General features: G+C 37.0%; 43 protein-coding genes, 6 tRNA genes, 3 rRNA genes and 3 pseudogenes (1 of these 55 only partly in view). 47 read left to right on the top strand and 8 right to left on the bottom strand.

Going from position 1 to position 57,671, the window contains the following annotated elements; translation table 11 throughout:
- Positions 1–153 precede the first annotated feature (153 nt).
- Complete coding sequence (locus CIB29_RS14595; RefSeq protein WP_094550875.1) at positions 154–1,530, top strand: PhoH family protein; 1,377 nt, start codon at positions 154–156, stop codon at positions 1,528–1,530.
- Positions 1,531–1,635: 105 nt separating this feature from the next.
- On the opposite strand, the gene CIB29_RS14590 is transcribed toward CIB29_RS14595, so the two are convergent.
- Positions 1,636–2,394, bottom strand: coding sequence for an N-acetylmuramoyl-L-alanine amidase family protein (locus tag CIB29_RS14590; RefSeq protein WP_094550874.1), 759 nt, complete (start codon positions 2,392–2,394; stop codon positions 1,636–1,638).
- Positions 2,395–2,711: 317 nt separating this feature from the next.
- Between CIB29_RS14590 and CIB29_RS14585 the strand changes: the two genes are divergently transcribed.
- From CIB29_RS14585 to CIB29_RS14505, 17 genes are all read left to right on the top strand, one after another.
- Positions 2,712–2,788 (top strand) — tRNA-Pro (locus tag CIB29_RS14585).
- Positions 2,789–2,869: 81 nt separating this feature from the next.
- Positions 2,870–2,945, top strand: a tRNA-Val gene (locus tag CIB29_RS14580).
- A gap of 31 nt (positions 2,946–2,976) precedes the next feature.
- A tRNA-Thr gene (locus CIB29_RS14575) sits at positions 2,977–3,052 on the top strand.
- 7 nt (positions 3,053–3,059) lie between these two features.
- Positions 3,060–3,145: transfer RNA gene (locus CIB29_RS14570), tRNA-Tyr, on the top strand.
- A gap of 80 nt (positions 3,146–3,225) precedes the next feature.
- Positions 3,226–3,663: a DMT family transporter gene (locus CIB29_RS14565; protein ID WP_094550872.1), complete on the top strand. Its 438-nt coding sequence runs from the start codon at positions 3,226–3,228 to the stop codon at positions 3,661–3,663.
- A gap of 129 nt (positions 3,664–3,792) precedes the next feature.
- A complete protein-coding gene (locus CIB29_RS14560; protein WP_094550870.1) occupies positions 3,793–4,695 on the top strand; it encodes an LCP family protein in 903 nt (300 codons plus the stop codon).
- A 117-nt stretch (positions 4,696–4,812) separates the two neighbouring features.
- On the top strand, positions 4,813–5,739 hold the full coding sequence (locus CIB29_RS14555) for a metal-dependent hydrolase (protein ID WP_094550868.1): 927 nt from the start codon (positions 4,813–4,815) through the stop codon (positions 5,737–5,739).
- 170 nt (positions 5,740–5,909) lie between these two features.
- On the top strand, positions 5,910–6,467 hold the full coding sequence (locus CIB29_RS14550) for a uracil-DNA glycosylase (RefSeq protein ID WP_094551153.1): 558 nt from the start codon (positions 5,910–5,912) through the stop codon (positions 6,465–6,467).
- Between the two features lie 70 nt (positions 6,468–6,537).
- Entirely contained in the window at positions 6,538–7,134 is a 597-nt protein-coding gene (locus CIB29_RS14545; protein WP_094550866.1) for a uracil-DNA glycosylase, read from the top strand.
- Between the two features lie 81 nt (positions 7,135–7,215).
- Positions 7,216–7,347, top strand: coding sequence for a hypothetical protein (locus tag CIB29_RS19520; protein WP_278335864.1), 132 nt, complete (start codon positions 7,216–7,218; stop codon positions 7,345–7,347).
- A complete protein-coding gene (locus CIB29_RS14540) occupies positions 7,338–8,225 on the top strand; it encodes a copper amine oxidase N-terminal domain-containing protein (RefSeq protein WP_094550864.1) in 888 nt (295 codons plus the stop codon). Before CIB29_RS19520 ends, CIB29_RS14540 begins: the two co-directional genes overlap by 10 nt.
- A gap of 1,044 nt (positions 8,226–9,269) precedes the next feature.
- Positions 9,270–10,788 (top strand): 16S ribosomal RNA (locus CIB29_RS14535).
- 278 nt (positions 10,789–11,066) lie between these two features.
- A tRNA-Ala gene (locus CIB29_RS14530) sits at positions 11,067–11,142 on the top strand.
- A gap of 3 nt (positions 11,143–11,145) precedes the next feature.
- Positions 11,146–11,222: transfer RNA gene (locus CIB29_RS14525), tRNA-Ile, on the top strand.
- A gap of 222 nt (positions 11,223–11,444) precedes the next feature.
- Positions 11,445–14,288, top strand: a 23S ribosomal RNA gene (locus tag CIB29_RS14520).
- Positions 14,289–14,556: 268 nt separating this feature from the next.
- Positions 14,557–14,673, top strand: a 5S ribosomal RNA gene (gene rrf / locus CIB29_RS14510).
- The 16S, 23S and 5S rRNA genes sit together here with 2 tRNA genes alongside, the layout of an rRNA operon.
- Positions 14,674–14,801: 128 nt before the next feature.
- Positions 14,802–15,458 carry a ribonuclease H-like domain-containing protein gene (locus CIB29_RS14505; RefSeq protein WP_242965239.1) on the top strand — a complete coding sequence of 219 codons (657 nt, stop codon included), beginning with the start codon at positions 14,802–14,804 and terminating at the stop codon, positions 15,456–15,458.
- 326 nt (positions 15,459–15,784) lie between these two features.
- Here the strand turns inward: CIB29_RS14505 and CIB29_RS14500 are convergent, their stop codons facing one another.
- Complete coding sequence (locus tag CIB29_RS14500; RefSeq protein ID WP_094550860.1) at positions 15,785–17,167, bottom strand: MATE family efflux transporter; 1,383 nt, start codon at positions 17,165–17,167, stop codon at positions 15,785–15,787.
- Between the two features lie 616 nt (positions 17,168–17,783).
- Between CIB29_RS14500 and CIB29_RS14495 the strand changes: the two genes are divergently transcribed.
- The 9 genes from CIB29_RS14495 to CIB29_RS14455 all read left to right on the top strand — a co-directional run bounded on the left by CIB29_RS14495 (position 17,784) and on the right by CIB29_RS14455 (position 28,990).
- Positions 17,784–18,230: a MarR family winged helix-turn-helix transcriptional regulator gene (locus CIB29_RS14495; protein ID WP_094550858.1), complete on the top strand. Its 447-nt coding sequence runs from the start codon at positions 17,784–17,786 to the stop codon at positions 18,228–18,230.
- A gap of 11 nt (positions 18,231–18,241) precedes the next feature.
- The gene (locus CIB29_RS14490; RefSeq protein WP_094550856.1) at positions 18,242–19,624 is read left to right on the top strand and encodes an MATE family efflux transporter; all 1,383 of its coding nucleotides are present in this window, start codon (positions 18,242–18,244) and stop codon (positions 19,622–19,624) included.
- 172 nt (positions 19,625–19,796) lie between these two features.
- Entirely contained in the window at positions 19,797–20,783 is a 987-nt protein-coding gene (locus CIB29_RS14485) for a sugar-binding protein (RefSeq protein ID WP_157910316.1), read from the top strand.
- A 2-nt stretch (positions 20,784–20,785) separates the two neighbouring features.
- Positions 20,786–22,264 (top strand): sensor histidine kinase, encoded by a 1,479-nt coding sequence (locus CIB29_RS14480; RefSeq protein WP_094550852.1) that lies wholly within the window; start codon positions 20,786–20,788, stop codon positions 22,262–22,264.
- Between the two features lie 106 nt (positions 22,265–22,370).
- Positions 22,371–23,981 (top strand): response regulator, encoded by a 1,611-nt coding sequence (locus CIB29_RS14475; protein ID WP_094550850.1) that lies wholly within the window; start codon positions 22,371–22,373, stop codon positions 23,979–23,981.
- Positions 23,982–24,144: 163 nt separating this feature from the next.
- Positions 24,145–25,254: a D-xylose ABC transporter substrate-binding protein gene (xylF, locus tag CIB29_RS14470; protein WP_198543901.1), complete on the top strand. Its 1,110-nt coding sequence runs from the start codon at positions 24,145–24,147 to the stop codon at positions 25,252–25,254.
- Positions 25,255–25,331: 77 nt separating this feature from the next.
- Positions 25,332–26,849: a xylose ABC transporter ATP-binding protein gene (locus CIB29_RS14465; protein WP_094550848.1), complete on the top strand. Its 1,518-nt coding sequence runs from the start codon at positions 25,332–25,334 to the stop codon at positions 26,847–26,849.
- A 1-nt stretch (position 26,850) separates the two neighbouring features.
- The gene (locus CIB29_RS14460; protein WP_094550846.1) at positions 26,851–27,996 is read left to right on the top strand and encodes a sugar ABC transporter permease; all 1,146 of its coding nucleotides are present in this window, start codon (positions 26,851–26,853) and stop codon (positions 27,994–27,996) included.
- A 352-nt stretch (positions 27,997–28,348) separates the two neighbouring features.
- Positions 28,349–28,990 (top strand): HAD family hydrolase, encoded by a 642-nt coding sequence (locus tag CIB29_RS14455; RefSeq protein WP_094550844.1) that lies wholly within the window; start codon positions 28,349–28,351, stop codon positions 28,988–28,990.
- Positions 28,991–29,247: 257 nt separating this feature from the next.
- Here CIB29_RS14455 and CIB29_RS14450 read toward each other — a convergent pair.
- Positions 29,248–29,439: pseudogene (locus CIB29_RS14450) on the bottom strand (CorA family divalent cation transporter); the annotation flags it as partial.
- A gap of 203 nt (positions 29,440–29,642) precedes the next feature.
- Positions 29,643–30,623 (bottom strand): 3'-5' exoribonuclease YhaM family protein, encoded by a 981-nt coding sequence (locus CIB29_RS14445; protein ID WP_094550840.1) that lies wholly within the window; start codon positions 30,621–30,623, stop codon positions 29,643–29,645.
- A gap of 178 nt (positions 30,624–30,801) precedes the next feature.
- Here CIB29_RS14445 and CIB29_RS18975 point away from each other — a divergent pair, with 178 nt between their 5' ends.
- A complete protein-coding gene (locus tag CIB29_RS18975; RefSeq protein WP_198543900.1) occupies positions 30,802–30,957 on the top strand; it encodes a hypothetical protein in 156 nt (51 codons plus the stop codon).
- A gap of 123 nt (positions 30,958–31,080) precedes the next feature.
- On the opposite strand, the gene CIB29_RS14440 is transcribed toward CIB29_RS18975, so the two are convergent.
- Positions 31,081–31,581 carry a GNAT family N-acetyltransferase gene (locus CIB29_RS14440; RefSeq protein WP_094550838.1) on the bottom strand — a complete coding sequence of 167 codons (501 nt, stop codon included), beginning with the start codon at positions 31,579–31,581 and terminating at the stop codon, positions 31,081–31,083.
- A gap of 300 nt (positions 31,582–31,881) precedes the next feature.
- Here CIB29_RS14440 and CIB29_RS14435 point away from each other — a divergent pair, with 300 nt between their 5' ends.
- Positions 31,882–32,274 (top strand): hypothetical protein, encoded by a 393-nt coding sequence (locus CIB29_RS14435; RefSeq protein ID WP_094550836.1) that lies wholly within the window; start codon positions 31,882–31,884, stop codon positions 32,272–32,274.
- A 56-nt stretch (positions 32,275–32,330) separates the two neighbouring features.
- Here the strand turns inward: CIB29_RS14435 and gap are convergent, their stop codons facing one another.
- Together gap and CIB29_RS14425 are read right to left on the bottom strand one after the other, a co-directional pair.
- Positions 32,331–33,341: a type I glyceraldehyde-3-phosphate dehydrogenase gene (gene gap, locus CIB29_RS14430; protein WP_094550834.1), complete on the bottom strand. Its 1,011-nt coding sequence runs from the start codon at positions 33,339–33,341 to the stop codon at positions 32,331–32,333.
- 444 nt (positions 33,342–33,785) lie between these two features.
- Positions 33,786–34,460 (bottom strand): lysophospholipid acyltransferase family protein, encoded by a 675-nt coding sequence (locus CIB29_RS14425; protein ID WP_242965237.1) that lies wholly within the window; start codon positions 34,458–34,460, stop codon positions 33,786–33,788.
- A gap of 613 nt (positions 34,461–35,073) precedes the next feature.
- Between CIB29_RS14425 and recQ the strand changes: the two genes are divergently transcribed.
- The 9 genes from recQ (at position 35,074) to CIB29_RS18970 (ending at position 48,367) form a co-directional block, all read left to right on the top strand.
- Positions 35,074–37,212: a DNA helicase RecQ gene (gene recQ, locus CIB29_RS14420; RefSeq protein ID WP_094550832.1), complete on the top strand. Its 2,139-nt coding sequence runs from the start codon at positions 35,074–35,076 to the stop codon at positions 37,210–37,212.
- 149 nt (positions 37,213–37,361) lie between these two features.
- The gene (locus CIB29_RS14415) at positions 37,362–38,735 is read left to right on the top strand and encodes an MATE family efflux transporter (protein WP_094550830.1); all 1,374 of its coding nucleotides are present in this window, start codon (positions 37,362–37,364) and stop codon (positions 38,733–38,735) included.
- Positions 38,736–38,823: 88 nt separating this feature from the next.
- The gene (locus tag CIB29_RS14410) at positions 38,824–40,539 is read left to right on the top strand and encodes a methyl-accepting chemotaxis protein (RefSeq protein WP_094550828.1); all 1,716 of its coding nucleotides are present in this window, start codon (positions 38,824–38,826) and stop codon (positions 40,537–40,539) included.
- A 395-nt stretch (positions 40,540–40,934) separates the two neighbouring features.
- Positions 40,935–43,262 carry a helix-turn-helix domain-containing protein gene (locus tag CIB29_RS14405; protein ID WP_198543899.1) on the top strand — a complete coding sequence of 776 codons (2,328 nt, stop codon included), beginning with the start codon at positions 40,935–40,937 and terminating at the stop codon, positions 43,260–43,262.
- Between the two features lie 633 nt (positions 43,263–43,895).
- Entirely contained in the window at positions 43,896–44,984 is a 1,089-nt protein-coding gene (locus CIB29_RS14400; protein ID WP_157910315.1) for a TRAP transporter substrate-binding protein, read from the top strand.
- 72 nt (positions 44,985–45,056) lie between these two features.
- On the top strand, positions 45,057–45,533 hold the full coding sequence (locus CIB29_RS14395) for a TRAP transporter small permease (protein ID WP_094550822.1): 477 nt from the start codon (positions 45,057–45,059) through the stop codon (positions 45,531–45,533).
- 21 nt (positions 45,534–45,554) lie between these two features.
- The gene (locus tag CIB29_RS14390) at positions 45,555–46,832 is read left to right on the top strand and encodes a TRAP transporter large permease (RefSeq protein WP_094550820.1); all 1,278 of its coding nucleotides are present in this window, start codon (positions 45,555–45,557) and stop codon (positions 46,830–46,832) included.
- 18 nt (positions 46,833–46,850) lie between these two features.
- Complete coding sequence (locus CIB29_RS14385; RefSeq protein ID WP_094550818.1) at positions 46,851–48,110, top strand: nickel-dependent lactate racemase family protein; 1,260 nt, start codon at positions 46,851–46,853, stop codon at positions 48,108–48,110.
- 56 nt (positions 48,111–48,166) lie between these two features.
- A complete protein-coding gene (locus CIB29_RS18970) occupies positions 48,167–48,367 on the top strand; it encodes a hypothetical protein (RefSeq protein ID WP_094550816.1) in 201 nt (66 codons plus the stop codon).
- Between the two features lie 117 nt (positions 48,368–48,484).
- Here CIB29_RS18970 and CIB29_RS19675 read toward each other — a convergent pair whose 3' ends face one another.
- Positions 48,485–48,718: a transposase gene (locus CIB29_RS19675; protein WP_094550814.1), complete on the bottom strand. Its 234-nt coding sequence runs from the start codon at positions 48,716–48,718 to the stop codon at positions 48,485–48,487.
- A gap of 27 nt (positions 48,719–48,745) precedes the next feature.
- On the opposite strand from CIB29_RS19675, the pseudogene CIB29_RS19670 reads away from it, so the two are divergent.
- The 9 genes and pseudogenes from CIB29_RS19670 to CIB29_RS14325 form a co-directional block, all read left to right on the top strand.
- A pseudogene (locus CIB29_RS19670) lies at positions 48,746–49,704 on the top strand (NAD(P)-dependent oxidoreductase).
- A 14-nt stretch (positions 49,705–49,718) separates the two neighbouring features.
- Positions 49,719–50,363, top strand: a complete 645-nt coding sequence (locus tag CIB29_RS14360; RefSeq protein WP_094551149.1) for a bifunctional 2-keto-4-hydroxyglutarate aldolase/2-keto-3-deoxy-6-phosphogluconate aldolase — start codon at positions 49,719–49,721, stop codon at positions 50,361–50,363.
- A gap of 207 nt (positions 50,364–50,570) precedes the next feature.
- Positions 50,571–50,765 (top strand): annotated as a pseudogene (locus CIB29_RS14355) (transposase); the annotation flags it as partial.
- A 142-nt stretch (positions 50,766–50,907) separates the two neighbouring features.
- Positions 50,908–52,851: a sigma 54-interacting transcriptional regulator gene (locus CIB29_RS14350; protein WP_198543898.1), complete on the top strand. Its 1,944-nt coding sequence runs from the start codon at positions 50,908–50,910 to the stop codon at positions 52,849–52,851.
- 409 nt (positions 52,852–53,260) lie between these two features.
- Positions 53,261–54,502, top strand: coding sequence for a nickel pincer cofactor-dependent isomerase, group 22 (locus tag CIB29_RS14345; RefSeq protein WP_094550804.1), 1,242 nt, complete (start codon positions 53,261–53,263; stop codon positions 54,500–54,502).
- 41 nt (positions 54,503–54,543) lie between these two features.
- Entirely contained in the window at positions 54,544–55,584 is a 1,041-nt protein-coding gene (locus CIB29_RS14340) for a zinc-binding dehydrogenase (RefSeq protein WP_094550802.1), read from the top strand.
- Between the two features lie 21 nt (positions 55,585–55,605).
- Complete coding sequence (locus CIB29_RS14335) at positions 55,606–56,445, top strand: transketolase (RefSeq protein ID WP_094550800.1); 840 nt, start codon at positions 55,606–55,608, stop codon at positions 56,443–56,445.
- On the top strand, positions 56,438–57,379 hold the full coding sequence (locus tag CIB29_RS14330) for a transketolase family protein (RefSeq protein WP_094550798.1): 942 nt from the start codon (positions 56,438–56,440) through the stop codon (positions 57,377–57,379). Before CIB29_RS14335 ends, CIB29_RS14330 begins: the two co-directional genes overlap by 8 nt.
- 166 nt (positions 57,380–57,545) lie before the next feature.
- Positions 57,546–57,671: the 5' portion of a four-carbon acid sugar kinase family protein gene (locus CIB29_RS14325; RefSeq protein ID WP_094550796.1), read on the top strand. It continues 1,146 nt past the right edge of the window; the window shows 126 of its 1,272 coding nt (coding positions 1–126); it begins with the start codon at positions 57,546–57,548; the stop codon falls past the right edge of the window.

The raw sequence follows: 57,671 nt of genomic DNA, 5'->3' as shown, positions 1-57,671 counted from the left end.
TAATATAGCACAAAAAAATATCTTGCTAATCTTACCTGTTTTGCCGGCAAACAAAATATTAATAACTGGCTAAAGAAAGGAGTAGAAAAGCACTTTTTAAATATAAGGCAATAAGAGGAAAGATATAGTAAGGTAATGAATGGAGAGATACAATTGAAGAAAATCTATGTACTTGACACCAATGTATTACTTCAATCACCACAAGCACTCCTATCCTTTGGCGATAACATTGTTGTTTTGCCGGAAGTGGTTTTAGAGGAACTGGATAAGTTTAAAAAAGAACCTGGGGAATTGGGTGCGAATGCAAGGTATGTGGCACGTTATCTTGATAAACTGAGAGAAAAAGGGAGGTTAAACGAGGGGGTACCCCTGGATAATGGCGGAACATTAAGGGTAGAAATGAACCATTATAATGTAAAGCTCCCAAAAAGCTGGGATAAATATTCATGTGATAATAGGATACTCCAGGTCTGTAAGGGATTAAAAGAAGATGGTTATTCCGTATTTTTAATTACAAAGGATATTTTTGAAAGGATAAAAGGAGATATCGTTGATGTAATAGCACAGGATTTCTTCAGTGAACAGGTCCCCAAATATGAAGAACAGTATACGGGAAGAATTGAAGTATATGCCCATCCAGATAAAATCAATGAATTTTATAGCAATCATAAACCGATAAAACTTGAAGATGTTGCAGTCTATCAAGAGAATGATATACCTGTAATACCCGAATTGGAGATTAACCAATTCCTGATAATCCATTCGTTTAATAATTCTAAACAAACGGCTCTAGGGAGATTTAACGGTAAAGAAATTGTACCTTTAAATTATTTAAATATTAATCCTTTTGGAGTTACCCCGAGAAATGCCGGGCAGAAATTCATGCAGGAAGCACTCTTTGCCGATACAGATTCAGTCCCTCTGGTAATAGTTAAGGGACCGGCAGGAACAGCAAAAACCTTTTATGCCCTGGCTGTAGGATTACATAAAATTCTTGAAGAAAGGACTAAAATGTATAGAAAGATCCTGATTCTCCGCCCAAATGTCATGATGGATGAAGAACTTGGATTTTTACCTGGAACAGAGGAAGAAAAGATTGCACCCTTTATGCGCCCAATTCGGGATAATCTGGAGATATTAATTGATAATGACGATGAACGCAGGTATTATAACGAAAAGGAACTAAAGGACAAAGTAGATGAATTATTTGACAGAAAAATTATCACCAGTGAGGCAATTGCTTACCTTAGAGGGAGGTCAATCAACCGTCACTGGGTAATCATAGATGAAGCTCAAAACCTAACGCCCAAACAGGTAAAAGGTATTATCACCAGGGCGGGAATGGGAACAAAAATTATACTTTTAGGTGATCCCCATCAAATAGACCATCCATTTTTGGATGAGCGTACCAACGGGTTATGCTACGCAGCAGAAAAAATGAAAGGAAGCAAGCTGTGCTGCCAGATCACATTGACGGAAAATGAATGTGAAAGATCACCGCTGGCTTATGAGGCGGCGACAAGGATGTAAATAAACCATAACCAAGGGTTGCAGCAGGTTTGGCCGGGATGCGGAATCTTTATCCGAAACCATTGAAAAAGTGCCCCTGATTCTAGAGGCACTTTTTCAGTGGTCTTAATCTTTAGTCTCTACTTCTGACTTCTCGTAATTAAAATACTTAATAACTCCCTGTACAATTAATTCAGCAATTTCATGCTGGTGACTTTCTTTTTGCAGTAATGTTCTATCAGTAGTATTTGAGATAAAACCTGCCTCAACAATTACACCCGGGGGAGAAGTTTCACGTAGGACCACATAATCACCTTTAGCAGCAAGATGTTTGGCCTTTGCACCTATATTTTCATAAGCTGAAAGGGTATTTAAAGATTGTTGTATACACTCCGCAAGATATTTGCTTTTTTCACTGGAACCATGGTAAAATACCATTGGGCCCAGTGTACTTGAACTGTTTCTTATGCAGTTGGCGTGAATACTGATAAAAACATCAGCCTGACTTTTATTTACTATATTTACTCTCGCATTAAGGTCTTCACGGTGGCGGCTGCCGTTCTTTTTATGGTCATCTAGTGAATCATCGATTTCTCTGGTCATAATCACCGATGCCCCTTTTGTTGTTAAATGCTGTTTAAGTTTAAGTCCAATTGCAAGATTGATATCTTTTTCAAGTACTTTTCCTTCATAGTGCGTACCACTATCTACTCCACCGTGTCCAGGATCGACTACGATAATTTTCCCTGATAATTCTCCGGTATGAGGTATTTTTTTTATATTTGCCCGGATAACGGCAGCAGGCAGTAAAAATAAAATAACAGCAATAACTGCCACACATATTATTCCTTTCCAGGTAATATAAATAAGAATACATTTATGCATCTTACCTGCTCCTTTAAACTTATTACGCAATAAATGTATTCTTGAAATGAAAAAATATTCGTATTTGCTAAAAAAAGTTTGAGATTAAGTAGGTCCTTCGGCACACTCACCGCAGTGGCCCATGCATGGCTTTGTTTGGTTGACCATAATAGTAAAAAAGCAAATCTGTTTTAATAAAAACATGAGAGATAATTAGATATATAAAGAAAAGAAGAGATATAATAATGTAAATTATAGTTATGGAGTAAATTAAACTTTGAATAATAGCATAAAATATATTAAGATATACAAGTGTCGCGGTGAGAGTCGCTAAGTAGCGGGGTTTAGCGCAGTTTGGTAGCGCACATGGTTTGGGACCATGGGGCCGGGGGTTCAAGTCCCTCAACCCCGACCATTAATTGGCATATCAAAATGTTTGACTAAAGTTTTGAGATGTGCTATTATATTTCTCGCAGTATAAGCAGCATAATTTTATGGGCGCATAGCTCAGCTGGGAGAGCACCTGCCTTACAAGCAGGGGGTCATAGGTTCGAGCCCTATTGTGCCCACCATAAATTAGATTAGATATAAATAAATATGTGTGCTGGCGTAGCTCAATAGGCAGAGCAGCTGACTTGTAATCAGCAGGTTGATGGTTCGATTCCGTTCGCCAGCTCCATCTATCTGGAGGGGTTCCCGAGTGGCCAAAGGGGGCAGACTGTAAATCTGTTGCTTCACAGCTTCGATGGTTCGAATCCATCCCCCTCCACCACAAAAACTGTAGCTAATATAGCTACAGTTTTTTTAATATTGCAGCATTTTGTATTATATTAACAGGAAAAGAGGAGTAGAATGAGTAAGTTTAATGCGATCGCTCTTGCAGTAACAGTAGGCATATTTTTAGCAGTTCAACCACCCGTTAATGCCGGTCTGGGGAAAGTAGTGTCACCAAGAGTTGCTGCGTTACATAGCTTCCTGACCGGAACAGTGGTATTATTTTTAATTAACATATTCTATAGAAATTTAGGTGCTTATGCAAGTATAATAAAAGTACATCCTATTTACTGGATAGGAGGACTTTTAGGGGTTGTAATAGTATTATTTACTATTCAAGTGATTCCGGTTTTGGGCACGGGTACAACGCTATCCATTTTTGTTGCAGTCCAACTAATAATTGGTGTGTTAATAGATCATTTTGGAATGTTTGGAGTACCTCGTTCACCCATTGGAATACTAAAAATACTAGGGATTGTTTTTATGTTAATTGGTGTCAGGCTGGTAATAAAATAATTTATTTAAAAGGGTATTTTTCTGTTGAATCTTTTATTTATTAGAGGTAATATTATATAGAAATGTGAGGTTGCAGATAACGAATTTTGCTTTAAGCACGTTATCTTTAAAAGTAGGAGATGATTAAAAATGAATGTCAAAAAATACATTATACTTGTTTTAAGTATAGTTAGTGTTTTTGTTGCAGTTACAGGGGGAATTATTGCAGCAAATCTTGCATTCCAATCTCAAACTTCTGAGAATAATAAGGCTCAGCCTGATGTGCTGGATAAAACACAGCCTTTTCAACTAGGTAAAAAGATTAATGTTTTAATCATGGGCACTGATGGCAGTGAAGCGCGTTCGGATGTCATGATTGTAGCAAGTTTGGATTCTAAAAATAAAAAATTAAATATGCTTTCCATCCCTAGAGATACAAGGGTGAAGATAAACAATAAGTACCAGAAGATTAATGCTGCATTAACGTTAGGAAAAGAAGAATTAGCAATAAGAAAAGTTAAAGAAATCACTGGCATGCCTATACACTATTATGTAACAGTAAATTTTAAAGGATTTAGAAATATTATTGATATATTAGGTGGTGTTGATATTGATGTACCGGTGAATATGAACTATGATGACCCGGTTCAGGATTTACACATCCATCTGAAAAAAGGTATGCAGCATCTAGACGGTAAAAAGGCAGAGCAGTTTGTACGTTACAGACAGTATCCGGAAGGAGATATTGGCAGGATTAAGGCACAACAAGCATTTATAAAGGCACTGTTGGAACAAAAACTAAGATTGGAATATCTATCTAAAGCAAATGACATATTTAAAGCAATTAAGGAAAATGTTAAGACAAATATTACTGCTGCAGACGTTGCTAAAAATTTATCAATGATAAAAGCCCTTAATTCTAACAATATACAGATGTATCAACTTCCCGGTGAACCTAAAATGATAAACGGTGCATCCTATTTTGTTGCCGATGATCAAAAGACCATATCATTAATAGAAGAAAGTTTTGGGTACAAATTAAGTTTAAAATAAGGGATTGTAATATATTTACACTAAAAAAACTGGTTAGTTTATGTTATAATTAGTAAAAAGCGCTTAAGAACCCGACATAAGTGTCGGGTTTTGTTTTGTAGATTGTGAGGTGAGGTTATGGATCCAGTAACTCATGCATTAATAGGTATGGGGATATCTAAATTGGGGGGACAGCCAATGTCCATGGATAATCCTGCTTTTGTGGGAGCTGTATTGGGTTCTATGGCGCCTGATCTGGATATTGTTCTGCAGAAATGGGGAGATTATGTATATTTAAAAAATCATAGGGGAATATCCCACTCGGTTGTGAGCCTGGCAGCTTTTGCAGGAATCATAACCCTGTGCCTGATGCCCTTTTATAAGCAATTTGTTTTTTTAAATGTATGGTTATGGTCATTTTTAGGCTGTTTATCCCATAGTGGAATTGATATGCTTAATTCCTATGGAGTTCAATTTTTGTGGCCGCTTTATAAAAAGAAGCTGGCCTTTGGGCTTTTCATTATCTTTGACCCTATTGTTTTCTTGCTTCTTTTTCTGTACCTAATACTTGAGGGTACCCTTGCAAATGCTATGTCAGTTGGTTTGGTATCCTATATCGTTATTCGTGCATCTATGCTGTATGGTGTTAGACATAAAGTTAAACTTTATTTTGATGTAACCAAGAAAGATGTAAATATTATGCCTTCCATGTTAGGGTTATTTAAATGGCATTTTATTGTGCGAAGGTCTGAAAGGATTATCGTTGGTGAAAAAAATGTATTTAAAAGAAATGTTAAGATTTTAGAAGAATTAAAGATGTTGGAACAGCAGTTAATGAATAAAGTGATCAAGACTCCAATAGCGAAATTCTTTGCCGAATTTACTCCATGCTACCATATTGTATGGGATGATGGGAAAAAGGTATTTAAATTTATAGATGTACGTTATTATATAAGAAATACCTTTTTACACCATGCTACAGCAAAAGTAAATGATGATTTCGAAGTTATAGACCAAAAGTTTCACCCTTATTCAATGAAGAGGAATGTAGATATACCTATATGATAATTAAGAATTTTAAAAAGACTGTGAAAAGTAAATTAGCTTTTTATGGTCTTTTTTCTATGTAAATTAATATGCATAATGTTTACTGATAGATTGACGTGAGTTTATAGTCATAGATATAATAAATAAAAAAGTAAAGTATAAGTATTTGAGGTGATAACTTGGAGTGGATGGATTGGGATAGTTTGAAAAAACAATGTTATAATTGCCATAAATGTAGTTTGGCACAGAAGAGGAATAACGTAGTTTTTGGGGAAGGTAATCCCAAGGCGAAACTGATGTTTGTAGGAGAAGGTCCGGGGGCGGATGAAGATAGTACCGGCAGACCCTTTGTAGGAAGGGCAGGACAGCTGTTGACTAAAGCGATAGAAGCAATTGGGCTAAAAAGGGAAGATGTATATATTGCCAATGTTGTCAAATGCAGGCCGCCAGGGAATAGAGTGCCTGCTCCTGACGAGGCGGAAACCTGTATTCAATATTTACGGAATCAGGTACTGTTAATAAAGCCAAAGATTATCGTATGTCTTGGAGCAACCGCAATGAAATATATTATAGACTCTCAGGCTCAAATTAGCAAGGTACGAGGAGAATGGATAGAGAGGAAGGGTTACTGGCTCATGCCCACCTTTCACCCGGCCGCCTTACTTAGAGATGAGTCTAAAAAGATTCCCTTTTGGGAGGATTTCAAAAAAGTAAGGGAGAAGCTCGAATTATTGGATAGTGAATAGTAGATGTGGAGTAGTGGAAAGAATAGATTAAGAATTAAAAGTATTTCCGATGAGAATGGAGAGTTATAAATTGGATAAAAAAGATCAAATGAGCAAGCTATATGAAAATTACAAAGAGCAGTTTGAAGACAAGGAAATTGTTTTTGGGGACGGTAATGTTGATGCTCAGTTGTTATTAATAGGAGAAGCTCCAGGTAAGGATGAAGTCAGGCTATCTAAACCTTTTGTGGGGATGGCGGGAAAAAATCTCAGTGAGTTTTTAGAAGTGCTGGAGATGGATAGAGAATCTATTTATATAACCAATGCAATTAAATATAGGCTTTCAAAAATTAACCCAAAAACCGGAAGAACTGTTAACAGACCTGCAACACAGGAGGAAGTCAGGCAGAATAGAGAATATCTTTTAAAAGAGATAATAATTATCAATCCTACATATATCGTGACTTTAGGAAATGTTCCATTAAGGGCCGTAACAGATGATTATGATATCAGTATTGGAGAGGTCCATGGTGAATCGGAATTGATATCAATATCAAACACTGAATATTATCTTTTTCCCCTTTATCATCCAGCTAGTATTATTTATAATAGGGGGCTAAAGGATATATATGTTCAAGATATAAAAAAGTTAAAGGATATATTGCGACAAAAAAGCAAAAAATTTTAGAAAATACCCCCAAAAAGCTTTTGTATTATTCGAATATATATAATGCAAAACAAAAAGATAAAAAACAGGGGGTATTTAGTAATGAAGAAGCTATTAAGTGTTTTAATTGTAACTGCGATGATTTCTGCAAATGCATCTATTGCAATGGCAAAGGGAAATGAAAAGAGCAATAGCACTAAAATAGCACTAACGGACGTGGTAAGGTGCAAATAGAACAAACTCTGGAAACTGGTACAGCAACTGAAGAAAATATTAATGAAGGTCAAGAAATAAAAGTTCAAAACCGAGAAGAGATAAAAACCAAAATTATAGAATTGAAAAGCCGGATAAAAGATCTGAAAGATCAAATTGAAGCAGTAAAAGAGCAGTTTAAAGCAGTAAGAAACAATAAAGAAGCTAGAAAAGAAATTCTTGCTGAAATTGCTAAAATGAAAAAGGAAGCCAACGACACTACGATAGGTGTGTTCGTAAGAGGTAAAGATGTGAAATTTGATGTTCCGCCTGTTATAAAGGGCGGCAGAACTCTTATCCCTGTAAGAGCTGTTGTAAATGCTCTGGGGGCAAAGGTTGAATGGGATGAAGCAACCAGAACTGTTACCATTATAAAAGAAGTTGCTAACACTGAGACAAATAATACTGCCCAGGTGGTAATTAAATTGCAAATTGATAGTGCTATCGCTACAGTGGATGGAAAAGAAGTTCAATTGGATTGTGCTGCAGAAATCAATGACAGCAGGACTATTGTTCCTCTAAGATTTATAGCTGAAACCTTTGGTTTAAAAGTGGATTGGGATGAAGAAAGCAGTACAGTAATTGTTGAAGATGAAGCTGAGGAAGATGGGCAACCCACTTCCGACTCTGACATTGCTTCCACAGAAGAAGGTCCCCAAGCGGATGGAACTACAACAACTGGAGAAATTACTCAAACTGAAGGTACTGCTCCAGTAGAGGGAGCCATTCAGGTAGATGGAACTACATCTGATTCCACAACTACAGACAGTGAAATAGAACAGGACGCTGGAACAACAGAGGATACTGTAAATAGTACTTCTAATGATGGAGCTCAAACTGAACAAACAGGTGCCAACTAAATCTGGTAATTTACATAATATCAATAAAGATTATGTAAAATAAATAGATATCAAAAGAATTAAAATTTTGAGGCTGCTGATATACATATTTTGTCAGCAGTCTTTACTTTTTTAGATTGTGAGGATTTTTTCTATCCAAATTCCATTTTAAAAGGGTTATGAATTAGATAGCTGCGTGCTTCTAAAATTGAATATAAGTAGAAGCATTTTTTCAGCAGTTTCGGGCGTGCCCGGCGGAGCCGTAATTCGCTAACTGGTGCAAGTCCAGTCCAAGTAACCACCAAGGAGCTTGGGTCAAAGACCAGCGTCAACAGAGATGTGGACGTTGAAGCGTCTTGGAAAGCTTTGATAGAAGCCGACAAAGTTTCAGACCGTTATAATCAATATTAAACAAAAGAGATGTATAAAGCAGCGTAAGTGAAAAAAGAATAGCATAGAGTAAATAAATTTACATAATGTTAATCTATCGCATTTAATAGGATTAAGTTTCATTTGAATAAAATAGTAGTTATGTGTTATATTATTAAAGCTGTTGCAAAACAGCAATAACAACAAAAAATATATTAAAAAATATATTGACATGAATAAAAGATTATGTTAATATATGAAAGTCGCACCAAGGAAAGCGGTTAAAAATACCAATAAAAAAGGTGTTGACAGATTAAAAAGATTATGTTAGTATAGCATTTGTCGCTTCGGTAAGAAGTGATAAAAAATATCAGAAAAAAGTTGTTGACAAACAAACTTTGATTTGGTATAATGAGTTTCGCCGCTTGAGAGAGCGGTAAAGGAATTGGTCTTTGAAAAGTAAACAGCGTAAGAGGTTCTCGTTGATTATAGTTCACAGTTCACGGTTCACAGTTCACAGAAGTGAGCGGTGAGAGTGAAAGTGTGAACAAAAAATGAGTAAACCTAGCGTACTTAATAAAGTAAGTTAGTAATAGTTTATGAGCTAAATTGAACGATTAATATATAACGGGGAACAGATTGGGTTGACAGAAGAGGTTCAGTGAACAGTGAACCGTGACCTGTGAACCGTGAACATATATTGAGAGTTTGATCCTGGCTCAGGACGAACGCTGGCGGCGTGCCTAACACATGCAAGTCGAGCGGAGGTATTGAAGGGAAACCTAAGATACCTTAGCGGCGGACGGGTGAGTAACGCGTGAGGAACCTGCCTTATACAGGGGGATAACACATCGAAAGATGTGCTAATACCGCATAAAGTCATCAGGACGCATGTCGTGATGACCAAAGGAGCAATCCGGTATAAGATGGCCTCGCGTCTGATTAGCTAGTTGGCAGGGTAACGGCCTACCAAGGCGATGATCAGTAGCCGACCTGAGAGGGTGACCGGCCACATTGGGACTGAGACACGGCCCAGACTCCTACGGGAGGCAGCAGTGGGGAATGTTGCGCAATGGGGGAAACCCTGACGCAGCAACGCCGCGGGGAGGAAGAAGGTCTTCGGATCGTAAACTCTTGTCTTTAGGGACGAAAGATGACGGTACCTAAGGAGGAAGCCACGGCTAACTACGTGCCAGCAGCCGCGGTAATACGTAGGTGGCGAGCGTTGTCCGGAATTACTGGGTGTAAAGGGCGTGTAGGCGGGTAAGCAAGTCAGATGTGAAATACCGGGGCTCAACCCCGGGGCTGCATTTGAACCTGCATATCTTGAGTGCAGGAGAGGGAAGCGGAATTCCTAGTGTAGCGGTGAAATGCGTAGATATTAGGAGGAACACCAGTGGCGAACGCGTCTTGCTGGACTGTAACTGACGCTGAGGCGCGAAAGCGTGGGGAGCGAACAGGATTAGATACCCTGGTAGTCCACGCCGTAAACGATGGATACTAGGTGTAGGAGGTATCGACCCCTTCTGTGCCGGAGTTAACACAATGAGTATCCCACCTGGGGAGTACGGCCGCAAGGTTGAAACTCAAAGGAATTGACGGGGGCCCGCACAAGCAGTGGAGTAGGTGGTTTAATTCGAAGCAACGCGAAGAACCTTACCAGGGCTTGACATCCGGTGAATCCTCTAGAGATAGGGGAGTGCCTTCGGGAACACTGAGACAGGGGGTGCATGGTTGTCGTCAGCTCGTGTCGTGAGATGTTGGGTTAAGTCCCGCAACGAGCGCAACCCTTGTTGTTAGTTGCCAGCATTAAGTTGGGCACTCTAGCGAGACTGCCGGTGACAAATCGGAGGAAGGTGGGGACGACGTCAAATCATCATGCCCCTTATGTCCTGGGCTACACACGTACTACAATGGCTGTCAACAAAGGGAAGCAAGACCGTGAGGTGGAGCAAATCCCCAAAAGCAGTCCCAGTTCAGATTGTAGGCTGCAACTCGCCTACATGAAGTCGGAATTGCTAGTAATCGCGGATCAGCATGCCGCGGTGAATACGTTCCCGGGCCTTGTACACACCGGCCGTCACACCATGAGAGTCGGTAACACCCGAAGCCTGTGAGCTAACGGAAGAGGCAGCAGTCGAAGGTGGGGCCGATGATTGGGGTGAAGTCGTAACAAGGTAGCCGTATCGGAAGGTGCGGCTGGATCACCTCCTTTCTAAGGAGAGAAGTTCCAATTAATAATTAATAATTAATAATTATTCAAGTAAGGAACGAATCCTATGGTCGATACATTACGATAAGTAATGTCTGAGAACGCTTACGCTGTTTAATTTTGAAAGACCAATTCATTAGTGGACAGTGAATAGTGGGGAGTGGGGAAAAAACATTACCCATGAAAGCATGAAGCTAATAAAAGGTTTTTCAATAGAATTGTTAATGATTAATTAAATTAATGTAGGGTTAAGTGACAAAGTCACTGACCGCAATAACTGTGGGGGTGTAGCTCAGCTGGGAGAGCACCTGCCTTGCAAGCAGGGGGTCAGGAGTTCGATTCTCCTCATCTCCACCACATGGGCTTATAGCTCAGCCGGTTAGAGCGCACGCCTGATAAGCGTGAGGTCGGTGGTTCGAGTCCACTTAAGCCCACCAAATGTACCTTGAAAACTAAACAATGTAAAGACATGAGGAAAAGATCATAGGGTAACTGCAGTGGAGAACACTGTATTACACTGTAATTTCAAAGGAAAACTTTACTCATATAATTCTAAAAACAGGAGAACACCAGAATGTTCAAAAAGTGAAGGATAAGGAAGTAAGGACTGGAGGAGGGAACTCCCCACTATCCACTTCCCACTCCACACTAAAACAAATGGTCAAGCTAGAAAGAGCGCAGGGTGGATGCCTTGGCATTAGGAGCCGAAGAAGGACGTGATAAGCTGCGAAAAGCTGCGGTGAGGCGCAAATAGCCTAAGACCCGCAGATATCCGAATGGGGGAACCCGGCCGGAGCAATATCCGGTCACCGTATAGTAAATCCATAGCTATGCGGGGGAATACCCGCTGAACTGAAACATCTAAGTAGGCGGAGGAAAAGAAAGAAACATCGATTCCCTAAGTAGTGGCGAGCGAAAGGGGAAAAGGCCAAACCGGGGGTAGAAATACCTTTGGGGTTGAGGACTGAAGACGGCATCACAGGAGCTAGCAGAACTACCTGGAAAGGTAGACCACAGGGGGTAAAAGTCCCGTATGCGAAAGCAAAAGTGAGCCATCAGGATCCAGAGTACCATCGGGCACGTGAAATCCGGTGGGAAGCAGGGAGGACCACCTCCCAAGCCTAAATACTACCTAATGACCGATAGAGGAAAGTACCGTGAGGGAAAGGTGAAAAGAACCCCGGGAGGGGAGTGAAAGAGAACCTGAAACCCTGTGTTTACAAGCAGACAAAGCACATTAAGGTGCGATGTCGTACTTTTTGTAGAACGGTCCGGCGAGTGTATGTATGCAGCGAGGTTAAGGTGTTAAGCACCGAAGCCGTAGGGAAACCGAGTGTGAAGAGCGCGTAAAGTTGCATGCATACGACCCGAAACCGGGTGACCTACCCATGGACAGGATGAAGCGGGAGTAAAGTCTCGTGGAGGTCCGAACCCACCACTGTTGAAAAAGTGGGGGATGAGCTGTGGGTAGCGGAGAAATTCCAATCGAACTCGGAGATAGCTGGTTCTCCCCGAAATAGCTTTAGGGCTAGCCTCGGATTAATCTTATGGAGGTAAAGCACTGAATGGGCTAGGGGCCTTATCCGGTTACCGAACCCTATCAAACTCTGAATGCCATAGAGATGATGTCCGGGAGTCAGACTATGGGAGATAAGTTTCATAGTCAAAAGGGAAACAGCCCAGACCAACAGCTAAGGTCCCCAAATAGGTTTAAGTGGTAAAGGATGTGGAGTTGCTAAAACAACCAGGATGTTGGCTTAGAAGCAGCCATTCATTCAAAGAGTGCGTAATAGCTCACTGGTCGAGTGATTCTGCGCCGAAAATGTAACGGGGCTAAAACCTATACCGAAGCTTTGGATACGCAAGTATGGTAGGGGAGCTTTCTATGGTAGGCAGAAGCATGACCGAAAGGACATGTGGACGAGATAGAAGTGAGAATGCCGGAATGAGTAGCGAGAATTATGTGAGAATCATAATCGTCGAAAGCCTAAGGTTTCTTGAGGAAGGTTCGTCCGCTCAAGGTAAGTCGGGAGCTAAGGCGAGGCCGGAAGGCGTAGTCGATGCACATACGGTTGAAATTCCGTAACCACCGAAGCCGAAAAGTATGCAAGGGACGCAGGAAGATAGTCTGACCACACCGTTGGTAGAGTGTGGCGAAAGGGAGCGAAAACAAGTAGCGAAGCAGATGAATCTACACTGACAAGAAAAGCTTGCATATTGGTGAGGTGCCCGTACCGCAAACCGACACAGGTAGGTGAGGAGAGAATCCTAAGACGAACGGGAGAAGCGTTGTTAAGGAACTCGGCAAATTGACCCCGTAACTTCGGGAGAAGGGGTGCCTGGGAGACCAGGCCGCAGAGAATAGGCCCAAGCGACTGTTTAGCAAAAACACAGGTCTCTGCTAAGTCGAAAGACGACGTATAGGGGCTGACGCCTGCCCGGTGCTGGAAGGTTAAGGGGAAAGGTTAGCGAAGAGCGAAGCTTTGAACTTAAGCCCCAGTAAACGGCGGCCGTAACTATAACGGTCCTAAGGTAGCGAAATTCCTTGTCAGGTAAGTTCTGACCCGCACGAATGGCGTAACGACTTGGGCACTGTCTCAACAGCGCGCCCGGCGAAATTGTAGTACCAGTGAAGATGCTGGTTACCCGCGACTAGACGGAAAGACCCCATGGAGCTTTACTGCAGCCTGATATTGGATTTTGGTATTTCATGTACAGGATAGGTGGGAGACTAAGAAATATGCACGCCAGTGTATATGGAGTCGACGTTGGGATACCACTCTTGAGATACCGAAATTCTAACCAGTACCCGTAAGCCGGGTATGGGACACTGTCAGGTGGGCAGTTTGACTGGGGCGGTCGCCTCCTAAAAGGTAACGGAGGCGCTCAAAGGTTAGCTCAGCGCGGTCGGAAATCGCGCAAAGAGTGTAAACGCAAAAGCTAGCCTAACTGCGAGACGGACAGGTCGAGCAGTAACGAAAGTTGGAGTTAGTGATCCGGCGGTAAGAGAGTGGAATTGCCGTCGCTCAACGGATAAAAGCTACCCTGGGGATAACAGGCTTATCTCCCCCAAGAGTCCACATCGACGGGGAGGTTTGGCACCTCGATGTCGGCTCATCGCATCCTGGAGCTGAAGTAGGTTCCAAGGGTTGGGCTGTTCGCCCATTAAAGCGGTACGCGAGCTGGGTTCAGAACGTCGTGAGACAGTTCGGTCCCTATCTGTCGCGGGCGCAGGAAATTTGAAGGGAGCTGTCCTTAGTACGAGAGGACCGGGATGGACGCACCACTGGTGCACCAGTTGTACTGCCAAGTGCACAGCTGGGTAGCTAAGTGCGGCAGGGATAAACGCTGAAGGCATCTAAGCGTGAAGCCCCCCCTAAGATAAGATTTCCCATAGCAAAAGCTAGTAAGGTCCCATGAAGACTACATGGTAGATAGGTCAAAGGTGTAAGTGCAGTAATGCACTCAGCTGATTGATACTAATAGACCGAGGGCTTGACCAAGAAAGCAATTAACAATGAATAATTATTAAGGACGAGGTTAATTGCGGGAAAGAATATATGAAGAAGGTTTTTGCAAAAACCTCATGTCAAAGCATTGTTTAATTTTGAAGGTACATGAAACAGTTCACAGTTCATGGTTCACAGTTCACAGTAGAAAGGTGAATGGGGAACATGCTGGTGAACAAGAAAGAGTACCTGAGGCAATTAAAAGAGCAGGTTAAGAATTCAAACCGTGACCTGTGAACGAAAAATCAACACAGTTGAATTATCCGGTGACAATGACATGGAGGACACACCCGTTCCCATTCCGAACACGGTAGTTAAGCTCCATCGTGCCGATGATACTTGGAGGGGGACCTCCCGGGAAAGTAGGTCGTTGCCGGAACTGATCAAAAAGACATATCCAGTTGGGTATGTCTTTTTGTTGTGTACATATCTAATGTACAATAAAATCTTATTTCAGGGAGGCTTTGTTAATAGATTTTTTATGATATAATAGTGCAGAAGGAATCTATGAATAGATGGAGATTGGATATGATTATTAACAAGACGACACTGGATGCAGGAAAAATAGATATAGATCATTGCATCGAACTAAAGGGAGACAAAAATATATTTAAAAATGCACTATATTTGGATTTGGAGCATTTTATCTATAAAATACCGCTTTGTATCGGTGTTTTTGGAACCTGTACGTATAATTCAGAAAAAAATACTATTGAAGCAATACAGTATATGATACAGGATAAACAAGATGCCCGTGAAATATTATATGTAGCCAGGGACTTACTTACAGCGAATCAAAAGAAATATATTATAACTTTTGCAGGGGAAAATGATTTTTCAGTTATTAATTTTCTATTTAAAAAGTATAAAATAAAATTTAACATTGAAAAAAATTATTCCTTGGTAGATTTGCAAAAAAAATATCTAAAGTATACGGGAGCTATAACGGGACTTAAAAACCTGGAGAAGATTTTTGGAATTGAAAGGGATGGAGAATTGATAAGTGGTTCTAACCTGGCAAAAACCTTCGGAAGAATTTTAAAAGAACCCGGGTATGGCGAACGAATAAGTAAGGAAAAAATAGACAAGATTTTAAACTATAACCTTCAGGATGTAGTTAATTTGTTCCACATAGCAACAAACTGGAACAAGTACGTCAGGTAAAGGGAAGGGGCATGGAGTTAATATAATTATTACAGTTACATTAAATTAACTTCTTGTGCTATATATATATAACACTAAGTATGTTACATTATTGTTATTTTGTTCACGGTTCACAGTTCTCAGTTCACAGAAATTAGCCAAGAAAATCCTGTGGACCGTGAACTGTGAACTAAAATAGACAATGTAAAGTACTTAGTAATACTTATATATTATTCCAAAAGAATATTTAAAATTACTTACTTATTTAAAGATTTTTCAAATAAAAAATTACTACTACCTGCAAGGTAGTAGCAATCTCAAACCTTAATCTAAATCTGAATCTATATCTATACCTTAATTGTAGTCCATTTTCCCGACAAGAAACGGAAATAAACCAATACGAATCGTAATAACTGGTCACTAACCAATGCCACCCATGCTCCGATCAGTCCCCAATGAAAAATTAATACACAAATAAAAGACAAGATGGGGCGGATGATTAAAACTCCTATAAATGTTGAAATTGCAGGCCAGCGAGTATCTCCAGCACCTCTTAATGCACCGGAGAGTATCAGGAAAGAAGACTGGAAAGGTTGGAGTAAAGCTACAATTTTTAATACCACACCACCACTTTTTATTATTTCAGCATTACTGGTATATAGAGAAACCAGTTGTTCACCAAAGAAAAAGAAGCAGGTAGCAATTAGGGTAGATACTAGTGAACCCAGGCGTCTTGTCTCAATCGCGTACGTCTTTGCCAGGTCAGGTCGTTTCTGCCCCAGGCTTTGACCGATAAGGGATGTTGCAGCAATACCAAATGCCTGACCATTCATAAAGGAAAGGCCAAGTATATTTATAGATATTTGATGCGTAGCATATACAACTGTACCAAGGCTTGATACTGTCCTTACATATAGTAACAATCCTGCCCTGAGAGCAAACTGCTCTCCTGCAGCCGGTAATCCGATTCTTACAATCCTTTTAATAATTTTCAGGTTAGGTTTATAATTATCTTTAAGGGATATAAAAATATAGTTATCTCCTCTGATTATAGTGATTAATGCCATAATGGATGCTGCAGACCAGCCGATTATTGTAGCTATTGCAGCGCCGCTTACACCTAATGCTGGAAATCCGAATTTTCCATAAATCAAAAGGTAATTGAATACAACGTTTATGACATTGGCAGTAATGTTAAAGCGCATAGCGGCTCTTGTATTTCCTGCACCCCTTAGTGCAGCAGAGATACATAAGGAAATGGCTGTGAATATAAATCCACCCATCAGGATTCTGAAATAATCTGTACCCGGTTGGATAGTATCCGGTTCCCCTCCCATCAAGACAATCATATTTTTTGAAAAAATAACGCCTAATATAGATACCAGAATAGCAAATAAAAGAGATAAAACTAAAGCCTGGCGTACTACAGCATTTGCTTCTTTGACATTGTTTTCACCTTTAAGTCTGGCTACCAGGGCAGTTACGCCTACATTTAAAGCCAGAAACACTGAAAGCATAACAAATTTAGGTTGGCTGGTAAGCCCAACGGCAGTGATGGCATAAGGTCCGAGCTTTCCTACCATCATCATATCTATCATTTCACATAGGGTTACCAGAATTAATTCAGTTACTGATGGCCATGCAAGGGAGATAATATTTTTTCTTATAGTTGACCTATCAATTTCAATTGTATCTGCATTAGTTTTGCAGGACTCAATATGACTATACAATTTTTTCACCTTAATTATATAGAATTTAACTGCAAGGATTCATACTTTCTTTAATAGATATTCTACAATTATTACAATATTCCTGCAAATTTACATCAAAACAAAACAAAAAAGTCCACAAAATATGCAGCGTAAATTTGGCCATTATATACTATTTACTAACAGTACTCACGCAAAACTCTAAGAGCCTTGAAAAATAAATATATCAGACACTTAATTTATTCCAAATGGTTGTTGCTATTGGGTTTGTAACATGATTTACCTGTTTACTTTTAGCATCTTTTGATGATACATTAATAATGTACACAACATTATTTACCTTAACTTGGACGATGTCCTGTAAAAAATTAGAAGTTTAACCAAAAAATATACCATACCAGGTATACATAACATATCTGCAAATAGTGGAAATCCTACTGCAACAACCTTTACAACCCTATTTAAGTATCAAAGTCCTGATATACCTTATCTTAAATTCTTTTGCGTAAGTTCAGTAAAGGTAATAAAAAAATAGTATTTGTTAAAAATTTATATTGATTTTTTTTATATTATTAGTTAGAATTCTAATAGTAAGAATTCTAACTAATTTATTTAACATTAGATTGAAGGTGAAAATGTGAAGGATGAAAAAGTGAAAGAAGTAAATAGCCTGCTTTTTGAATTTATACCTTTATACCATCAAAAATTTGCAGTCGGTTTTCACCAGGATGATAATATTCGGCCTAGATGTAATAAAAGTCAGATAAAAGCAATGTTTATTATTAAAAAAAAGGAAAAAATATTGCCTACTGATTTAGGAAAGTGTATGGATATGCGTAAAGGAAGCCTTACTACATTAATTGATTCACTGGAAGGTATGAATTTGGTTCGCAGAGAGCGGGACCCCCACGACCGCAGAAAAACATGGTTATCTTTGACAAAAGAAGGTATGGAGTATTTGGACCTTAAAATACAGGCATATGAGCGTAATTTTATGCGCTTATTTGAACCAATACCTGAAGAGGAAGTAGATGAATTAGTAAAAAGCTTGAAGTATGTAGTAGATTTAATAAAAAGATTGTAAGGAGGTACATGATGGACCGTTCAAAACAACTGGGAGAAGAAAAAGTTTCAAGGTTATTATTGAAATTTTCTATTCCTGCAATAGTCGGAATGCTGGTAAATGCGCTATATAATGTAGTGGATAGAATTTTTATAGGAAATGGCGTCGGTTCTCTAGGGATTGCGGGAGTCACCATCGGATTTCCTTTTATGATTGTTATAATGGCATTTGCAATGTTGATAGGTATTGGTTCTACATCCTTGATTTCTATCAAATTAGGGGAACAAAGGAAAGAGGAAGCAGAAACAATTGCTGCCCATGGAATGATACTATTAATCGGTACAGCGGCTATTCTTTCCGTGGTCGGACTGATTTTTATTGATCCTTTGCTGCAGCTGTTTGGTGCCAGTGAGGTGGTATTGCCTTATGCCAGAGAATACATGCGCATTATTTTATGGGGAACAGTATTCCAGGCTGTGGGCTTTGGTATGAATAATTTTATTCGTGCAGAAGGTAACCCTAAAATTGCCATGATTACCATGTTAATTGGAGCTGTCTTAAATACCATTCTTGATCCTGTCTTCATATTCATTTTTGACTGGGGAATCCAGGGAGCGGCACTTGCTACTATTATCTCCATGGCAGTATCTGCAATATGGGTACTTTATTATTTCTTTGGCGGTAAAAGTTTATTAAAGATTCGTGTAAAGAATATGAAATTACAGCTACCTGTTGTAGGCAAAATTTGTGCCATTGGTTCTGCCCCCTTTGCTATGCAGCTGGCTGCCAGTCTTTTAAGTGCTATTATAAACAATAGCCTAACTTACTATGGCGGAGATGTAGCAGTTTCAGCCATGGGAGTGCTGAACAGTGTTACAATGTTGATATTGATGCCTATATTTGGAATAAATCAGGGTGCTCAGCCAATTATTGGATATAATTATGGTGCTCAAAAGTTTGACCGGGTGAAGGAAACGTTGAAATTAGCCATTATAGCCGCAACAGTAGTGGTTTCTTTAGGATTTGTAGTAATCCAATTATTTCCGGCACAACTGATTGCTTTATTTAACCGGGCGGACAAAGAACTGATCAAATTAGGCGCCCGGGCTTTACGGATTTTCTTGATATTTTTGCCCATTATCGGCTTCCAAATTGTTGGTGCTAACTACTTCCAGGCGGTTGGAAAGCCAAAGAAAGCAATGTTTTTAAGTCTGTCCAGGCAGGTGATTATTTTAATTCCTGCAGTGCTGATATTACCCAGAATTTTTAATCTTGGCTTAAATGGTATATTGCTTGCGGGTCCGGTTTCTGATCTTGGCTCTTCCGTATTGACAGGAATTTTGCTCTTTATGGAGTTAAGGCATTTGGAACAAAAGCACCAGGAGGGCTATTCAGCCGAACCACAAATGGAATAGTAATGTCTGTTTTATTTTATAGTCATTTTATTTTTAGGGAATACTATAGATGTCCAACAGTAAAACTAAATATAATATAAATCATATTTGTAGAGGCAGCACAGTGGGGCATCCTTAAATGGTAAACAATTTATTACAGTATATAGTATCGATAAAGAGGGACAGTTGCGTTGTGAAAAAGTTAATTCTTTCAATTATAATATTACTTCCTTTAGTTGCATTGATATTTTTATATAATTTTCTTTTTTCTTTTCATAAGAATAATACTGAGAATAAGAAATATGATCTAAATAAGTTTAACGAAAGATATTACTTTACATTAATTTCTCATTCTCTTGGTAATCCCTACTGGGAGCGGGTGAGAAAAGGAGCAGAAGATGCAGCAAATGAAATAGGAGTAACTTTGGAATATACCGGGCCGACAGAAAGCAACCTTACAGAAGAGTTAAGGTTAATTGAAATTGCCATAGCAGTAAAAGTAGACGGAATTATAACCCACGTATTTGATGAGCAGCAATTTATGCCTGTAATTAACAAGGCGATAGAGAAAGGGATACCTGTAATAACCATAGATACCGATGCTCCTAAAAGTAAGAGAATATCCTATGTGGGTACGGATAATTATGACGCAGGCACACAGGCGGGAAAGATTTTAGCACAGCTGTTAAAAGGCAAAGGTAATGTAGGAATTATTACAGGTAATTTTGAGCCTGCTAATTTAAAACAGAGAGTAGATGGATTTAAGAGTGTAATGGAAAGATATCCAAATATAAATATAGTAGATATTCAATCTTCCAATATCTCTTTATTAGGTGCAACTGAAAAAGCACAGTTTATTTTAGCAAATAATAATGTTGATGCGCTATATTGTACTAGCTCGTTAGACCCTATAGGAGCAGCCAGGGTAGTAGTAAGCAGAGGACTGCAAGGGCGGGTAAAAATTGTGGGATTTGACGATTTGCCGGACACTTTGGAATATATAAAGCAGGAAGTAGTAGATGCTACGCTAGCACAGCAACCATATAAGATGGGCAATGAGGCGGTAAAGAGAATGTATGATTTTAAAAAGGGAAAAAGCATTCCAGCATCTATCCATACGCCGGTAGAACCCATTACAAAACATAATGTACAAGACTATCAAAAGACGGTTGAGGAGTAATAATGAAAATAAGGCTTAATTCAATCAGGACAAAATTAATAGTATTCTTTATAGCGGTTATCTTGTTTATGAGCATAATCAGCGTAATATCCTACTATGTGGCATCGGTGACATCCATTCGTTTTAGCAGTGTATTAAATAGTATTATATATCTTAATGACATGTCTAATAGTGTTGTAGAATTAAACAATACATTAGAAGCCTATCTGGCAGATCCATCCGAGAAAAATTACAACCAATACAGTCAACGTCTTTCTACCTTATACAGTTATGTTGCTGGAAAAGGCATTGAGGCTATAGATGAACGGTATGCACTGAATTTTTATAAAATTTTGAGAATGGTTAATAGCTATACAGAAGAAGCTGATGCGGCAGTATGGTCCAATCGTGCCAGAGACTATGAAAAGTACATCTATCATTTTAACGAGGCAGACAAGATCGCCGGGTTTATTGATGAACATATGAGGACATTAATATTTGCCCAGTTAAACCAGAGTAATGAGCTGTACAGGGGATTAAGGGAAAGAATAAAATATGCGGAAAGATTAACAGTTATATCCATATTAAGCGCAGCATTATTCAGTGTGATTTTTGCACTATGGTCGACCAAAAATATTGTCAGACCTATCAACAGACTGGTAGGAGCAGCAGGTAAAATTTCGCAAGGAGATTTTGAAATTGAGCAAATTGACAACACGGGAGAAGAAGAAATAGACATTTTAGGCAGGACATTTTATGCCATGAGTTCCAGTATTAAAAGACTGGTTGAAGATATTAAGGATAAGGCGGAAATTGAGGTTGAACTACATAAACAGGAAGCAGAGAATCTAAGGATAAGCGGTTTATTAAGGGAAGCAGAATTGAAAACGCTTCAATCACAGATTAATCCCCATTTTTTGTTTAATACTTTAAGTACAGTAGCACAGACAGCTATGTTGGAAGGTGCAGATAGAACCTGTTCTCTCATAGAGTCAGTAGCGGACCTGTTGCGGTACAATCTGAGAAAGATAGATCGCCCTGTTACTCTCCAGGAAGAGATAGATAACCTTAAGGAGTATATCAACATTCAAAAAGCCCGGTTTGGTGAAAGAGTGCAAATTGAAATGAATATTGATGAGAGAGGGTTAGAGTTAGCAGTACCCTCCTTGATCCTTCAGCCCATTGTAGAAAATGCATTTATACACGGAGTGGAAAGGAAGGAGGGAAGAGGAATAATAACGATTAATATAGCTAAAAAGAGTGACAGAGTTGAAGTGGAAGTGTCAGACAATGGGCCGGGCATGAATAAGGAAACTATAGGAAAAATACTTGAATGTAGTAGAAAAAATAATTGTAAAGGGATAAAAGAAACAGGGATAGGAATGGAAAATGTCATAAAAAGGTTAAGAATCTTTTATGGTATAGAAGATGTAATCAGGATAGACAGTGAAGAAGGAAAGGGGACAAGGGTAGTTCTGCTGTTACCTGCGATAACAATTTAAGATTGTTCATTGAAAAATATAGCTTATAAGATATAACGGAGTAAGGGATTTATGTCGAATGTAATAATTTCCCGGGAAATAATAGAGGAAGGTGAAGAGGTGCATTATGTACAAGATACTAATAGCCGATGATGAACCTATAGAACGGCAGGCTTTTAGAGTAATCATAGAAAAAAACATTGGCAGTGTAGGTATAATTGAAGAAGCGGAGAATGGGAGACAGGCAATAGAAAAATGCCATGAATTAAGGCCGGATATTGTACTGATGGATATAAAAATGCCCGGTATTAATGGAATTGAAGCAATTGAACAAATTGTAAAGACCTTTCCTAACACCAGGTTTGTTGTTATATCTGCCTATGACTATTTTAATTTTGCCCAGCAAGCAATTGCATTGGGGGTAGAAGATTACCTGCTAAAGCCTGTAAAACGGGATAAACTGGTAAACACCATCAATCAAATGATTCAACAGATTGAGGAAGAACGGAAAAAAAGGAAACGGGAACTGGAACTGGTAGAAAAGCTAAATAATATTATCCCTTTGATAGAATCTGAATTTGCTTATTCGATGATTTTTGGAGATACGGAAAAAATCAAAACTTTAAAATACGAAGAGCTTCTGGATATCAGATTTGATCTGGGATTCTGTATGGTAATATTTCTAAATAAGGATGGATATCCTGAAAAGATTAATAACCAGTTAGGAAGGAGTTTTATTAACCAGAAGGTATTAGATACGATAGGAAACGTAGTGAAAAACCTATGTTCGTGTGTAGTAAGTCCTCTTATTTCAGATAAAGTAGGTATTTTTATTTCCAGAAGTCCAGCACAGGATGAATATAGCATACGAGTATGGTCGATAGATGTTGCTCATAAACTTGTAGAAGAAATTTTCAGGGAGAATCGTGTACGGGTTAACATTGGAATAGGACGTAGTTATCCAGGAGCGGAGAATATGAGTATTTCCTATATACAGGCGGTCAGTTCCCTTTCCTATATATCACAGCCTGGAGATATTGTGCATTATTCTGATATCGACTTTGCAAATAAAATACATTTTGTGTATCCGATTGAGAAAGAAAACCTACTTTGTGAAAGAGTAAAGGCGGGGGATGTGGAAGGAAGTATTAAAATTTTAAAAGAAATATTTGATATTTTTACACAGAGCTTTCAGGATGATGTAAAAAGAATTAAGCCTCACATTTTTGAATTGGCAGTTGTACTTTCCAGGACAGCATATGAAATGGGAATAGAAGAAGATATTTTCAATGTCCTTCATGGAATAGAAAATAATGAATTTTTTCATGAAGAACGGGCACGAGAAATTTATTTGTGGGTTCAGGCTAAATTAATTGAGTTAGTGCAGAAAATACAGGATGCCAGGCAAAATAATATTAATATACTTATTAACAAAGCACAACAGTATATAGAGGATAATTACAGCCATGAACTTACATTGGAAGATGTGGCCAGAGCGGTGGTTATCAGTCCCCACTATTTTAGCAAACTTTTTAAGGCGGAAAGTGGGGAAAATTTTATAGATTACCTTACAAGAGTAAGAATAAAACATGCCAAAAGACTGCTTGAAAGACCTGAAAACAGCGTAAAGGATGTTTGTTTTAAAGTAGGATATAATGATCCAAATTATTTTTCAAGGGTTTTTAAAAAGGAAGTGGGTTTAAGCCCGAGTGAGTATCGAGGCAGATTTGGGCTATAGATTTTAGTTAACAAAATAATGCTATATCATTTTTGCAAAAGTGTTTGCATAACAAAAAATGAATAATGGTTGCCAATTTACTGTAGAGAAAAATCCTCTTTAATAGTTTATGATTATGGTAAAGCAAAGTTATAAATTCACTAACTATTAAGGAGGATTTATTGTGTTTAACAAAAAAGTTTTAAAAGTATTATCGATGTCACTTGTACTTGTTATGACAGTCGCAATATTTGCAGCATGTGCAAAGAATCCTGGACAATCAACAGGAAGTGATAAGCCTGCGGCAAGTACAGAAAAACCTGATGCCGGTAAAAAGATTAAAATCGGACTTTCGATGGACACATTAAAAGAAGAAAGATGGCAAAGAGACAGAGATTTATTTATTGCTAAAGCAGAAGAATTAGGTGCAGAAGTAATTGTACAATCAGCAAATGGAGATGACAATCTTCAGGTATCACAGGCAGAAAACCTGATTACACAAGGTGTAGATATCCTTGTAGTAGTTCCTCACAATGGTGAAATTGCAGCATCTATCGTAGATGCAGCTCACAAAGAAGGAATCAAGGTTATAGCATATGATAGACTTATTAAAAACAGCGATGTTGACCTTTATGTTTCTTTTGACAACGTAAAGGTAGGGGAATTACAAGCAGAATATGCTGTAAAGCAAGTTCCTAAAGGAAACTATATGTTAATCGGTGGAGCTCCAACTGATAACAATGCTAAACTGTTCAGAGAGGGACAAATGAATATCCTTCAACCTCTTATTGACAAGGGAGATATTAAAATCGTTGGGGACCAATGGGCAAAAGACTGGCAGCCGGAAGAAGCTCTAAAGCACACTGAAAATGCTCTTACAGCTAACAATAATAAAATTGATGTTGTAGTGGCTTCCAATGATGGTACTGCAGGTGGCGCAATCCAGGCCCTGGCAGAACAGAAGCTTGACGGTAAAGTTTTAGTAACAGGACAAGATGCTGAACTTGCTGCTGTACAAAGAATCGTAGAAGGAAAACAGGCCATGACAGTTTACAAGCCAATCAAAGCAATTGCTTCAAAAGCTGCTGAATTAGCAGTTGCCATGGCAAAAGGTGAAAAGATTGAAACTAACAATAAAGTAAACAACGGTAAGATTGATGTTCCATCTGTTCTTCTTGAACCAATTCAGGTAGATAAGAATAACATGCTTGATACAGTTATCAAAGATGGATTCCATAAGCTTGAAGATGTATACAAAAACGTACCAAAGGACCAATGGCCACAACAAAAGTAATTTCCAAAACAATTGACTGTAGAGCCCAGGCTTATCACCTGGGCTTTCTTTAAGATTTGAAGGAGAGGGGGAAATCCATGAGCAACTTTGTATTGGAAATGAGAAATATCACAAAGGAATTTCCAGGTGTAAAAGCCTTAAATAATGTTAATTTTAAAGTAAAAAAGGGAGAAATACATGCCCTGTGCGGAGAAAATGGGGCAGGAAAATCAACTCTCATGAAAGTTTTAAGTGGAGTATATCCCTTTGGTACCTATGAAGGTGATATTGTAATCAATGGAAAGGTGCAGAAATTTGATAACATAAGGCAATCGGAAGAAGCGGGAATAGCAATTATATACCAGGAATTGGCGTTAGTAAAAGAAATGGACATAGGCCAAAATATTTTTCTTGGTGCTGAGCATACAAAAGGTGGAGTTATCGACTGGGACAAACTTTACTCTGAAGCAGCTAAATTATTAAAAGAAATGGAACTCGACTTAAACCCAAAAACAAAAGTGAAAAATCTGGGTATCGGTCAACAGCAGCTGGTTGAAATTGCAAAAGCCTTATCCAAGAAAGCGGACATTCTTATACTGGATGAGCCTACGGCTGCTCTTACCGAAAGTGAAGTTAAGATACTGGTAAATATTTTAAATAAACTAAGAGAAAAAGGTGTTTCATGTATCTATATTTCTCACAAGTTAAATGAGGTTTTTGAGCTTTCGGATAGTATAACTGTTTTAAGGGATGGCCAAACAGTAGGAACTTATCCAGCTTCTGATTTGAATGAGGATAAGGTAATTTCTCTAATGGTAGGTAGAGAGCTAACAGAAAGATTCCCTAGAGAAGAGCACAAACCAGGAGAAACAGTGTTGGAAGTCAAAAACTTTAGCGTATATGATCCAGAGAATCCTAACAAAAAAATTATAGATAATGTAAGCTTTAAGATAAGGAAAGGCGAAATATTGGGGATAGCAGGATTAATGGGAGCTGGCAGAACGGAATTGATTACCAGCATATTTGGTGGATTCCCTGGAAGGAAGACCGGAGAGATATATCTTGAGGGGAAAAAAGTTAATATAAACCGACCGGTTGATGCAATTAAGCTGGGACTTGCAATGGTGTCGGAAGACAGAAAGCGTTATGGTTTGATACTTGACCAGAGTGTGGCAAAGAACATCACTATTTCAAGTCTGGACAGAATTTGCACAGCTTCAGTAATTAACTCAAATGAAGAAGTTAAATTCAGTAATAAATATGTGAAGGACCTAAGAATTAAGACACCTTCTATAGAAGCGAAGGTTGGAACCTTAAGTGGTGGTAACCAGCAAAAGGTTGTCTTGGGTAAATGGTTAATGACCGAACCCAAAGTATTGTTTTTGGATGAACCTACTCGTGGTATCGATGTTGGTGCCAAGTATGAAATATATAACATCATGAATCAACTGGTACGTCAAGGGGTAGCGGTGGTAATGGTGTCATCCGAGCTTCCTGAAGTATTGGGAATGAGTGATAGAATTCTGGTTATGCATGAAGGAAAGCTGAACGGTGAATTAAAAGTAGAAGAAGCAACACAGGAAAGAATAATGCACTGTGCGACAGGAGGTAGATAAGATGAAAAGAGAATCAGGAAAACTAAGATTTAATTTTGACATAAGAGCATACACAATGATATTTGCATTGATTGCAATATGGGTTATCTTTACAGTGATGACTGATGGGACCTTTTTGAGAGCTAGAAACCTGGCTCTTCTGGCAAGGCAGATGTCTGTAACATCAATACTTGCAATAGGCATGCTGCTTGTAATAGTTGCCGGACATATTGACCTGTCAGTAGGTTCCGTTGCAGGCTTGACCGGTGCAGTAGCAGCTATTCTGCAGGTATGGTTTAACTGGAGTACCGCTTCTTCTATTGCTGCAGCCATTGCACTGGGTATTGCCATTGGTGTATGGCAGGGTTTCTGGGTTTCATATAAGAAAGTACCTGCATTTATTGTATCCCTTGGTGGTATGATGATTTTCAGAGGTATACTGATGGGAATTGCAAAAGGGCAAACTGTTGCACCCCTTAGTGATAGCTTCAAGTTTATTGGACAGGCGTACCTGTCGACAACAGTAGGAATGATTCTGGCAGGCATAGGTATTGTTGCAACAATATATTTTATATTCAAAAGCAGGGCATCAAGAATAAAGTATGGATTTGAAGTGGAAAATATCGGGTTGACAGTATTAAAGGCTGCATTTTATTCAGGGCTCATTGTAGCATTTATCATGACCATGAATGCTTATGAAGGTGTTCCCGTACCTGTTATCCTAGTACTGGTACTGGTACTTCTATTTACCTTTATCACTACAAAAACAAAATTCGGAAGATATGTGTATGCAATTGGAGGTAACGTAGAGGCGGCAAGACTCTCAGGTATAAATATCAATAAAATTACAATGCTTATCTTTATTATCTCCAGCTTGCTTGCATCTATTGGTGGCGTTGTGCTTACAGCAAGATTGAATGCAGCAACCATTAATGCCGGTAACATGTTTGAACTTGATGCGGTTGCAGCCTGCGTTATCGGTGGTACCAGCCTTATGGGTGGTTCCGGTTCGGTAGCAGGAGCAATTATCGGGGCACTTGTTATGGCCAGCCTTGACAACGGCATGAGCTTGATGAATACGCAGGCATTCTACCAATATATTGTAAAAGGACTTATACTAATTATTGCGGTATGGGTAGATATAGCCACAAAAAATAAGGGAAAATGAGTTTACAGGTTCTAAGCCTTGTAGCTCAGTTCTTGGAATCATATTTAACCTAGCGCAGCACATTCACTTAGTGTAATAACGATAAGTAATACGTAGTTTTGTAATAGTTAATAATTCACAGTTCATGGTTCACAGTAACGAAAGCAAATAGCTAAATATGTGAACTCTGAACTGTGAATTTTTTTGATATTAATAATTATTTGTTGGTGCTCATTTACATGGATTAAAAGTAATCCTCCCGGGACAAAAAATATAGCCAGGCTAAGGAAGTTATAAATTTTGCAATCGCCACTTTCATCCTTTTTATGATATACTATTGAAGGATTAAATGTTCTAGGAGGATTGTGATGATATGAAAGCAGTAATTTTTGATATGGATGGAGTAATTGTCGATAATAGTGAGTATCATAGAAAGGCATGGCACTTGTATATCGAAAAAAAGGGACTTAAAGTAAATCAGGAAAAATTGGATAAAATGTACGGGCTGAGGAATATAGAATTTGTTAGAATATTGTTTGGTCAAGACCTTTCCGATCAAGAGGTAGCTATTATTGGTAGGGAAAAGGAACAGCTATATAGGGAGATATACCTGGAAGATATAAAACCGCCTGAAGGATTAATAGAGTACCTTGATTATATTAAGGAAAAAGGTTTAAAAATTGCAATAGCCTCCTCTGCGTGTATAGAAAACGTAGATTTTACTATAGATAATTTACATATTCGTAAATACTTCGATGTAATTCTTTCAGAACAAGATGTAACCAAAGGAAAACCGGCGCCTGATGTATACCTTAAAGCCGCTGGCAAGTTGGGAGTCCCTCCTGAAAAATGTGTAGTCATTGAAGATGCTGTTGCAGGAGTAGAAGCAGGTAAACGGGCAGGGATGTATGTGGTTGCGATAACCACAAGCTGCGCCAGAGGAGAACTCAATAAGGCAGATGTGATAGTGGATAGTTTTTATGATGAAGAAGTAAGGCGTGCAATAGAAAGATAAGGGCGTATATTTTATATTTGAAGAATATTATGGAAAGAACGTTGCGGAAAGACTTAGAGCCTGTTGATGCTATTCTTTAAATTCAGAAAATGCACCTGAAAGATAATGTACACATAATTATTAGATGTAGGGAAGATCCCTTGTGAATGACCTATAGGGACATTGTGGTTAATGCGGGCAGGTGCAAGACCTGCCCCTACAGAACAAATTACGCTCGTGTTTTGTCTTCTTGAGAGACGGTTAATAGCCTATTAATTCTATATCCATTTTTTCCTCTTAAAATATATAATCATGATACAAAAAATTGCAATCATGACAGCCCACACCGCCGGATAGCCCCAGCGCCATTCCAGTTCAGGCATATATTTAAAATTCATCCCGTAAACTCCTGCAATAAATGTAAGAGGAATAAACACTGTAGATATAATTGTCAATAATTTCATTACCTCTATGGATGAGTGTCCCGGGAGGAAGACCTGCCTTTTTAGACCTTTGTTTGACCAGCTTGGACATACTCTATCACCTCATTATAATATGTTATGAGCACTATATGAAACCATTGAAAAAGTCCGAAATTACTATTCTTATAAAATTTCATGCTTTTTTAATACTTTTATTATGTCAGTTAAAAGAAATTAATATTAAAAATAGTTTATGCCAGCGACTTTTCTTCCTTTTCGTTATTTAAATTAAACTTGTAGACTTTTCTATTCTCCAGTGACCATATTTTATCTGAAAAATTCCCAGCTGCAGTATTTTCCAGTGCTTTTTGCATATCATACATCCTGCTGTCTATAAGGTCTATGTAATGCAATAATTCAGCTTCAGGAAACATGGGCTTTTTAGGGCTTCCAAATTCCGGTTCATAATGATGAGACAGAATCATATGCTGAAGAAGCACAGCCACTTCTTCACTTGCTCCGACCTTTTTGGCCGTTCGGTCCACCATTTTGATTGCTTGGACAATATGACCAAGTAATTGGCCTTCGGTAGTATATGCCGATACAATACCCAGTTCATTTGCATCCATCTCATAGAGCTTGGCAATATCATGAAGGAGTATACCGCCGTAGAGCAAATCCGTATTAACAAATGTATAGATTTGACTTAACTTTTCAGCAGTCATTAGCATGGTCATAACATGGTATAACAGCCCTGACTTTATAGCATGATGATTTTTCATTGCTGCAGGAAAAGTCATCAGGCTCTGTTTGTTTTCTTTAAGTATACAGTTTACAATAGCTTTTATATCGTGATTTTGAATTTTAGAAACATAATTTAGTAATTGATTATACATATATTCCGGCGTATATGGAGCTGCCGGTACGAAATTAGCAGCATCAATACCATCTTCAGCTACTGAAAGCCTTATCTTTTCAATTTTCAATTGCAATTGACCTTGCCATTCCGTTATAAGCCCTCTTACTTTTACCAATGTATTTTGTTTATATTTTTTTTCATCCTCTTCGGTACAATCCCATAGTTTTGCATTGACTTCACCGGTTTGATCCCCTAAAATCATGTCTAAAAATTTGTTGTTATTACTTGCCATTTTACATTGTGAAGATTTTATAAGGAAGAATCCTTCGATTCTATTTCCTACTTCAAATTGAGCAATAGTCTGAATTTCCATAAGAGTCCTCCTCAGCAGGCAATCTTTACCTTGATATTATCTCATGAATTTACCAATATGCCAACTAAAATTTGGTTCAAATATTCCTGTTAGCTCATGGAACTGTATATTTTTACGTGAAAATATTTTTTGAAAGAATGCATACTAATATTAGATTTTATGATAGGGAGATGATGATATGAAAAAAGATTTAAAAAAAAGAAAAAAAGAACCAACTGTTGCACCGGGGATGGAAGATGATCCAAGGGGTGAAGATGCTACAAAAGAGGATAAAGCAAAAGGAAATGTTACTAGAGTTACAAGATTAGTATGGGATGAAAATGACCCGACTTAAGAGTAAAAATGCACCCGATTTCTCGGATGCATTTTTTAGGTACCTATTTAAAATTTAAAATGGCCGGTTCCTAACTCTCTATTTCTGCAGGTTAGGAACCGTTCAAAACCGCTGAAAAAGTGCTTAATAGGCAATTATCTTCTGATAGCATACAACATCCAGCAATCTTCCAAACTTTTTACCTACTTCCTTATAATGGGCACATTTTATGTAACCGTTCTTTTCAAACAGTTTTATACTTTTTTCATTCTCGCCGCAGATAATCGCAATTAACGCGTGAATATCATTCTTTCTTGCCAGGGTTTCAATGTGCTTAATTGCAAGACTGCCTATGCCTTTTCCTACATAATCCGGTTTTAAATATACAGTCACTTCGGCGGAGATATCATACGCTTCCCGCTTTTTGAATTGAGTTAAAATACAGTATCCGCATATATCCTCTTTTTCTTTAATTACAAATGCTTTATATTTAGGGTTGTCAAAAAATATTATTTCCCACATTTCTTCCATGGAAATAGGGTTTATGTGGAAGGTTGCGGTTGAATTTAAAATATAGTAGTTATAAATTTCCAGCAGCTTTGGTAAATGTTCCTCCCGGGCTTCCTCAAATCTATAATCATTCATCTAAGTACAATCCTCCTTTATTAACAATGTGACATAGGGTGATTAATAGGTTCAATAGCTATTAGAAATATTACATCAAAAAAGCAAGAGAAAGTCAATGGTTTGAGTTAAAGATAACTTAATATAGCTTATTTTTTTAAAATTTTAATATATCATACTAAATTCGACAAAAGAATGATGCTTTTGTCCTATTTTGTACCTATAATCTTCCCTAATTTAGAATAAATGTGTTATATTAATATTGAAAAGTTAATATATAGAAGCTTTTTAGATTATTTAATATATTTTGGGGGAGATATTTTGGACTTTAACAGGTATTTTAAGGATTCCTACGGATGGGATAATTTTTCAAAATTTCTTTTAATTATTGGAGCAGGTCTACTGCTTGTTAAAAAGGCTGCAATTCCTGCAATTTTAATAATAGGGTATGCGTTGTGGAGAAGCATATCTAAAGATCAATATAAAAGAAAGCAGGAAGCAGTAATGTTCGAAGAATGGCTCAAGAGGACGGTTTCCTATCTCCACAGAATGGAACAGACAATTAAAGGGACTATAGGCAGGTTTATTGAAGGAAGAAAGTATGTTATTGTATCCTGCCCTAAATGCAGTGCAAAATTAAGACTACCAAGGCATAAAGGACAATTGATCGTAATATGCAGGTTATGCCATGCTGAATTTAGAATGAAAACATGATAATAAAAAGACCAGCTAACTTTGGGTTAGCTGGTCTTTTTATTAATTAGTTTATATTATTCTGCGTCTACTTTAGCCATATGAGCAATTAAATCAACAACTTTGTTTGAATAACCCCATTCATTGTCATACCATGCAACTAGTTTAACGAAGTTGCTGTTTAATGCAATACCTGCATCTGCATCAAAGATGGAGGTACGAGCATCATGGATGAAGTCGGAAGAAACAACTGCATCTTCAGTATAACCGAGGATTCCTTTTAATTCATTTTCAGAAGCTTTTTTTACAGCAGCTTTGATTTCTTCGTATGTAGTAGGCTTTTCAAGACGGCAGGTTAAATCCACAACAGATACGTCGATAGTTGGAACTCTGAAAGCCATACCGGTTAATTTACCGTTTAATTCAGGAATAACTTTTCCTACTGCCTTTGCTGCTCCTGTAGAAGATGGAATAATGTTAGCTGCAGCAGCACGTCCGCCTCTCCAGTCTTTCTTTGAAGGACCGTCAACTGTTTTTTGAGTTGCTGTTGTAGAATGAACGGTTGTCATTAAGCCTTCAACAATACCAAAATTTTCATGGATTACCTTTGCAAGAGGAGCCAGGCAGTTTGTAGTACAGGATGCATTGGAAACAACCTTCATATCCTTGGTGTATTTATCGTGGTTTACACCCATAACAAACATTGGAGCATCTGCTGACGGAGCAGAAATTACAACTTTCTTGGCACCGCCTGCAAAATGAGCGGAAGCTTTTTCTGTAGTTGTAAATACACCGGTAGATTCTACTATGTATTCTGCACCGCATTCAGACCATGGAATTTCTGAAGGATTCATTGCTCCATATACGCTGATTTCCTGTCCGTTTACTACAAGTTTTCCATCCTTGGTTTCGATGGAGCCCTGGAATTGCCCATGTACGGAGTCGTATCTTAACATATACACCATGTAGTCGAGATCAATAAATGGGTCATTGATTCCTACTACCTGGATGGATGGATTGTCCAACGCCGCACGGAAAACGAGACGACCAATACGGCCAAAACCGTTAATACCTACTTTTGTAACCATTTTTAAAACCTCCTGAGTAAATTTTCTTATACTATTATATTGTACAATATTTTTAGTAAATCAACAAGAAAAATGTTAAATCTTTAACACTAAATTTTTGAAAGAATAAACCAACTTTTTTGTGAAATTTACAATTTTTCTATACTTAAAACCTCTTGAACTATTCACTATTTTCCACAAAGCCAAAAGGAAAATATACGATTGGCGTGTGCGACTTGGGGACGGTTCGTCTGTCGAATGTGCTTTTCATGCGATTGAGGAACCGTCCTCATGTCGAAGCTCTGACCAGTCATGTAAAATATTTAATGTGTTCAATATACCTTAGCTTATATCATAAATTATAATAGAATTTTTATGGACAAGGTATTTTTTCCAGCGTATCGTGTGTAAAAATAGGAGCGTCACTATATAAATTGTTAGAAATTATATTTTTTATCATTTCTGCTAAGTCTTTAGAATCTTTTGCTGCGATGATGTCTGGTGAAACAGCGGGAGAGATAATAATTTCCACATAAGCAGGATGAACAGAAAAACTATTTTTTTCATTATTTTATAAGAACCTTTAATTGTCACTGGAACAATTGGCATACCTGACTTAGTTGCTAGCTTCAGGCTTCCGGGCTTGAATTCTCCCAGGTTACCGTCTTTACTTCTGGTACCCTCAGGAAATATTACCAGCGAATATCCTTCCTTTAGTACTTCCACCCCTTGATTAATAGCTTCCAATGCTTTTCTGGCATCTCCTCTTTTGATAAATATGCAGTTCATATAATACATCCATGTCCTGATAATAGGAAGCTTTCGAACCTCAATCTTTGATATAAATGCTTTAGGTTTATCGATAAATCCAATTAATATAGGGATATCAAAATTGCCCTGATGATTGCTTACAAATAGGACCGGTCCATCTTTAGGGACATTTTCATGCCCTGTTACTTTTACTTCAGAACCGCTCAGCTTTACCAACAACCGTGCCCAATTACCGGCCACCCGGTAAACCAGCTCATCCCTGTCTGCAATTTTGTTCTGTTTATCCAGTACTATAACTTTCATCAATAAAGGTAGGGTAATAATCAAATAGATAAAAAAATAAATAAAACATATTATTGTTCTTATCATAAGACACCCCTGCTTTATTTACAATATTTGAAATTATACATCTACCCTATTTTATTTTGAAGTGACCTTTATTTAGAATTATAATAAAAAACTATTTATATATTTACTGCTAATGATTTTACATGACAGATAAAAAGTCAATAAGTTCACAGTTCACGGTTCACAGTAAAAGCTATTAAATCGTTTACTACTGTGAATTGAGAGCTGTTAACTGTAAACTATATAGAACAAAATCTTTTCATTAAAAGTATGAATTTGTATTTAAAAGCTTTTAGAGTTTTTGGAAATATAAAAACTTCTTGTAAAATATTATATATTGAAATACAATTATGAGCAATAGTTTGAATTCGCAGGGGTACATTTTATGCTAAAAGCGGTAATTTTTGATGTAGATGGTGTTATCGTTGATGCTTCCATGGTATGGTTTTAGCAGCAGAAAAAATTTTAGAGAACGAAATCGGTTACGAAGAAGGCGAAGTTTTATATAAGGGTAGAAATAAAGAGGATAATACGGTATAATAAAGTAAAATCAGTAAAGAAAAGGGAAGTGCTATCTTTTGAAATATTTCAAAGGATACAGTAAAAAACAATGTCCGGTAAGAGGTGTAACTAGATGTTCCAAGAAGTACAGAAGATACTAAAAAAGTATTTTGGCTATTCTTCCTTTAAAAAAGGGCAGGAAGAAATTATAGCCAGCATATTGCAAGAAAAAGATACATTGGGAATTATGCCTACGGGTGGAGGCAAATCCTTATGTTATCAGGTTCCTGCCCTCTTGCTCCCCGGGATTACTCTTGTAATTTCTCCTTTGATTTCTTTAATGAAGGACCAAGTGGATGCACTGGATAACCTGGGAATTCCTTCTACGTTTATTAATAGTTCGTTAGACCAACAGGAATTAGAGCACCGGATTTATTCCGCGTCCAGGGGAAAGTACAAGCTTTTATATGTTGCACCCGAAAGGCTTGAATCGGAACGTTTCCTCCAAATGTTAAAGAATATACCGGTTTCTTTATTAGCTATTGATGAAGCCCATTGTGTTTCCCAGTGGGGGCATGATTTCCGGCCCAGTTATCTTTCCATTGCGGCGCTTGTCAACCAGCTTACCCGGCGGCCCATTGTTGCAGCTTTTACCGCCACTGCTACAGTAAATGTAAAACAAGATATAATAAATCTTTTATCGTTGCAAAAGCCCAATGTTTATGTTACCGGGTTTGACCGGGAGAACCTGACTTTCTCTGTAATCAAAGGTGTAAATAAAATAAATTTTATTACAGACTACTTAAATAGTCATAAAAATCAGGCTGGAATTATCTATGCAGCTACCCGCAAGGAAGTGGACAAGCTTTACAGGCATCTGCATGAGAAAGGTTACCGTGTTGGAAAATACCATGCAGGATTGAATGATGACGAAAGGAATCAAAACCAGGAAGCGTTTATATATGATAATATTGATACTATGATAGCTACTAATGCTTTTGGGATGGGAATTGACAAGTCGAATGTCAGATATGTCATCCACTTTAATATGCCTAAAAATATGGAATCCTATTACCAGGAAGCAGGGCGTGCAGGGCGGGACGGTGATCCTGCAGAATGTATTTTGCTATATGGTGCTTCGGACCAGCATATTCAAAAGTTCTTGATTGAAAAAACTCTTTTATCTTCTGACAGGAAAAGCAACGAATATAAAAAGCTGCAAAATATGGTGGATTACTGCCATACTTCACAGTGTCTGCGCAAATACATTTTAGAGTATTTTGGAGAAACAAATACTAACGGAAAATGTGGAAATTGCAGTAATTGTAATGATGAAAGCGAACTGGCCGATATCACTATAGAAGCTCAAAAAATATTTTCCTGTATCAAGCGAATGGGAGAGCAATATGGCGCTACTTTTGTAGCTAATGTTTTAAGAGGCTCTAATAGCAAAAGAGTTCATGAATTAGGGTTCAACAAATTGTCTACCTATGGAATTATGAAAGAATATTCTATACGTGAAATTATTGATCTAATTAATCTTTTAATAGCGGAAGAATATTTACATGTAACAGAAGGTCAATACCCTGTTGTCCAAATTCGGAGAAAAGCAATTCCTGTGTTAAGAGGGGAAGAAAGGGTTATGCAAAAAGTGCAAAAGAAACTATCGGCTGCCAATGTTGATTCCAGCCTTTTTGAATTGCTGCGTTCCCTCCGGAAAGAAATTTCACAAAAGGAAAATATACCGCCTTATGTTGTTTTTCATGACAGCACTTTACATGAAATGTGCAAATATTTTCCCACTGATCGGCAGTCTATGCTTACAATTACCGGTGTAGGAGAATCCAAGTTCCATAAGTACGGGAACCAATTTATAGAGGTTATCCAAAAATATATGGATGACCATGGAATCTCTCCAAGGCCTGTAAAGATAGATTCTTCTGCAGCGCAAGAGCATAAGAAGCCAAGTCATTTAATTACCTACCAGATGTATAGAGAAGGAAAATCACTAGATGATATTGCCCGGGAAAGGGATTTAACGCCCATTACCATTCAAGACCATCTGGTCCGGTGCAGCCAGGAAGGATGTGCGGTTGACTGGGATACATTTATTCCGCCGGAATATGAAGAACAGATTTTTCAAACAATCAGACAACTTGGGACTGAAAAATTAAAACCTATTAAAGAAGCACTGCCCGACCAGATAGATTATTTTGCAATCAAGGCAGTAATATGTAAGTATATGATTCGAAAAATTCCGCAAGCAACTTAAGGGACAAATTTAGGAAATGCTCAATATTTTATCGGTAACTATATTAATTTATTTTTAATTTTAATATTGGTTATCAATACAATTCAAATATTGTAATTGCATAAAAATATTATTATCAAATAGAATATAAAAGTATAAATGAGGTGTCTATGTACAGCTTAGTTTTTGAAGATAGGGAATTTTATAAAATATTTATCAAACTGGCTATACCCTTGGCGCTGCAGGATTTAATTGCATCTTCATTAAACATGGTAGATACCGTTATGATCGGACAACTGGGAGAAACGGAAATTGCTGCTGTTGGATTGTCCAACCAGATATTTTTTCTTTTGAATCTTTTCTTATTCGGGATTTGCAGTGGGGCAGCTATATTTACCGCCCAGTTTTGGGGAAAAAGGGATATACCGGGCATCCGCAGGGTGCTGGGGATAGGTCTGATGATAGGAGTGAGTATAGCCTTTTTATTTTCGTTGGTAGCTTTCTTCATCCCCGGGCAGGTTCTGGGAATTTTCTCGAAAGACCGGAATGTTATTGTTTTGGGAAGCCAATATTTAAGGATGGTTTGTTTCAGCTATATGATGACGGCTATTACTTTTGTATATGCCTTTATCTTAAGAAGTACCGGGCAGGTTAAGTTACCAATGGTTGTTAGTGTTATTTCACTGGGATTAAATACAATCTTTAATTATTTATTGATTTTCGGGCATGCAGGTTTTCCTGCATTAGGTGTAGAAGGTGCAGCTATTGCTACCGTCATGGCTCGATTAGTGGAGATGAGCTCACTTTTACTTATCATATATATAAAAGGCTATGCACCGGCGGCTAAAATTAATGAAATGTTGAATATTTCGGTAGAATTTATAAAAAGGTTTTTGGGTACAACGATGCCGGTATTTTTTAATGAGGCCTTATGGTCTTTAGGTGTTACCATGTATATGTTTGCTTATGCAAGAATGGGGACCAAGGTGGTGACTTCTGTCAATATTGCTTCGACGGTGGAAAGAATAGCGCTGGTCACATTTGCCGGTATGGCGCACGCAAGTGCGGTAATGATAGGAAATCAAATTGGTGCGAATGACGAAAGCAAAGCTTTTGCATATGCAAGAAAATTTACTGTGTTGGGACCTTTTTTAGGGTTGTTTATGGGTCTTACAGTTATTTTAACTTCTCAATGGATTTTATCCATATACAATGTTTCTCATGAGGTATACAGTTGGGCAAATAAGATTTTATTTGTTTTATCGCTTGTAATGCCCATCAAAATATTTAATATGATTAATATTGTTGGGATATTACGGAGCGGAGGAGATACCAAGTTCAGCCTGATTATTGATACGGCTGGTGTATGGTTCATTGGCGTGCCGCTTGCTTTTATCGGTGGGTTGGTATGGAAACTTCCCATTTACTGGGTCTATGCGCTTATTGTATTGGAAGAAGTATTTAAAGCTATTATCGGCGTTAAAAGATTTATGTCGAAGAAATGGATTAATAATCTGGTAAACTGTTCACAAGAAACAGCTTAGAGGAGGAATTTTTAAAATTATGTAGAATAATATTAATAAAATATTTACAAATAGTATAATCATGTAACTTTTAAAGGGGGAAAGTGTTTTGCGTATTTTACAAAGCTTACGATGGAAAAACTTAAAAATTGGCTGGAAATATGGTATTGCCCTATTGATTTCTATTATATTATTTATTGGTTCAATGGGAATCATTTTTAAGCTAATGAATAATGTAAAAGGGGATATTAATTCTCTACAATACAAGGCAGACCATGCCGTAGAAATAGCAGAAGTGATAGCCCTTTTTAATGACCTAGATGTGCAAGTCAGTGATTATATAATCTTTCAGACTCCACAGCTAATAGAAGATTTTAGGGATAAAATGCAGAAATTTGAAGCATTACTGTCTGATTTAGAAGCTAAGGTAACAGTAGAAGGAGAGCAAACCGTATTTGACAGTATCAGAAATAATAATAAGGAGATTTCTGATGTTTTTCTCAATGAGATTGTTTATAATGTAGTACGCAACAACAGGGCGCAGTATACTGTAGCGCGAAAAAAGTTAACAGGGCTTAGATTGGAAAATAACGGTTTATTACAACAGTTACAAGGCACGCTTAAAGAAAAACGAGATATTGCCATCCAGAATGCTAATCAAAGCTTAAATACTACTATTTTTATACTAATTATTTCTGTTGCCGTATCAGCAGTTACAGGTTTCTTTATCATGTTTACGGTGACCCGGGTTGTGCAGCGGCATTTAAATGAGGTAGTTAAGCTTAGTGATCAAATCGCAAATGGTAATCTTGCTATTCAAAAAATTAGCTACAATGGCAATGATGAAATTGGCCAGCTAGCTCAGGCCTTTAACATAATGCTTAATAACCTTCGCAGCATCATCCAGCAAATTACTGCTGCAGCTAAGGAAGTCGGCAGCCAGAGTGAGAAGCTGATGCAATCATCTAATGAAGTGAGACAAGGAAGTGAGCAGGTTGCACTGACTATGGAGCAGTTATCTGCCGGGGCAGAAGAACAAGCAAGTTCTTCAACCGATATTGTAAACTTCATTAATATCCTGAATAATAAGATTATGCAGGCAAATAAAGAAAGTGAACTTCTTACCAGTTCTACCAATGAGCTTATGGAGATGGCTAATAAGGGAAATGCCTTAATGGAAAGCTCAATGCATCAGATGGATATTATAAATGAGATTGTTCAGAGTTCTGTTGTAAAAGTCAGTAATTTAGATAAGAAGTCACAGGAAATATCCCATTTGGTTCAAATTATTAACAATATTGCCGAACAGACCAACCTTCTTGCTTTAAATGCTGCCATTGAAGCTGCCAGAGCAGGGGAGTCCGGTAGGGGTTTTGCTGTAGTAGCTGAGGAAATACGAAAGCTGGCAGAACAGGTTGGAAGCTCGGTATCGGGAATTACCAATATCATAAAAGGAATTCAGGATGAATCCAAAACGGTAGTTGATGCTTTACAAAAAGGATATAAGCAGGTGGAAGAAGGCACCGGTCAGATCAAGATTACAGGAGAAACCTTCAAGCGTATAAACTCTGAAGTTACTCTGGTGGCACACAGGGTTAATAATGTAGCTGACAACTTGATACAAATTGCAAAGAGCAGTGAAGAAGTCAGTACTTCGGTTGACCAGGTTGCATCCATATCTGAGGAAACAGCGGCCGGTGTGGAGCAGACCTCTGCTTCTGTACAGCAACAGCATAGTGCCATGGAAGTGATAGCAGAAAATGCAAAGGCTTTATCCAATTTAGCTGAGGATTTAAACAATATGGTTTCCATGTTTAAACTGTAGACAGGGTAAAATAGCTTTATAGTATCATTTTAAATGTGAAAGACTATAAAAACTGCAAACAGGATGCGGTTATTATAGTCTTTTTTATGATTCAACGATGATTCTTGTGAAAAAGCCTTTGTCAACCTATTTTAAAGTGTAATTTCTACCAATACATTTTCTGTAACTGGCTTAAATCAAGACTCTTATAAAATCACATGGAAATAATTACATATAAATTTGTGCTTGACCACAAAATTTGTCGTTGAACCAAATGAGGTTACTTTAATACATTGTTGTTTATTAGGGTATTTGTTATAATTGTAGTAGATTGCTTTTCTGTTTTAGACTTTGTCTGATAACTTTACTATTTTGTACGAATTATTTTGTAGAGGGAAAAGGGGAAGATGGCTCTTATGAAAAAAACATATATATATGATTACAAATTTAACAGTGTTTTCATTAAGACCTTTATAATGCTTATTTTATCTTCTATTATACCCGTATTAGTTGCAAATACTATCATTTATAAACAATCTACTACAACGATTCAGAGACAAATCTGCAATACCAATATGAATATGCTAGGTAAGACCAGTGAAACGGTTGATTTAATACTCAAACAGGTAGACCAGACTATACAACAACTAGCGAAAGATCGTGATATAGTAAATTCAATCATAAATCCCGATATAAATTTTACCACTAGGAATAGTAAAATTATCAGTAATCTGAAAAATATATCTTTTACTAATGACTATATATTTTCAATCTATATTTACTCGGCCTATAACAATACAATTTTAAGCTCTAGTGGAGATGCTTATAAATTAAGTGATTCCACCGATAAAGAATGGTTAGAAGCATATAATAATTTTTTTTCAGAAACCTATCAGCTTGAAACTAGAAAAATTACCGATGCATTGGGAAATCAAATTAATTGTATTACTTTGATTAGCAACCTCCCGTATGCATCATCAAGCAAGCTAGGTGCTATTGTAATAAACATACGCGAAGACAATTTATATCGTACAATAGCAGGATTGAATACCAAAGACGAGGGAGAAATTTATGTAATTAATCATGATGGTTATGTATTATCTCATAAAGATAAAAGTAAATTATATACTAATTTGAGTCACTATCCTTATACTAAGAAGATATTAAAAAATGATAAAGGATTTTTTATTGAAAAAGTTAAAGGAAAACAAATGCTTTTCACATATGTAACTTCTTCTTATAATGGGTGGAAATACATTCATACAATCCCGTTAGAAGCATTACAAAGTGATTCGACAATTGTTTCTAAAATAATCGTTATTATCACTCTGGTATATATTTTGTTAGGTTTAATTATATCTTTCTTAATTTCAAAAGGAATTTATCATCCTATTGAAAAATTAATGGATTTAGTCTTAACATCATCTAAATCATCTAAATATATGTTTAACTGTGAAAATTCTGGTATCAAAGATGAATATGAGTTTTTAGGATATGCTTATAATGATGTTATAGATAAAAACAAAAACATGGAAACTATTATACAAAATGCAAAACCAATTATTAAGGAAAAGCTATTTACAAATTTAATTATGGGTAAAATTGATAATCCACAAGAAATATGTGAAAAGCTCGATTTCTTGAATATAAACTTTAGCCTAACTAATTTTATTGTTGTTGTGATGCAGATAGATGGTTATAGTGAGTTTCGTAACAAATTCAATGAGAAAGATAGAAATTTATATAAAATTAAACTGACTAATATGGTAGAAAAAATAATTTCTAACCGGCAAAAAGGCATTTGTGTAGAAATAGAATCGGATAAGGTAGCTGCTATTATCAATTTTACTGATAATACAACTTTAATGCAAGCAAAAGAGGAATTATTGGTAATAGCAGCAAATATAAAAGACGAAGTTGAAAAACATTTTCCTTTTACTATTACACTGGGCGTCGGGAGAATGTATAAAGATATTATCAATATTAAATTGTCCTATAATGAAGCGGTAAATGCATTAAAGTATAAGTTGTATCAGGGAAAAAATGAAATTATTGACATTGATGATATTGAACCACAATCGAAAGAGCTATACTATTATGATTCCGAGAAAGAAAAATTGCTTATAAACAATCTTAAGGTTGGTCAGCAGAGAGAAGTGGAAATATTAATTGATGAGCTGTTTCAAGAAATTTTAGATAACCGAAATGTTTCTTATACCTACGTACAGCAAGTATTTATAAGAATAATCAGCTCTATAGTGGAACTGATTATTAACCTGGGAATGACTGTAGATGAAGTTTTTGGTTCTGGATACAATCTATATGAACAACTCTCGGGTAAAGAAACCATTGAAGATATTAAGATTTGGCTATCAGAAATCTGTCACATTACTGTAAATACTATTAATAAAGTTAACCTCACAAAAAGTCAAAAGAATGCGGAAAAGATATTAGAATATGTTAATGAGAACTTAAGTCGTGATATTTCAATAAATGACATTGCGGATTGGATAGGTTTTAGTACAGCATATGTTAGTAAAATATTTAAAGAGAATATTGGTAAGAATTATATTGATTACTTAAATGGAAGTCGTATTGAAAAGGCAAAGCAGCTTCTAAAGAATACCCAATTACCGGTCAAAGAAGTTGGATTTCGAGTTGGGTTTAATAACATACAAACTTTTATGAGGACTTTTAAAAAGTATGAAGGAATTACCCCGGGACAATACAGAGATAAGACATAAACTATAGGATGATAGGAAGAAACGTGAATTAATAATAACAATTAATTGAAAAATAAATTTGATGAAGTATTAAGTAAAAAATAAAATAAATAAAGAATCCAGGAATGATATATCGTTTTTTGGATTCTTTATTTATTTTATGTAATATTTAGAAATTTCTAATAAAAAGTAATTCATAATATTTCGAAAAATAGCGTAAAAGTTAACTTTATAAAAAAATGCTAGTTTGCAATCTTAAAATTGTAGAGAAAAAATTAACTTCATAAAAAAGTGTTAATTTACAATATTAAAGTCTTGGAGTACAATAAACAACAAGTTGATTGGCAAATGTGAAAAAAATAAATACCTATTAATAATATTTTTTTGGTTAAATTGTTGACATCACTAAATACGCTATAGGTATTACTACTAAAAATTTTAATTTTTTAGAAGTAAAAATCATAATAACCTACAAATTATTTGTTCTGTATAATATGGACAAATATGAAAAAGAACAAGGTTCATTATGATTTATGCTTAAAAAAGATAAAGTTTTAAGAAGGAGGGAACAATATAGCTTTAAGTTTAAAAAATACAAAAGTACTAAAAGGCAGCAAAATACAAAAAACAAGAATTAAAAAAGGAGGACCTAAAGTGATTAGATTTAAGAAATTAAGTGTCTTAATATGTGTTCTATTTGTTATTTCTTCATTAGTTGTAGGCTGTGCGAATACAACAAACAATAAGCAGACAAATGACAAAAAAGTTGAAGATAATAAAGAGCAGAAAAAAGAACCAGAAAAAAAATCGGTTAATGCAGTAACTATCAAAATAGCCAATTATTATGCACCTGAGCATCCGGTAAATCAAGCATTGAATAACAAGTTTAAACCTATGGTTGAAAAAGAAACAAATGGTGAAGTGAAAGTTGAAATTTATCCTAACAATCAATTGGGAAATGAGCAAGAGTTTGTTGAGGGGGTACAATTAGGTACTGTTGAAATGGCGATGACAGGAAATTTGTGGGAAAATACTGTTCCTCAATTCAGGTTAATGCAGATGCCATATATGTTTGTTAATTATGAGCATGCTAATGCCGTATTAAATGGGCCAATAGGTGAAAAAATTTACAAATATCTGGAACCATTAAAAGTTAAGGTTTTAGCTTCTTTTCCTAATGGATTTAGAGTGGTATCAAATAATAAAAAAGCTATTAAATCAATTGAAGATACCAAGGGAATTAAGCTGCGTGTCTTCGAAGGTAAGACTATCATTGCAGAAATGCAGGCTTTAGGATTCAGTACAGTTGTTATGCCATTTAGTGAAATTTTTACAGCTTTACAGCAAGGCGTAGTGGACGGGCAAGATAACCCTCTTTCTACTGCTTATTATGCAGGATGGTATGATGTACAGAAATATGTAGCTATCACCAATCATATGTATAGTCCAGGGTATATTGTAATAAATGATGGTGTCTGGAATAAACTATCTGAAAATGCACAAAAGGTTGTGAAGGAAGCTTCGGTTGTTACAGCCAATGAAATAATGGATTCAGTAAAAAAGCAACAGGATGAGATTATTAAAAATATTACAGAAAAAGGAGTAGAAGTGACTTATCCTGACCTCAAACCATTTATAGAAAAAGTAAGACCTATAGTAGATGAATATATTAAGGAGCGTCCGGAACTTAAAGATATTGCCAATGAAATTCAAGCATTATCAAAGGATTATCTAAATAAATAATTATTAACATTTAAAGTCAGGTGGTCACATAAAGCTACCACCTGGCTTTCTTTGATAGAAAGGAGTATATGGATGACCAAAATTCTGGATTATATCTATAGATTTATATTAATTTTTATGATTGCTATGCTGATAATTATGGTGGGCTCAATCTCATTTAATGTAATTGGTCGTTACTTTGGTAAATCTTTTACTGGGGTAGAGGAGGTAAGTAGTTTAGCTTTTGTCTGGATGTCTTTTACGGGTATAGCTTTAGGATTCCGCAGTAATTTGCATCCTTCCTTTGAAACACTATTGGAGAAAACCAGTGGTACAGCTAAGAAGTTATTATTAACAATCATAAATATTTTGATTTTGGTATTTCTGGTATATGCATTTAAAGGTGGGATTGATTATGTTGTCAAATCCTATATTCAAAAGACTGCTATTTTAGGTATTTCTGTTGGATGGAAATATTCAGCGATTCCTGTTGCAGCATTTATTATGATTGTAGAAGTAATAAACAAACTCATATCAATCTGGAAAAAAGATGCGATTGAAATAAGATGAATAAATAGTGAGGTGTTATAGATGGAAGTAATCTTGATTTTTTTAGGTTCCTTAATTGGGTTTACGGTTTTAGGGGTCCCAATAGGATTTGCGATAGGATTAACCACCGTTATCTTAATGTTTGCAATGGGTATGACAGATGCCATGGTACTTGCAAGAAGATTAATAACAGGAGTAGATATATATACTTTATTAGCTATCCCTTTCTTTATGCTGGCAGGAGAAATTTTAAATAAAGTTGGATTGGTAAATGATATCCTTAAATTTTCTAGTGCCGTAGTAGGTCGAATTAAAGGCGGACTAGCTGCTGTAAATGTATTAGCCAGTATGCTTTTTGCCGGAATTAGTGGTTCAGCTGTAGCTGATGCTGCTGCTTTAGGATCATTGGAGATACCGATGATGGAAAAAGATGGGTATGACAAGCCGTTTTCTTCAGCTATTACAGCTGCTTCTTCTGTGATCGGTCCTATAATTCCACCCAGTATTCCCATGATTATTCTAGGATCACTAGCGCAGATTTCTATTGCCAAATTGTTTTTGGGTGGTGCGATCCCGGGAATTTTAATAGGTCTAGCGCTGCTTGGATATTCTTTCTTTATTGCGAAAAAAAGAAATTATCCTGTAAGTAAAGCAGTTAATTTTAAGGAATTTATTGAGGTATTTAAAAATACTGTCTGGGCTTTGATTCTACCATTGATAATTTTAGGAGGAATTTTAGGAGGGTTATTTACTGCCACCGAGGCAGGTGCGGTAGCTGTTATTTATGCTGTAATTATTTCATTTGCAGTTTATAAGGTTAAGGTTAAAGATTATATTGACATATTAAAAGGAGCTGCATTAAGTACAGGAGTAGTTATGCTGGTCTGTGCTGCTGCTATGGCATTGACATGGTTTCTTGCCGTAGCACAATTACCGCAAATTTTAACTGCTATTTTAATGAATATTACAAAAAACAAGTTAATCTTTCTTTTTGTACTAAATGTATTGTTGTTCATTGTTGGTATGGTAATTGACCTAACTCCTGCATTGTTTTTATTAACGCCTATATTATTGCCCATCAGCAATGTATATGGTATTGACCCAATACATTTTGGTGTTATTATGGTTGCAAATCTATGTATTGGTTTAATAACTCCACCGGTAGGGACTGTTTTATATGTAACTACCTCAATTTCTAAGATTAAGCTGGAAGTACTGATTAAAGAATTGGTACCAATGTATCTGGTATTATTTATGGTTTTAATGTTAATTACCTATGTACCTTTTACAGTTTTATGGTTACCATCATTCATTAAATAGATATTGGAGGCAATTTTCATGTTTGTTAATTTTTATTATCCGGAGATTAAAGGAGTAGAAATACCCGATGAAAATTTTTGTGGCGTGTTTAAACCTAAATTAACCGAGAATACTACTGATGTTGAGAATTTAGTTAGGGAAGCGTTGCAAAAACCTATTGGATGTAATAAGTTAAGTGAGAGGTTAAAACCGTCAGATAAAATATTAATCATATCTGATGACAATACACGTAATACTCCTGTTGATAAAATATTGAATGTTTTATTGCCTTATCTCCAAGAATTAGGAATTAAAAAAGACAATATTACCATTTTGATGGCACTTGGCACCCACAGGCCTATGAATCATAGTGAATTAGTTGGTAAATTAGGTCAACAAATAGTTGATGAGTATAAGGTAGTTAATCATCTTTGGGATAAAAAAGAGGAAAACATGTACTATGGCAAGACTTCAAGAGGTATAGAAGTATGGGGCAATAAATTGTTATATGAGAGTGATTTTGTAATTGGATTAGGCCATATTGTACCGCATAGGGTAGCGGGTTTTTCTGGCGGTGGGAAAATAGTTCAACCGGGTGTATCAAATGGACAATCAACCGGTGAAACACATTGGCTAAGTGCTTTGGTAAGCGGCTCTGAGATTATGGGCAAGAGAGATAACTTAGTAAGAGAGCAGATAGATGAAGCTGCCAGGTTAATGGGGTTGGATTTTATTATTAATGTTGTACAGGATTTAAAGGAAAATGTTGTTGATATATTTGCCGGTGATTTAGCTGCTGCTCACAGGGCAGGATGTGATCTAGCTAAAGAAGTGTATGGGGTAAAGATTCCAAAAGCTGATATTGTTATTACTGATTCATATCCTGCTGATATTGAATTGTGGCAGGCGGCCAAAGGAATTTATTCTTCTGAATTAGTAGTTAAAGATGGGGGGTATGTTATTTTAGTAACACCGTGTCCGGAAGGGGTAGCTAAGACACATCCTGAAATCGAAAGGTTTGGATATGTCTCCCTGGAAGAAGCAAAAGAGCTTATGGAAAAAAAACAATTGGAGGAAAAGAGTGTAGCTGCTCATTTAGTTCACGTTGGCAGAGTTATTAAAGAAAAAGCTCATGGCATATTGGTTTGTCCGAATATTTCCAATGAAATAAAGGAAAAATTAGGTTTTATTCCGTCTAATTCTGTACAAGAGGCACTGTCATATGCCTTGAGCAAAATAGGTAAATATGCTTCTGTTGTTGTTATGTTGCATGCAGGAGAGATTTTACCTTTAGATTAAAAATTAGGTTTATGAGTAGATAAAAAACAGGAGGTTATGTTATATCTAATATAATATTGGATCAAATTTATGAAAATAAGATTGTTGCAATCATAAGAGGAATTGGATCGGACAGAATTATTGATACTGTTGCTGCTCTTTTAGAAAGTGGCATAAAACTGCTTGAAGTAACCTTTAATCAAGAAGATGAAAGTAAAGTTTTGGATACATTAAAATGTTTAGATCTTATTAAAACAGGTGGCACAAGCATACGTTAAAAAGCTTGAGGGGTAATTAAGATGTATAATGTATATTTTGATTCCGGGACATCTAATACAAGAGCCTATTTACTATATGCAGCAGAGTATAAACAAGCCGGATCAGCTTTCTTGCAGTCAATGCGAGTGCCCTTTTGTGAGGCATCTTGGTGTTTCGTTGTACTTAAGCTCATAGAAGCGTTTAAACTCGGGATTGTGCATTCTCACCTTGTTTGCAGTTTCTAAGAGATAATATCTTAAGTACCTGTTGACGGACATAATGAGCTGTGTGTTGTCAGCAGTATATTTGCCAGACTGGTACTTAGTCCAGCCAATGCCGGCAAACTTGGCCAAAGCAGCCTGATTCTTAATTTTTGGAGGTTTTGGCTAATTTTTTTCATGAATTTTTGTACCTTGAGCACAGCGAAAGGAATGTGGGATATAATGAATGTTCTAGCTTTAGAGGTAAGCACTTCTTCAGCAAAAGCGCTGGTTTATTCTTCTGTTGAAGAAATAAAGGAAATAGTCACTATTCCTTATGGTGAACAGGTCAGTGATGTTGTATCACAGGATCCGGAAGATATCTATAAAACTTTGGAACAATGTGTTAAAAAAATAATGGATTCAGGCAATTATAAAATTGATGCAATCGGGCTTTGTACTACATGGCACAGTTTATTATTCCTGGATAAGAACAGAAACCCACTGGGGAAGATAATGACGTGGGCTGATACGCAGGTAGGTGAAACTGCTCAAAAACACAGGCATGACGATGTTTTTTGTCAATGGTTTTATAAATGTAGAAAGTTAAACTGGAGTAAGATTACTACTGTTGAAATGTGGGGCAAGACTTTAGGATTAATAGGTTTGGGTAGTATTGGGAAAGGAGTCGCTAAAAGGGCTTCAGGCTTTAATATGAAAGTACTGGCATATGATTTATACCAGGATGAAGAGTATGCCAGGGCGAATAATATTGAATATGTTTCACTTGAAAAATTGTTAAAAGAGTCTGATTTTATTAGCTTACACTTACCATTAACTCAGGAAACAAAAATCTGATAAGCTATCAAGAATTTGAGATGATGAAAGATAAAGCTATTATAGTTAATACTGCAAGAGGCGGAATTATAGATGAAGAAGCACTGCTGTGGGCCTTAAAGGAAAATAAGATTTGGGGGGCGGGTATCGATATATTTGAAGAAGAGCCTCCCAGTAATCATAAACTACTAGAATTAGATAATATTATAATAGGTTCCCATTGTGCAGCCTCTACTTATGAAGCAATAGATAATATGGGTATAATGGCGGCACAAAATCTTATACAATGTTTGGAGAAAAGTAATATTAAAGAGTTTTAGGAGGTATTGGCATGATGGATAAAGAAAAAGTGATTACCAGGATTTGTGATGCAGGGATTGTAGCAGTTGTTAGGGCTGAAAGCAGTGAACAGGCTCTAAAGATTGCGGATGCCTGCATTGAAGGAGGAGTAGCAGCGATAGAACTGACCTTTACAGTACCGGCAGCCCATAAGGTTATTGAAGAATTGGCTAAAACCTATACCAAGGGCGAAATCATTCTTGGTGCAGGGACTGTAATGGATTCAGAAACTGCAAGAATTGCTATTCTTTCCGGAGCACAATATGTAGTAAGTCCATATTTTAATTTAGAAACAGTTAAGCTATGTAATAGATACAGAGTACCGGTTATGCCCGGAGCTATGACTATTAAAGAAGTGGTTGAAGCGATGGAAGCGGGAGCAGATATTATAAAAATATTTCCTGGAGAAGCGTTTGGACCTAAGATTATTAAGGCTATCAAAGGGCCCATTCCATATGCAAAGATGATGCCTACCGGTGGTGTAGATGTAAATAATGTTGGTGAATGGATTAAGGCTGGTGCTGTTGCTGTAGGAGCAGGTAGTTCTCTTACTGCAGGGGCTAAAACAGGAGACTATGTATCCATTACAAGATTAGGTAAAGAATTTGTGGCAAAGATTAAGGAAGCAAGGGGATTATAATAAAAGAGTAAGTTAGATAATAAAGGTGATATGGTAGGTACAAAAAATCGAAGATTAATTAATCTTCGATTTTTTGATATTTCCCAAAATTTTTTATTGTCTAGGAAACTAGGAAAGTATAAATTTTTTTGGTAAAATGACTATGGTTTAACATAGTAATAGCAAGGGCTATCAGAATAATGTAAAAGATTAACAGGAAGTATGTGGAATGGCAAGAGGGAGTTTAAGAAGCTAAAGAATCGACTTTATAAAGAGAAGAGCGAGGGTTTTTATGTATACGGTAAAGGGGAAGTAAAGAGTGAAAAAGCTGCAATACAGTATGTGGGAAGGTATACAGGAAGGTCGCCGATAGCGGAGTCGAGGATAATATCATATGATGGACAAAAGGTGAAGTTTTACTATTTTCATACTCTTTTAAATATTCATTTCATATAGTATAATTAAACTATTAAAAGTATTTATGCGAAAAGTAACAAATGTCATATGAACTATGAAGAATATCTCTGGGCGACCTGGTATGTCGCCCCTGCAAAGGGGTAAATTTATGTATTCAATTGGGTTGATTTCGCCTTATCCGAAGCTTGCTGATATAGCAAAAGATATAATAGACATAATAGACGAACCTATAGACATAAAGATAGGAGATATGAATGAGGCTATTCCTATTGCCAATAAGATGATTTCAGAAGGTGTTGAAGTGATTATCAGCAGGGGAGGCACTGCGTTATCTCTAAGGGAATTTGTGGATGTGCCTGTTATTGAAATTCAAATTACTTCAATAGATATTATGAAATCTATCAAAAAGGCAAAGAAAAAAGGAAATAATATAGGATTGCTGGGATATGACAACGTAGTATATAACATTGAAAGTATTGCTGAAATTTTAGATGTGAATCTTGTGCCTGTTATCTTTAGTAAAGCGGATAGAGTAGAACAAAAAACTGAAAAAGTCAAACAGCTTATAGGGAAAGTTGATATCGTAGTAGGAGACCATATTTCCATTCAGATTGCACAGCAATATGGCATTGAAGGACTTTTGATAGAGTCAGGAAAGGATTCGATCCTTGAAAGCATTATAGAGGCGAAAAAGATAAGGGACGCAACGAACAGGGAAAGAGAGCGTTTTGAAGAGCTTAAGACAATATTGGATTACAGTCATGACGGTATCATAAGTATCAACAATAAAGGACAAATCAAATTCTTTAATCCTGCCGCAGAGAAAATATTTAATATAAATAAGAATAGTGTCATAGGGTATAGCATTCATGATGTGCTGCCCCATGTTAATTTTAAGGATGTCATGAAAAATGGCCAGTCAAAAATTGACGAGTTTTATAATATCGGTGAAAAAATAATTATTGCCAGTACGCTGCCAATTAAGTTGAGAGATAAGGTTGCCGGGGCCCTAAGTGTATTTCAGGATATAAGTAAAATACAGAATACAGAAGAAAAAATAAGAAAAAAAGTATACCTTAAAGGTCATGTGGCCCGGTACAGATTTGAAGACATCATCACAGGCAATGAAAAGATGAATAAGCTGGTAGAAGTAGCCAAGCTTTATGCTAATACCAGTTCAAATATTTTACTCATCGGAGAAACCGGTACAGGAAAAGAGTTCTTTGCCCAGGGTATTCATAATGCCAGCAACAGGAGAAATAAGCCTTTTGTCGCAGTGAATTGTGCTGCTTTACCCGACAATCTTCTGGAAAGTGAACTTTTTGGGTACGAAGAAGGCGCTTTCACGGGGGCAAAAAAAGGAGGCAAGCAAGGATTATTTGAGCTTGCCCACGGGGGCACAATTTTCCTGGACGAAATAGGAGAAATTGCTCCCCATATCCAGACACGGCTTTTAAGAGTACTCCAGGAAAAGCAGGTAATGCGCTTAGGCAGTGATAGAGTTATTCCTGTAGATGTGAGGGTCATTGCAGCTACAAATAAGGATTTAAAGAAGGCTATAGATGATAACCTGTTTAGAGAAGATTTATACTACCGATTAAATGTTTTAACGTTGAAAATTCCACCACTGAGAGAGAGACAGGATTCCATACCTTTATTTGTAAATGCTTTTATTGACAGATATTGCAGACAAAATAACATTGATAAAAAGACCATATCAGATGAAGCAATGAAGGCACTACAAGCATACAAGTGGTATGGTAATGTACGGGAATTGGAGAATGTAATAGAAAGACTGGTTATCATAGTTCCAACAAAGCGTATTGAACTTTACCATATTAAAAACTTTATTGATGACTGGAGTGAAGAATTACAGCCATTAATGCAGGAAAATAATGAGTATGCGGATATATCAGACACTTTTAAAATACGCATTAATGTTCACAGAAGCTTAAAAGAGATAGAAAGTGATATTATAAGGGAAGTCCTCCAACTCACCGCTGGTGACAGGACAAAAGCAGCTAAGATATTAGGTATAGGAAGAACGACACTATGGCGGTGGCTGAATGAAGCAGGCTATGTTTCGGAGTGAAACATAGCCTGCTTTTGTTTCGTATTGAAACGAAAAGCTGGACAATTTTGATATAAACATATTTTTATAAAACATAAGGGTAACTATTAAAAAGTATGTTTCAATACGAAACAAAAAGATTCAGAATCAGATTAAAGGTTTGTACAGGGATATGAATAGTGATAAAATTTTTAGATTATAGTAATTTACAATAGCCTTATTCTAAGTATATAAAGAAATTGTTAAACTTAATCTCAATCTACATCTGAATCTGAAAAATTTGGCATGGTTTTTGCACCATAACATAAGTGAAAGTAATTTAATAGAATCTGATAAAAGAATAATATTAATACTGATAAAAAGTGTTAGTATGACTGTAGTGTAAAATTAATAATTACGATGAATCTTAATAAAAGGAGGCTGAAGAGCTATGAAAATTCCTCAACTAATTAAAATTAAGCAGTATTTTAATAATGAAAAGCTGGAAGATGTATATCAAACTGCAATACAAGAAGTAAGAAATGTGGGACTTCAAATAAAGCCCGGTGACGAAATAGCAATAGCTGTTGGCAGCCGGGGTATTGCTAATTTAAAAATACTTGTAAAAGCAGTTGTTGACGGAATAAAAGAATTAGGTGGAGAGCCTTTTATCATACCGGCAATGGGCAGTCATGGCGGTGCTACTGCTGAAGGGCAAATAGAAGTATTGGAATCCTATGGTGTTATCGAAGAATATACAGGCGCTCCTATCAAATCATCCATGGAAGTAGTGGAACTCCCCGGGGATGGGTTGGAAAATAAGGTGTATATGGACAAATATGCGTATGAAGCAGATGGCACAATTGCTATCAATAGGATTAAAGTTCACACCGATTTTCATGGTCCAACTGAAAGCGGATTGATGAAAATGCTGGTTATCGGGTTGGGTAAGCACAAACAGGCACTTGAAATTCACCGCTATGGCGTATATGGTTTGCGGGAACTCATTCCTCCAACAGCAAGACAGATCATGAAGCATGGAAATATCATTATGGGTCTGGGGGTTGTAGAAAACGCCTACGATGAAACTGCCATTGTAAGGGCATTGAAGCCTGAGGTGCTTGAACAGGAAGAAATAAAGCTCATGGAGATTGCTAGAAACAATATGCCAAGTTTGCCGGTAGTTAAACTGGATGTGTTGATTGTAGATAGAATAGGAAAGAACATCAGCGGCAGCGGTATGGATACGAATATCATAGGAAGAATTAAAATCAATACTGAAAAAGACCCTGAAAAGCCTAAAATTACAAATATTGTTATCACTGATTTAACAGAGGAATCCCATGGAAATGCTGTAGGAATGGGCCTTGCAGATATCATGACAAAGAGACTCAAAGACAAGATCAACTATCAGGCTACCTATGAAAATGTTATCACCAGTACATTTTTAGAAAGAGGTAAAATGCCTATTGTAGCAGATAACGATAGAATTGCTGTTGAATATGCACTTAGAACCTGCGGGCCTATAGACCCGGAAAATGCCAGGGTGATAAGGATTAAGGATACGCTGCACTTAGGAGAAATGTATGTATCCAGGGCAGTACTTGATGAGATACAGCACTTGCCTAATATAGAAGTTGTAGGTGAGTTTGTAGATATAATAAATGAAAATAATGAATTAATCAAATTCTGAAAGGGGGCATAACCACATTATTCTATAATGCGGAAAGTATTATGAAAGCATTAGTTAAGTATGCAAAAGGTAATGGAAATATGGAAATTAGAGATGTTCCTGAGCCAAAGCCGGGGCCAGGACAGGTGAAAATTGAAGTAAAGGCTGCCGGTATTTGTGGATCTGACCTTCACATCTACCATGATGATATAGCTATTCCACTTAATCCTCCGGTAGTTACCGGCCATGAATTCTGTGGTGTAGTTGTTGAAGTAGGAAAAGGTGTTACTGCATGGAAGTCTGGAGACAGGGTGACCTCTGAAACTGCTTTCAGCTTCTGCGGAAAATGCCATTATTGTATCACAGGTTATTATAATTTGTGTAATGAAAGAAGAACTTTAGGCTACTGGTACAACGGTGCTTTTGCAAAATATACAGTGGTACCACAGGAAAGAGTGCATGTACTGTCTGACAGTATCGACTTTATTTCCGGTGCACTGCTTGAACCTTTAGCTTGTGTCACACATGCGGTGTTGGAGCTTACAACTATTACAGTAGGAGATGTGGTATTGGTTGTAGGTCCTGGTGCAATTGGCCTTGCAACTCTGCAGGTGGCAAAGGCACAAGGAGCTACTGTAGTTGTATCGGGAACTTCTATTGACAAAGAAAGATTGGAAATGGCTAAAAAATTAGATGCAGACTATACTATCAATGTTCAGGAAGAAGACTTACAGAAATTCATATGGGAGCTTACAAAAGGTAAAGGCGTTGATGTAGTCCTTGAATGCTCCGGTGTAGCAAGAGCTGCTGATGATGCACTGAAAGTAATCAAGAAACAGGGTCAGTTTACCCAAATCGGATTGTTTGGTAAGCCTATTACTATTGACTTTGAAAGAATTTGCTTCAAGGAACTAAAAGTTACCGGTTCTTTAGGTTCTAGATGGACCTCCTGGGAAAAGGCTATTCAACTTGTAGAGCAAGGTAAAGTAAGAACTAAGCCTTTAGTATCCCATGAGATGCCAATTACTGAATGGGAAAAGGCATTCCGGATGTTTGAAAATAAAGAAGGTCTAAAACTGGTGTTAATACCTGTTGAAAATTAATAAATAAAAGGGGATGATCACATAAGTTTAAGTGCGGAAAGAAAGCAATATCTTGAGGATTTGTGCAAGCGTTTTAGAATAGAGTTAGTTGAGTTATTATACAAGATCCAAACAGGACATCCTGGTGGGTCCTTATCAGCAACAGAAATCATTACAACCTTATATTTTGAAATATTAAATGTTGATGCTAAGAATGCAAAGTGTGAAGACAGAGACCGTTTCATCCTTGCAAAAGGACATGCAGCACCCATGTTATATTTTGTTCTTGCAGAAAAAGGCTTCTTCCCTAAAGAAGACCTTGAAACATTAAGACAGCTCAACAGCCATCTGCAGGGACATCCATGTGCTACAAAGACTCGGGGTGTGGAATTATCTACAGGACCTCTCGGATTAGGTTTGCCGGCAGGTTTGGGTATGGCATTAGGAGCGAAGTTAAATCAAAAAGATTTCTACACTTATGTTTTATTGGGAGATGGAGAAATCCAGGAAGGTATCGTCTGGGAAGCAGCTATGTCAGCGGCTAAGTTTAAAGCAGACAATCTTATTGCTATCCTTGATAACAATAACGTACAGCTTGATGGTACCGTTGATGAAATTATGCCAATGGGAGATATAGGAGCAAAATGGAAAGCATTCGGCTGGAATGTTATCCATATCGATGGTCATAATGTTGAAGAAATATACGATGCAATACAACAGGCTAAGGCAGTAAAAGGCATGCCAACAATTATCATCGCAAAGACTGTAAAAGGTAAGGGAGTTTCCTTCATGGAGGGAAAAAATGTATGGCATGGAAAACCAATCGGGGATGAAGATTACAAGAAGGCAATGGTTGAGTTAGGGGGTACTATCAATGGCTGATAAGAAGGCAATAAGAGACGCATACGGCGAGGTGTTAGTAAAAATAGGTAGAGAAAATAAAAATGTAGTTGTATTGGATGCTGACGTTGCAAGCTCAAGTAAAAGTATACTTTTTGGAAAAGAGTTCCCGGATAGATTCTTTAATGTAGGTATTGCTGAAGCAAACATGGCTGCTATGGCTGCAGGTTTGGCCACTACGGGAAAAATTCCCTTTGTAAATACCTTTGCAGCATTTATGGTGTTAAGAGCAGCAGACTCGATTAGAAGCTTGATTTCCTATACAAACTTAAATGTAAAATTGGCAGGAACCTATGCAGGGCTTTCCGACTCCTATGACGGTGCAAGCCATCATGCAATAGCTGATATAGCATTTATGAGAGCGCTGCCTAACATGACAGTAATCTCTGTAGCTGATGCTGTTGAAACTGAAATGGCAACAAGAGCAGTAGTGGATTATAAAGGCCCGGTTTATTTGAGATTAAGCAGAGCAGAAGTACCAATTATATTTGACACCAGCTACAATTTTGAGATTGGCAAAGGTGTTCAGCTAACTGACGGAAACGATGTTACTATCGTAGCTACGGGATACATGGTACAAAAGGCACTGGAAGCAGCAGATCAATTAAAAGCCAAAGGAATCAAGGCAAGAGTTGTAAATATCCATACTATTAAACCAATCGACAAGGAACTGCTTGTAAAATGTGCACAAGAAACCGGTGCAGTTGTAACTGCTGAAGAACATAACATCTATGGTGGACTGGGAGCTGCTGTAGCAGAAGTATTAACCAAAGAATACCCTATTCCAATGGAATATGTGGGTGTGCAAGATGTATTTGCTGAGTCAGGGGACTATGAACAACTTCTGAAGAAGTATGGATTAAGTGCTGAAAATATTGTATATAAAGTAGAGAGTGTTGTTAAAAGAAAGAAATGATCCAAACAAACCCCTTAAATAAGCCTGTTGGCAATTTGCAAACAGGCCGTTTCTTATTGAAGTAGTATATTGTATTAACCGGCATGATATTATAAAATAGACTTGGAGGAGAACTTTTACATTTCTTATAGTAATATTTTTAGATTTTTAATACGGAGGCAGCGTAATGATAAAATTACTTATTATAGCAGATGACTTCACCGGGGCACTTGATACAGGGGTTCAGTTTGCAAAAAAAGGGATTCCAACGTTTGTTGGTGTTAATCAGGAACTTGATTTAGAATTTATCGAT

This window comes from Petroclostridium xylanilyticum (genome assembly GCF_002252565.1).
GTDB classification, from domain to species: domain Bacteria; phylum Bacillota; class Clostridia; order SK-Y3; family SK-Y3; genus Petroclostridium; species Petroclostridium xylanilyticum.
The sequence above is the reverse complement of the archived record's forward strand: the minus strand, read 5'-3'. Positions and strand labels throughout refer to the sequence as shown.

Coding starts and splice junctions, on each gene's coding strand:
- CIB29_RS14590 (WP_094550874.1), bottom strand. CDS start 2,394: ATGCATAAATGTATTCTTATTTATATTACCTGGAAAGGAATAATATGT.
- CIB29_RS14565 (WP_094550872.1), top strand. CDS start 3,226: ATGAGTAAGTTTAATGCGATCGCTCTTGCAGTAACAGTAGGCATATTT.
- CIB29_RS14560 (WP_094550870.1), top strand. CDS start 3,793: ATGAATGTCAAAAAATACATTATACTTGTTTTAAGTATAGTTAGTGTT.
- CIB29_RS14555 (WP_094550868.1), top strand. CDS start 4,813: ATGGATCCAGTAACTCATGCATTAATAGGTATGGGGATATCTAAATTG.
- CIB29_RS14550 (WP_094551153.1), top strand. CDS start 5,910: ATGGATTGGGATAGTTTGAAAAAACAATGTTATAATTGCCATAAATGT.
- CIB29_RS19520 (WP_278335864.1), top strand. CDS start 7,216: ATGAAGAAGCTATTAAGTGTTTTAATTGTAACTGCGATGATTTCTGCA.
- CIB29_RS14505 (WP_242965239.1), top strand. CDS start 14,802: ATGAATAGATGGAGATTGGATATGATTATTAACAAGACGACACTGGAT.
- CIB29_RS14490 (WP_094550856.1), top strand. CDS start 18,242: ATGGACCGTTCAAAACAACTGGGAGAAGAAAAAGTTTCAAGGTTATTA.
- CIB29_RS14480 (WP_094550852.1), top strand. CDS start 20,786: ATGAAAATAAGGCTTAATTCAATCAGGACAAAATTAATAGTATTCTTT.
- CIB29_RS14475 (WP_094550850.1), top strand. CDS start 22,371: ATGTACAAGATACTAATAGCCGATGATGAACCTATAGAACGGCAGGCT.
- CIB29_RS14465 (WP_094550848.1), top strand. CDS start 25,332: ATGAGCAACTTTGTATTGGAAATGAGAAATATCACAAAGGAATTTCCA.
- CIB29_RS14460 (WP_094550846.1), top strand. CDS start 26,851: ATGAAAAGAGAATCAGGAAAACTAAGATTTAATTTTGACATAAGAGCA.
- CIB29_RS14455 (WP_094550844.1), top strand. CDS start 28,349: ATGAAAGCAGTAATTTTTGATATGGATGGAGTAATTGTCGATAATAGT.
- CIB29_RS14445 (WP_094550840.1), bottom strand. CDS start 30,623: ATGGAAATTCAGACTATTGCTCAATTTGAAGTAGGAAATAGAATCGAA.
- CIB29_RS18975 (WP_198543900.1), top strand. CDS start 30,802: ATGAAAAAAGATTTAAAAAAAAGAAAAAAAGAACCAACTGTTGCACCG.
- CIB29_RS14440 (WP_094550838.1), bottom strand. CDS start 31,581: ATGAATGATTATAGATTTGAGGAAGCCCGGGAGGAACATTTACCAAAG.
- gap (WP_094550834.1), bottom strand. CDS start 33,341: ATGGTTACAAAAGTAGGTATTAACGGTTTTGGCCGTATTGGTCGTCTC.
- CIB29_RS14425 (WP_242965237.1), bottom strand. CDS start 34,460: ATGATAAGAACAATAATATGTTTTATTTATTTTTTTATCTATTTGATT.
- recQ (WP_094550832.1), top strand. CDS start 35,074: ATGTTCCAAGAAGTACAGAAGATACTAAAAAAGTATTTTGGCTATTCT.
- CIB29_RS14415 (WP_094550830.1), top strand. CDS start 37,362: ATGTACAGCTTAGTTTTTGAAGATAGGGAATTTTATAAAATATTTATC.
- CIB29_RS14405 (WP_198543899.1), top strand. CDS start 40,935: ATGAAAAAAACATATATATATGATTACAAATTTAACAGTGTTTTCATT.
- CIB29_RS14395 (WP_094550822.1), top strand. CDS start 45,057: ATGACCAAAATTCTGGATTATATCTATAGATTTATATTAATTTTTATG.
- CIB29_RS14390 (WP_094550820.1), top strand. CDS start 45,555: ATGGAAGTAATCTTGATTTTTTTAGGTTCCTTAATTGGGTTTACGGTT.
- CIB29_RS14385 (WP_094550818.1), top strand. CDS start 46,851: ATGTTTGTTAATTTTTATTATCCGGAGATTAAAGGAGTAGAAATACCC.
- CIB29_RS14360 (WP_094551149.1), top strand. CDS start 49,719: ATGGATAAAGAAAAAGTGATTACCAGGATTTGTGATGCAGGGATTGTA.
- CIB29_RS14350 (WP_198543898.1), top strand. CDS start 50,908: ATGTATTCAATTGGGTTGATTTCGCCTTATCCGAAGCTTGCTGATATA.
- CIB29_RS14345 (WP_094550804.1), top strand. CDS start 53,261: ATGAAAATTCCTCAACTAATTAAAATTAAGCAGTATTTTAATAATGAA.
- CIB29_RS14340 (WP_094550802.1), top strand. CDS start 54,544: ATGAAAGCATTAGTTAAGTATGCAAAAGGTAATGGAAATATGGAAATT.
- CIB29_RS14330 (WP_094550798.1), top strand. CDS start 56,438: ATGGCTGATAAGAAGGCAATAAGAGACGCATACGGCGAGGTGTTAGTA.